Origin of the sequence: Pseudomonas serbiensis (genome assembly GCF_030580745.1) — a bacterium.
In the GTDB taxonomy this organism is placed as follows: Bacteria; Pseudomonadota; Gammaproteobacteria; order Pseudomonadales; family Pseudomonadaceae; genus Aquipseudomonas; species Aquipseudomonas serbiensis.
In genome coordinates this window covers 57672-114108 of sequence record NZ_JAUQOO010000018.1, presented here as the reverse complement: position 1 = coordinate 114108, position 56437 = coordinate 57672, and the positions used below count along the sequence as shown (strand labels likewise).

At 57.6% G+C, this 56437-nt stretch carries 53 protein-coding genes, 2 tRNA genes and 2 pseudogenes (2 of these 57 only partly in view); 29 read left to right on the top strand and 28 right to left on the bottom strand.

What is annotated here, in order from left to right; all coding sequences use genetic code 11:
• Positions 1–283: the 5' portion of an RNA polymerase sigma factor gene (locus Q6A51_RS21090; protein ID WP_201020260.1), read on the bottom strand. The gene continues 248 nt to the left of window position 1, outside the view; the window shows 283 of its 531 coding nt (coding positions 1–283); the start codon lies at positions 281–283; the stop codon falls past the left edge of the window.
• Positions 284–514: 231 nt separating this feature from the next.
• On the opposite strand from Q6A51_RS21090, the gene Q6A51_RS21085 reads away from it, so the two are divergent.
• The 3 genes from Q6A51_RS21085 (at position 515) to Q6A51_RS21075 (ending at position 2783) form a co-directional block, all read left to right on the top strand.
• Positions 515–1729: an aldose 1-epimerase family protein gene (locus tag Q6A51_RS21085; RefSeq protein ID WP_304575656.1), complete on the top strand. Its 1215-nt coding sequence runs from the start codon at positions 515–517 to the stop codon at positions 1727–1729.
• A 200-nt stretch (positions 1730–1929) separates the two neighbouring features.
• Positions 1930–2003, top strand: a tRNA-Cys gene (locus Q6A51_RS21080).
• Between the two features lie 135 nt (positions 2004–2138).
• On the top strand, positions 2139–2783 hold the full coding sequence (locus Q6A51_RS21075) for a hypothetical protein (RefSeq protein WP_304575655.1): 645 nt from the start codon (positions 2139–2141) through the stop codon (positions 2781–2783).
• An 83-nt stretch (positions 2784–2866) separates the two neighbouring features.
• Here Q6A51_RS21075 and Q6A51_RS21070 read toward each other — a convergent pair whose 3' ends face one another.
• Entirely contained in the window at positions 2867–3649 is a 783-nt protein-coding gene (locus Q6A51_RS21070) for a hypothetical protein (RefSeq protein WP_304575654.1), read from the bottom strand.
• A gap of 291 nt (positions 3650–3940) precedes the next feature.
• Between Q6A51_RS21070 and Q6A51_RS21065 the strand changes: the two genes are divergently transcribed.
• Complete coding sequence (locus tag Q6A51_RS21065; RefSeq protein ID WP_304575653.1) at positions 3941–4126, top strand: hypothetical protein; 186 nt, start codon at positions 3941–3943, stop codon at positions 4124–4126.
• Between the two features lie 45 nt (positions 4127–4171).
• On the opposite strand, the pseudogene Q6A51_RS21060 reads toward Q6A51_RS21065, so the two are convergent.
• Both Q6A51_RS21060 and Q6A51_RS21055 read right to left on the bottom strand, forming a co-directional pair.
• Positions 4172–4372, bottom strand: a pseudogene (locus Q6A51_RS21060) (SOS response-associated peptidase family protein); the annotation flags it as partial.
• A gap of 51 nt (positions 4373–4423) precedes the next feature.
• Complete coding sequence (locus tag Q6A51_RS21055) at positions 4424–4582, bottom strand: hypothetical protein (RefSeq protein WP_304575652.1); 159 nt, start codon at positions 4580–4582, stop codon at positions 4424–4426.
• A 225-nt stretch (positions 4583–4807) separates the two neighbouring features.
• Between Q6A51_RS21055 and Q6A51_RS21050 the strand changes: the two genes are divergently transcribed.
• From Q6A51_RS21050 to Q6A51_RS21025, 6 genes and pseudogenes are all read left to right on the top strand, one after another.
• Positions 4808–4945, top strand: a complete 138-nt coding sequence (locus tag Q6A51_RS21050) for a PA0050 family protein (RefSeq protein ID WP_201006755.1) — start codon at positions 4808–4810, stop codon at positions 4943–4945.
• Positions 4946–5063: 118 nt separating this feature from the next.
• Positions 5064–5528 carry a DUF6998 domain-containing protein gene (locus tag Q6A51_RS21045; RefSeq protein ID WP_304575651.1) on the top strand — a complete coding sequence of 155 codons (465 nt, stop codon included), beginning with the start codon at positions 5064–5066 and terminating at the stop codon, positions 5526–5528.
• A 49-nt stretch (positions 5529–5577) separates the two neighbouring features.
• The gene (locus Q6A51_RS21040) at positions 5578–6138 is read left to right on the top strand and encodes an HNH endonuclease (protein WP_201020255.1); all 561 of its coding nucleotides are present in this window, start codon (positions 5578–5580) and stop codon (positions 6136–6138) included.
• 83 nt (positions 6139–6221) lie between these two features.
• On the top strand, positions 6222–6476 hold the full coding sequence (locus tag Q6A51_RS21035) for a DUF1652 domain-containing protein (RefSeq protein ID WP_201020254.1): 255 nt from the start codon (positions 6222–6224) through the stop codon (positions 6474–6476).
• 26 nt (positions 6477–6502) lie between these two features.
• Positions 6503–6791, top strand: a pseudogene (locus tag Q6A51_RS21030) (tail assembly protein); the annotation flags it as partial.
• Positions 6792–7216: 425 nt separating this feature from the next.
• The gene (locus Q6A51_RS21025) at positions 7217–7393 is read left to right on the top strand and encodes a hypothetical protein (RefSeq protein WP_304575650.1); all 177 of its coding nucleotides are present in this window, start codon (positions 7217–7219) and stop codon (positions 7391–7393) included.
• A gap of 278 nt (positions 7394–7671) precedes the next feature.
• Here the strand turns inward: Q6A51_RS21025 and Q6A51_RS21015 are convergent.
• The 6 genes from Q6A51_RS21015 to Q6A51_RS20990 all read right to left on the bottom strand — a co-directional run bounded on the left by Q6A51_RS21015 (position 7672) and on the right by Q6A51_RS20990 (position 12783).
• Positions 7672–7757 (bottom strand) — tRNA-Leu (locus Q6A51_RS21015).
• A gap of 181 nt (positions 7758–7938) precedes the next feature.
• The gene (locus Q6A51_RS21010) at positions 7939–8994 is read right to left on the bottom strand and encodes a DNA topoisomerase IB (protein WP_201017188.1); all 1056 of its coding nucleotides are present in this window, start codon (positions 8992–8994) and stop codon (positions 7939–7941) included.
• 62 nt (positions 8995–9056) lie between these two features.
• Positions 9057–10145 (bottom strand): molybdenum ABC transporter ATP-binding protein, encoded by a 1089-nt coding sequence (gene modC, locus Q6A51_RS21005; protein ID WP_304575649.1) that lies wholly within the window; start codon positions 10143–10145, stop codon positions 9057–9059.
• Between the two features lie 3 nt (positions 10146–10148).
• Entirely contained in the window at positions 10149–10829 is a 681-nt protein-coding gene (gene modB / locus Q6A51_RS21000) for a molybdate ABC transporter permease subunit (protein ID WP_201017186.1), read from the bottom strand.
• Positions 10830–11597: a molybdate ABC transporter substrate-binding protein gene (modA, locus tag Q6A51_RS20995; protein WP_201017185.1), complete on the bottom strand. Its 768-nt coding sequence runs from the start codon at positions 11595–11597 to the stop codon at positions 10830–10832.
• Between the two features lie 109 nt (positions 11598–11706).
• A complete protein-coding gene (locus Q6A51_RS20990) occupies positions 11707–12783 on the bottom strand; it encodes an NAD(P)H-dependent flavin oxidoreductase (protein WP_304575648.1) in 1077 nt (358 codons plus the stop codon).
• Positions 12784–12912: 129 nt separating this feature from the next.
• On the opposite strand from Q6A51_RS20990, the gene acuR reads away from it, so the two are divergent.
• On the top strand, positions 12913–13548 hold the full coding sequence (gene acuR, locus Q6A51_RS20985) for an acrylate utilization transcriptional regulator AcuR (RefSeq protein WP_201017183.1): 636 nt from the start codon (positions 12913–12915) through the stop codon (positions 13546–13548).
• A 46-nt stretch (positions 13549–13594) separates the two neighbouring features.
• A complete protein-coding gene (gene acuI, locus Q6A51_RS20980) occupies positions 13595–14578 on the top strand; it encodes an acrylyl-CoA reductase (NADPH) (protein WP_304575647.1) in 984 nt (327 codons plus the stop codon).
• Here acuI and Q6A51_RS20975 read toward each other — a convergent pair.
• Both Q6A51_RS20975 and parS read right to left on the bottom strand, forming a co-directional pair.
• Positions 14539–15018 (bottom strand): RES family NAD+ phosphorylase, encoded by a 480-nt coding sequence (locus Q6A51_RS20975; protein WP_201017181.1) that lies wholly within the window; start codon positions 15016–15018, stop codon positions 14539–14541. The two genes, acuI and Q6A51_RS20975, sit on opposite strands and share 40 nt — an antisense overlap.
• Positions 15018–15470 (bottom strand): type II RES/Xre toxin-antitoxin system antitoxin, encoded by a 453-nt coding sequence (parS, locus tag Q6A51_RS20970; RefSeq protein WP_201017180.1) that lies wholly within the window; start codon positions 15468–15470, stop codon positions 15018–15020. Before parS ends, Q6A51_RS20975 begins: the two co-directional genes overlap by 1 nt.
• A gap of 559 nt (positions 15471–16029) precedes the next feature.
• On the opposite strand from parS, the gene Q6A51_RS20965 reads away from it, so the two are divergent.
• Genes Q6A51_RS20965 through Q6A51_RS20920 form a run of 10 tightly spaced genes read left to right on the top strand, consistent with a single transcriptional unit; the run spans position 16030 to position 28261 of the window.
• Positions 16030–16422, top strand: coding sequence for a cupin domain-containing protein (locus Q6A51_RS20965; RefSeq protein ID WP_201000750.1), 393 nt, complete (start codon positions 16030–16032; stop codon positions 16420–16422).
• Entirely contained in the window at positions 16415–17914 is a 1500-nt protein-coding gene (locus tag Q6A51_RS20960) for a methionine--tRNA ligase (RefSeq protein WP_201017179.1), read from the top strand. Before Q6A51_RS20965 ends, Q6A51_RS20960 begins: the two co-directional genes overlap by 8 nt.
• Positions 17915–17928: 14 nt before the next feature.
• Positions 17929–19071: an NAD(P)/FAD-dependent oxidoreductase gene (locus Q6A51_RS20955; protein WP_304575646.1), complete on the top strand. Its 1143-nt coding sequence runs from the start codon at positions 17929–17931 to the stop codon at positions 19069–19071.
• On the top strand, positions 19068–20054 hold the full coding sequence (locus tag Q6A51_RS20950; protein ID WP_236250134.1) for an ABC transporter substrate-binding protein: 987 nt from the start codon (positions 19068–19070) through the stop codon (positions 20052–20054). Before Q6A51_RS20955 ends, Q6A51_RS20950 begins: the two co-directional genes overlap by 4 nt.
• Positions 20055–20110: 56 nt before the next feature.
• Positions 20111–21427, top strand: a complete 1317-nt coding sequence (locus tag Q6A51_RS20945; RefSeq protein WP_304575645.1) for a SidA/IucD/PvdA family monooxygenase — start codon at positions 20111–20113, stop codon at positions 21425–21427.
• 10 nt (positions 21428–21437) lie between these two features.
• Positions 21438–23447 carry a 2,3-diaminopropionate biosynthesis protein SbnB gene (sbnB, locus tag Q6A51_RS20940; protein WP_304575644.1) on the top strand — a complete coding sequence of 670 codons (2010 nt, stop codon included), beginning with the start codon at positions 21438–21440 and terminating at the stop codon, positions 23445–23447.
• 5 nt (positions 23448–23452) lie between these two features.
• Positions 23453–25243 carry an FAD/NAD(P)-binding protein gene (locus Q6A51_RS20935; RefSeq protein ID WP_405046168.1) on the top strand — a complete coding sequence of 597 codons (1791 nt, stop codon included), beginning with the start codon at positions 23453–23455 and terminating at the stop codon, positions 25241–25243.
• Between the two features lie 40 nt (positions 25244–25283).
• Positions 25284–25928 carry a LysE family transporter gene (locus Q6A51_RS20930; RefSeq protein ID WP_304575643.1) on the top strand — a complete coding sequence of 215 codons (645 nt, stop codon included), beginning with the start codon at positions 25284–25286 and terminating at the stop codon, positions 25926–25928.
• Between the two features lie 32 nt (positions 25929–25960).
• A complete protein-coding gene (locus Q6A51_RS20925; RefSeq protein WP_304575642.1) occupies positions 25961–27115 on the top strand; it encodes an iron-containing alcohol dehydrogenase in 1155 nt (384 codons plus the stop codon).
• A gap of 3 nt (positions 27116–27118) precedes the next feature.
• Complete coding sequence (locus Q6A51_RS20920) at positions 27119–28261, top strand: serine hydrolase domain-containing protein (RefSeq protein WP_322791249.1); 1143 nt, start codon at positions 27119–27121, stop codon at positions 28259–28261.
• Positions 28262–28273: 12 nt separating this feature from the next.
• Here Q6A51_RS20920 and ftrA read toward each other — a convergent pair whose 3' ends face one another.
• Positions 28274–29227 (bottom strand): transcriptional regulator FtrA, encoded by a 954-nt coding sequence (gene ftrA / locus Q6A51_RS20915; protein ID WP_025260304.1) that lies wholly within the window; start codon positions 29225–29227, stop codon positions 28274–28276.
• A gap of 97 nt (positions 29228–29324) precedes the next feature.
• Between ftrA and Q6A51_RS20910 the strand changes: the two genes are divergently transcribed.
• From Q6A51_RS20910 to Q6A51_RS20890, 5 genes are all read left to right on the top strand, one after another.
• Positions 29325–29930, top strand: coding sequence for a DJ-1/PfpI family protein (locus Q6A51_RS20910; RefSeq protein WP_025260303.1), 606 nt, complete (start codon positions 29325–29327; stop codon positions 29928–29930).
• A gap of 437 nt (positions 29931–30367) precedes the next feature.
• On the top strand, positions 30368–30628 hold the full coding sequence (locus Q6A51_RS20905) for a LysR family transcriptional regulator (protein WP_201017170.1): 261 nt from the start codon (positions 30368–30370) through the stop codon (positions 30626–30628).
• 35 nt (positions 30629–30663) lie between these two features.
• A complete protein-coding gene (locus tag Q6A51_RS20900) occupies positions 30664–31239 on the top strand; it encodes a LysR substrate-binding domain-containing protein (RefSeq protein WP_236250141.1) in 576 nt (191 codons plus the stop codon).
• Between the two features lie 114 nt (positions 31240–31353).
• Positions 31354–33414 (top strand): maltose alpha-D-glucosyltransferase, encoded by a 2061-nt coding sequence (treS, locus tag Q6A51_RS20895; RefSeq protein WP_304575641.1) that lies wholly within the window; start codon positions 31354–31356, stop codon positions 33412–33414.
• A gap of 93 nt (positions 33415–33507) precedes the next feature.
• Positions 33508–34785: a sensor histidine kinase gene (locus Q6A51_RS20890; protein WP_304575640.1), complete on the top strand. Its 1278-nt coding sequence runs from the start codon at positions 33508–33510 to the stop codon at positions 34783–34785.
• Between the two features lie 79 nt (positions 34786–34864).
• Here the strand turns inward: Q6A51_RS20890 and Q6A51_RS20885 are convergent, their stop codons facing one another.
• On the bottom strand, positions 34865–35734 hold the full coding sequence (locus Q6A51_RS20885) for a LysR family transcriptional regulator (RefSeq protein ID WP_304575639.1): 870 nt from the start codon (positions 35732–35734) through the stop codon (positions 34865–34867).
• Between the two features lie 125 nt (positions 35735–35859).
• Here Q6A51_RS20885 and Q6A51_RS20880 point away from each other — a divergent pair, with 125 nt between their 5' ends.
• Positions 35860–36612 (top strand): gamma-glutamyl-gamma-aminobutyrate hydrolase family protein, encoded by a 753-nt coding sequence (locus tag Q6A51_RS20880; protein ID WP_304575638.1) that lies wholly within the window; start codon positions 35860–35862, stop codon positions 36610–36612.
• Positions 36613–36729: 117 nt separating this feature from the next.
• Positions 36730–37278, top strand: coding sequence for a cupin domain-containing protein (locus tag Q6A51_RS20875; RefSeq protein ID WP_201000722.1), 549 nt, complete (start codon positions 36730–36732; stop codon positions 37276–37278).
• 48 nt (positions 37279–37326) lie between these two features.
• Here the strand turns inward: Q6A51_RS20875 and Q6A51_RS20870 are convergent, their stop codons facing one another.
• From Q6A51_RS20870 to Q6A51_RS20805, 14 genes are all read right to left on the bottom strand, one after another.
• Positions 37327–39498 (bottom strand): TonB-dependent receptor family protein, encoded by a 2172-nt coding sequence (locus Q6A51_RS20870; RefSeq protein ID WP_304575637.1) that lies wholly within the window; start codon positions 39496–39498, stop codon positions 37327–37329.
• Between the two features lie 204 nt (positions 39499–39702).
• Positions 39703–40767: a hypothetical protein gene (locus Q6A51_RS20865; RefSeq protein WP_304575636.1), complete on the bottom strand. Its 1065-nt coding sequence runs from the start codon at positions 40765–40767 to the stop codon at positions 39703–39705.
• A gap of 29 nt (positions 40768–40796) precedes the next feature.
• Positions 40797–42608, bottom strand: coding sequence for a hypothetical protein (locus Q6A51_RS20860; protein ID WP_304575635.1), 1812 nt, complete (start codon positions 42606–42608; stop codon positions 40797–40799).
• Between the two features lie 3 nt (positions 42609–42611).
• Positions 42612–43904, bottom strand: a complete 1293-nt coding sequence (locus Q6A51_RS20855; protein ID WP_304575634.1) for a hypothetical protein — start codon at positions 43902–43904, stop codon at positions 42612–42614.
• A gap of 18 nt (positions 43905–43922) precedes the next feature.
• Positions 43923–44861 carry a hypothetical protein gene (locus tag Q6A51_RS20850; RefSeq protein ID WP_304575633.1) on the bottom strand — a complete coding sequence of 313 codons (939 nt, stop codon included), beginning with the start codon at positions 44859–44861 and terminating at the stop codon, positions 43923–43925.
• A gap of 56 nt (positions 44862–44917) precedes the next feature.
• On the bottom strand, positions 44918–47305 hold the full coding sequence (locus Q6A51_RS20845; RefSeq protein ID WP_304575632.1) for a hypothetical protein: 2388 nt from the start codon (positions 47303–47305) through the stop codon (positions 44918–44920).
• A 13-nt stretch (positions 47306–47318) separates the two neighbouring features.
• Positions 47319–48476, bottom strand: coding sequence for a hypothetical protein (locus tag Q6A51_RS20840; protein ID WP_304575631.1), 1158 nt, complete (start codon positions 48474–48476; stop codon positions 47319–47321).
• A complete protein-coding gene (locus Q6A51_RS20835; RefSeq protein WP_304575630.1) occupies positions 48455–49894 on the bottom strand; it encodes an alkaline phosphatase family protein in 1440 nt (479 codons plus the stop codon). The genes Q6A51_RS20840 and Q6A51_RS20835 overlap by 22 nt, the downstream gene beginning before the upstream one ends.
• On the bottom strand, positions 49884–51110 hold the full coding sequence (eboE, locus tag Q6A51_RS20830) for a metabolite traffic protein EboE (RefSeq protein ID WP_304575629.1): 1227 nt from the start codon (positions 51108–51110) through the stop codon (positions 49884–49886). The genes Q6A51_RS20835 and eboE overlap by 11 nt, the downstream gene beginning before the upstream one ends.
• Positions 51107–51991 carry a TatD family hydrolase gene (locus tag Q6A51_RS20825; RefSeq protein WP_201017156.1) on the bottom strand — a complete coding sequence of 295 codons (885 nt, stop codon included), beginning with the start codon at positions 51989–51991 and terminating at the stop codon, positions 51107–51109. Before Q6A51_RS20825 ends, eboE begins: the two co-directional genes overlap by 4 nt.
• A 29-nt stretch (positions 51992–52020) precedes the next feature.
• Entirely contained in the window at positions 52021–52800 is a 780-nt protein-coding gene (locus tag Q6A51_RS20820) for an EboA domain-containing protein (RefSeq protein ID WP_201017155.1), read from the bottom strand.
• Entirely contained in the window at positions 52797–53681 is an 885-nt protein-coding gene (locus tag Q6A51_RS20815; RefSeq protein ID WP_201000703.1) for a UbiA family prenyltransferase, read from the bottom strand. The genes Q6A51_RS20820 and Q6A51_RS20815 overlap by 4 nt, the downstream gene beginning before the upstream one ends.
• Positions 53678–55561 (bottom strand): 3-dehydroquinate synthase, encoded by a 1884-nt coding sequence (locus tag Q6A51_RS20810; RefSeq protein ID WP_304575628.1) that lies wholly within the window; start codon positions 55559–55561, stop codon positions 53678–53680. The genes Q6A51_RS20815 and Q6A51_RS20810 overlap by 4 nt, the downstream gene beginning before the upstream one ends.
• Positions 55562–55891: 330 nt before the next feature.
• A protein-coding gene (locus Q6A51_RS20805; RefSeq protein WP_236250133.1) for a nitroreductase family protein crosses the window boundary here: on the bottom strand, positions 55892–56437 show its 3' portion. It continues 234 nt past the right edge of the window; only the last 546 of its 780 coding nucleotides appear in the window; the start codon falls outside the window, past its right edge — the gene reads right to left on this strand; it ends in the stop codon at positions 55892–55894.

The following is a 56437-nucleotide window of genomic DNA, read 5'->3' as shown; positions in this document are numbered from 1 at the left end:
TATGCGCTGGTAACAGCCAGGCGGGAGGGGAGACTTGATGCGCCTGCTCCCGGCTACGACTGCGTATGAGGTCTAGCGCCAGATTGCGCACGATCCGATACAGATACGCTGCCGGTTGCTCGATAGCCGTCTTGGCGCTGGCTTGCTGTGGAATGAAACGAATCCAGGCTTCCTGGACAATGTCTTCAGCCTGCATGCGATCACCGGTGATCTTTGCCGCGTAGCTGACGAGTTCCTGGCGAATCCCCAGAAACGTGTACAGATGCCCGGATGAATCGGTCATTGCAGTGATCCCGAACATGAAGAGCAGGGCGCATGGGCCTGCTAAAAAGTCGGAGTTTAATCGTGAACGATAAACATTTTCAATTGTGGTCGCCGGTTGTGGTCAGTCAGTCGAATCTACAGGGGCGTGTAATTCTCTTTCACGGGTTCAGAGATTTTGACTAGACTTATTGGGTAGCTGAATCGTTTAATCATGTTCAGTTGTCCCCATAATTCCAATAAGGACCACCCCATGAAATCGCTCGCCTGGCTCCTCGGTGCCACTGCCATCGCCTCTGCCTCCAATGCCTTTGCCTGGGACTATGTGCTGCTCGACACCGACAAGGCCGCCCAGAACCAGCAGATCACCAGCGCCCAACTCGGGATCAAGACCGACAAACCTTTCTCCGTGACGATGCGCACCTTGCATGGCGGTCGCCAGGAAGGCGTGAGCATCATCGAGATCGACAACGGCACCATGAAGCTCTCGGTCGTGCCCACCCGTGGCATGAACGTATTACAAGCCTCGGTCGGTGATGTGCGCATGGGCTGGGACTCGCCGGTGAAAGAGGTGGTCAACCCGGCCTTTATCGAACTGAACGGGCGCGGCGGATTGGGCTGGCTGGAAGGCTTCAACGAACTGGTGACCCGTTGCGGTTATGAATGGGTTGGCCATCCGGGCATCGACAATGGCGAACTGCTGACCCTGCACGGCCGTGCGGCGAATATCCCGGCGAACAAGGTAACCCTGCACATCGACGAAAAGCCGCCTTATGCCATTCGCCTCAAAGGCGAACTGAAGGAGCAGGCGTTCAAGAAAGTCGACTTCTCGGTCCAGACCGAACTGGTCACCGATCCGGGCAGCGCAAGCTTTACGCTTAACGACACCCTGACCAACAGCGGCGACTATCCGAAGGAATACCAGGCGCTGTACCACAGCAACTTCAGCACGCCGTTCCTGGAAGAGGGCGCACGCTTCGAGGCCCCGGTGCAGCAAGTCTCGCCCTTCAACGAAAAAGCCAAGGGCGACTTGCCTGACTGGCAAACCTACCGTGGGCCTACACCGGACTACGACGAAACCGTCTATAACGTAGTGCCTTATGGCGACGCCAAGGGCGACACCCTGACGGTATTGCACAACAAAGCCGGTAGCCTCGGTGTAGCCGTGGGCTTCAACACCCGCCAACTGCCAGTGTTCTCCCTATGGAAAAACACCGACACCCGTGGCCAGGGCTACGTCACCGGCCTTGAGCCAGGCACCAGCTTCTCCTACAACCGCCGCTACCAGCGTCCTCTGAAACTCGTGCCGACCATCGCGCCTAAAGAACAGCGCCAGTTCCAGATCAGCTACAGCCTGCTGGCAGACAAAAACGCAGTTGGCACCGCTCTGGAACAGATCAAGAGCATCCAGAATGGCCGTGCAACCGAAGTACGCAAGGAACCGCTGGTGGACCTGAGCAAAGAGTAGGGCCGTCAATGGATGGGCATGTATGGAATTATTTCGTTCTCGTTCTTGACATGCCCAGCCAACCAGTCCAGAATTGCGTCCATTCCTGATTCAGGAACGAGAAAAAACCCTTAAGATTCAATGGGTTGAGGATAAAGCCAAGGCTTGATCCCAAAGAGTTCAAAACGGTTGATGTGGTTGTTGAAGCATCAGGCGTCTGAGGCCGAGTAGCAAAATGGTTATGCTGCGGATTGCAAATCCGTCTATGCCGGTTCGATTCCGACCTCGGCCTCCACTATTGAAAACCCCGTAGATTAACGTCTACGGGGTTTTTTATTGGGCATGGGAAGGCAAGTGTTCTGCAATTCAGCCTGTCGAGCGGCTGATAAACTTGTCTTTTGGCGTTTTAAAGTACATAAGGACATATGTCGTGCGGGTTGTAGCTTTCGTATCGCTTATTGCTGTGATGCTTGCTGGTTGTTCTGGGATGCCTTTGCTTCCATACGAAGAGCCTGCTCAATCAGAGAACTCCGCACGTATTCGGGTTATCACAAACTCCAATGTATATGGTGATAGCACGACTGACAGTTGCGTTCCTGTTACTCGTCACAGGATGGCCCAAGCGGGTCGTTACTTGCAGAGTGGAATGCCGAACCCCAATCATCCCCAGTACCCTCTAAATTCGGCGAGCCTTGGTATGCCGGAAAGAGTTGCTCCTGCCCTTGCTCAGTACATTCCAGCAATTCGGATGGGGCAGGGGGTATATAAAGAGGTTGTGGCGGAGTATCGCGTCAGAACTGATGTGCCATTTCAGATGGCAACGTGGGGGGCTAGTATTGGTGGTCATGGCAGTTCTTCCTTTGCTTGTGCCAGTCAGGCGCTTGCTTTCAAGTTGGAGCCAGGAAAAAACTATGAAGCCTTGGTTGGGGTGGGCAGTAGATCTGAGGGGGAGGGGAGTGAAGTGTTAATGTGCGTGTTCGGAGTAGTCGAACTCGTCTCTATGCTTGGCACTCCCCTTGTGATTCCTGAAAGGATCGTGCCTGTTGTGACCTCGAAAATCAGTTGCAAGAACTGACAGGCAAGGCACGAATGGTGATTGCCTATGTGCAGGCAATGTGCGTGTCACTTGCTGTGCATGGAGGGATTTTTTGCTCTGCATCAGGTTTCTTCATGCGCTAGATGAGGCTTTTTTGAAAAGGGCAGTAGATTGCCTGGGTCCAGTTTGAAAAAAGATTCGGCGTCCTTGTGTGCCGCTTTGCCTTGGGGCTGCTGATACGATTGGCTGGTATCACTGCTTCTATCAGCTTTCGTATTGCTAGCTATTAGGGATGCGCTTCCAAGCAGGAATGCACACACCAGTAGGGCGGCTATCCCGTATTTGATGATTTTTTGAGCGGTGGCTCTTGTTTTCTTGTATTCGTCTTCACCACCTTTTACCAGATTCCATGTGTTTTTCAGGAGGGGTGCTGCTGCGTTACGTATATCAATGCAGCAATCTGATGCGCCTGTATAGTTTTCATTGTTAAAGCAGTTTCTTGCATTGTTGATGTGCGTCATCAAATTTGCTTCGTGACTTTGGCTATCGTTTATATGCTCAGGGTTCAGTCTTAATTGTATTTTTGAGAGGTTTTCAATCGCTTCTATGTATGAGTCTCGCGTGTCGGTTATATAATCTTGGTCGATCTTTATCATCTCTTGGTAGCTATATAGGCTTCGATTCAGTTCTGAATAGTTTTCCGCAGATCTCACCAGATCTTGGACCGCTGCCGTATAGCTTGCAATTTCCTCTCTGAGCCCGTCGATCCAGGATAGACGGAATTCGGATACTTTGTTTTCTTTTGTGCTTACCAGATTGAGAAAAGAAAAGAATCCGGCAAGCAGAGCGGCAGAAATAACGCCAAATGCGATAAATATAGTTGGCGGTATTGAGAAACTGTCCATGTTTTTTCTCTAGATATGTGTCTGAATCGGGTTGGCAAGACGGGTGATTATGCTGAACGCAATTTTAAATAATTCTTATGCATAAGCAATTGTGTTTTAGAATTTTTGTTGAGTTTTCAAGGGTGAGTGTGACTCATCTGGTTCACATCCGAGCTTCTGGCAATGGAACCACCCCCGCCAAACATCCACTCATCCTTCAAGCCGGTCTGCACACCTACCTCGCAATTGAAAACTCATACGCATGGCAATGCCGAAGGTGCGACCAATTTATTTATGACAAAGGAGGGTTGTATGAATCTGATTGCACTATCTGCCTTGCTCGTGGGGGCGTTGGGGTTGGGTATGCTGATCGGTGGGATTGTTCTGATGCGCAGCCCGGCAGTGTTCATTGTGGCGGGGATGGGATTTCTGAGTTGGACCTATGTGGTTTCCAGAGCAACTGATCGCAGGCAGCGCAGGCAGGCTATCAGGGGCTGACGGCCGGTCGAGCCTACGAGTTGCTGATAGGCTCGATCAGGCCAGGGCCCAGAAGGGCGACCACCCCCAGCGCACCCTGTCGACGCGCAATCCATCTTTTGTCGGCCTGATGATTTCTATACGGCTCGAAGGAGCCACGTTGTAGCGCCTGATAGGCTCATGGTCGTATCCACTTACCCGTCGCTTGTCTCCAAGCTCATCAAGGTAGCGGTCCATGCTGTCGTGAATCGAGTAGCGCCCGCACATGATGGTCTCTCATCAAAGTGTTATGCATCTGGTGCGCTCGCCACTTCAGCTCTAATGCTTGCCTTCTTTGCGGGCGGTTTTCTGCGCCGTTGAATCATGCGATGTTCCAGAAGACCCATCTGGACGATGCGCATCGTTATCGCGTTCGACTTCGCCTGATTGGTCTGGCGACGGTACGGCTTTCTTTTTTGTATCGGTGTTCTTTTTCATTACTGCCTCCCAGCCTTGGCTGTCCATTCAAATGAGATTCAGGGCTGCTTGAAAGTGGATGGCGATCCAAGGCGTTGGTTCAACCAGATTTCCTGTGAGAGGCTCGGCGGTCACTGCTGGCAGATCTTGCGACACATCCTGTGATGGGCGAATATTCGGCACCTCTGCGCTTGGCTGCAGAGGGAAGCACGGAATGTTATTGATGTTTCGACCAGGAGGTTGCAAATGAAGAAAGTGATGTTTGCTGTAGTTCTGCTGTGTGGTTTCTCCCTGAATGCCCAAGCCGCGTGCCCGGTATTCGGCCCGTCCAAAGACCCATGCAGCGGTCCGGTGTTTGGTCCGACCACCTGCGTTTGTCCGTAAGATAGGTTGTCTTGCAGGTTCGACTGATGTCGGGCCTGCTCTCTGACGTGGATGCCAGCGTGGGCTTCCGTTCGGGCGTGCATTTGAGGTCTGCTTTTTTCAGGCATGGAACAGGTTGATGAAAGAAGAAATCCAGAAGCAAATTGCCGATGCTCTTGAAGAATTATTTGGTGCGGTATCAAAACTTCAGACGGCTTATCCAGGCAAGCCTTTCACTCTCGACGGAAGACTCGTAGGAGATATTGGAGAGGTGGTTGCAAGCTTGCATTATCGGATCAAGTTGAATGAAGGCCTGACCAAACATCATGATGCCGTCTGCGATGACGGTCGGAATGTCCAGATCAAGACTACTTTTTCTACGAACCTGACCTTTCCCGTGGGGCATGTTCCAGATTATTACCTCGGTATCAAACTCAATCGTGATGGAACCTTTGAAGAGATCTATAACGGTCCGGGGCAACTGATCAAGGACGCATTGAAAAGACGGGCACCAACAAGCACAGGGCTGCATGGGAATATCACGAGTCAGTTGAAGCGTATCAACCTGGACATCCCTGATAGCCAACGTATACCCAGGCGCTAGTCCGCTTATGCGAACCTGATCATGGCTGATGATCAGGCAGGAGTCTTCAATGGGGCTGTCACCAAAGAGAAAAGTGATCAGGCGCGAAGTTGTTCGCAAGGCCTGGCAAGACAATTCGCACTGGATCAAACAGTACGGCTTTTCTGAATACGCACTCGAAGCAGTGTGTGATGACAATGAAGAGTTGCGTATCTGTTGGTGCTGTGGCGATCAGGGATATCAGGAAGTCGCCCACATCATTCCGCATTCTCTGGGTGGAGCTGACACGGTAGAGAACCGATTCCTGCTCTGTGCCGAATGTCATGTGGCGTCACCGGACTGCTACAAGAGCGAGTATTTTGTTGGCTACGTAAACAGAAATGCTGGCAGATTCAGCCGTCTCATGGAAGAAACCCTGCACAGGGCCAGCGAAAGGCTTCTAGCGTTTTTAAACGAGCACCCTGAACTGTCTGACGTAGTTTCAGGCAGGCCACCTCTATCTTTTTCAGAAAACTGTCTGTATCGACGAACCACTACTCATGGTTCAAGTATTTCTCTGAGCACCAGGCTTGCCCGTGCAGAAATGTATGTGGATGAGCTGATTGAGTACGCTCGCGGCCATTTGGGCTGAAAGAATATGCCGACGATCGGCAACAGATTGAGATAATACTTGTCTAGTATTGTCGGAAAGATCTGGCCAGTAGAGGATAAACCATGTATTCAAAACCAGAGCTTCAGCGAGTCCTTGAAACGGCCTTTCTGCCTAGCAGATGCGAATGCGTCATCGCAGGAGAAACCTTCTCGGTGAAGCTTTTCAACCCCGAGTCTGGCGATATCGAGCTGTACGTAACGGGCATGCCTTTATCCGATCTTGCATCCAGCAGGTCCATCGCGCATCTGGTGCTCTCTTTGAGAGAACAGAGAGACCTGATGGCGAAGATGGAGCTGTCGATGAGGCGGTTGGCTTAGACTGGAAGCGAAACACAGGCCGACGCAAGCGTGCTGGGCTGTTGCAAACAATCAATGGTGCTTAATGAGCCCGTTTACGGGGGGAACAACCCGTGGGGCGGCACCGCATTGGCGGCAGGTGGAGTTATCCAGATGCTAAGCCCGCAAGCCTCGTGGCTTTCTCAAAGCGCTGCTTCTGAGAATCTACCGTCCTATGCCTTCGGCAGTGCCAAAAACACAACTGCTGCCGGGAACCCGGTGCCGATCTGCATCGGTGATCGGCGCTGGGGCGGGGCTATTATCAGTGCAGGCATATACGCTGAGGATAAAACGTAATTTACAGCTGAGATTGGCTTGGCGACGTGACCTTAAGCCGCCTCTTGAAATTTGATGTTCTTATGTATCGACCAAGCAACCAAAAGCCCCCGGCAGCTACTATGCCAATTATTGAAAAGACCAAGTCAGCAATTTTCTCACCAGATTCTTGATCCGTTAGGGGAGCGTTTAACATGATCAACGAAGTAGCTATAAAACTCATTACGGCTATAAGCCATAGATAAACTGACACCACATAGAAGGGTATCGACAAAACCGTGCGCATCCAGACGCGGGCCTTTCCCATAAGAAGAGACTTCCGTGATTCGTTAAGTGGGTGGGGTCCATGATAACCGTAAATTTTGCGTCCCCAAAGCACGAACAATATCCAAACGCCATCATCGCATTCCGCCCAAGAGCCGGTTTTTTATTGCCTGGAGAAAAACATGGGCGCAGCAGAGCGTATCGAGATCGTCGGTGCCAAGTGGGGAAGCAACCCCAAGGCCCCTGTTGAGGCCCCGGATAGCCTGTCGTCGACGAACATTGTCAAGATCCTGCTTGCCGTGGGAGAAGGTGAATTTGACGGCACGCCGACGGCGCGCGATATCTACCAAGGCCGGTGATCGATTGATCGTGAACCTGCCAAACGACACAGCCCAGGGCTGTACCGTTGAGTCCGTGAGCGGGCGCGCAGTTACAGTCACAGCCGACTAAGGGGTGCAGCCTGAGCCTCAGTTGCAATGGGCGATTGATTACGAAGACCTGGCCATCCAGTTGTTCCGCGTCCTGAAGACGGTGCGAACGGATGACGGCCAGCAATTGCGGACCACTGCAATTTTCGCAACCCCCAAAAACACCAAAGGCCTGCCGAGTCTCCCCGTGCAAGCCCTTGATTCATATATGGTGCCCCGAGCCGGGGTCGAACCGGCACGTCCAGAGGACGAGGGATTTTAAGTCCCTTGCGTCTACCAATTTCGCCATCGGGGCGGTAGCGCCAAGGCAGGGAATATATACATCCCGTCCCCATGAAGCAAGCGTGCAAGTCCTCTAGATGGCACAAGATGTTACTTTTTCCGCGAAATAAAAAATCTCTGTAAATCATGAGGCTACGAAACCTGCTTGTGATGAAGGTCGAGGTTGCGACCCGCGGCGCTGTCTGCCGCTGGCCTCATGATTTCCTGATGGTCGCGACGTCCTCGATGCTTTGCGCCAGGCTGCGCAGGTAGTGGGCCAGCGCTACTTCTTCAAGGTGCAGGCCTTTGCGCTGCCTGCTACGTGGGAGTTTTGCCAGGTCGCCCAGCAGGAAGCCTTCCAGCACGGCGGGGTGGATGTAGCATTTTCGGCAGATGGCGGGGGTGTTGCCCAGTTGTCGTGAGACGGCCTTGACCATCTCGACGATGTGTTTCTTGGCATCGGCTTCAGGCTCCCAATGCAGTTTGCGCAGGGTTGCAAGGGCCAGCGCGCTGGCGGCCCAGGTTCGATAGTCCTTGGCGGTGAAGTCCGCTCCGGTGAGGTCTTGCAAGTAGGCATTGATATCAGAAGAACTGACGGTATGCCGCTCTCCGTTATCGTCCAGGTACTGGAAGAGGTTTTGTCCCGGTAATTCCATGCAGCGCTTGATCACATTGGCCAGGCGGCGGTCCTTGACGCTGACGCGGTGTTCTATGCCACTTTTACCCCGAAACTCGAAGACGATTTGTGTGCCATGCACTTCCACATGCTTGTTGCGCAAGGTGGTCAGGCCGTACGAGCGGTTTTCCTTGGCGTAGCGGCTGTTGCCGATGCGGATCAAGGTGGCATCGAGCAGGGAAATGACCGTTGCCATGACTTTCTCTCGACCGATGCCGGGTTGTGCCAGTTGGGCTTCGATCTGTTTGCGGACTTTGGGCAGTGCATGGCCGAATTCGATCAGGCGTGAGTATTTGTTCAGGTCGCGGATTTCACGCCATTGCGGATGGTAGCGATATTGTTTGCGGCCTCGGGCGTCGCGGCCGGTGGCTTGCAGGTGTCCGGCCGGGTCGGCGCAGATCCAGACATCGGTATAGGCGGGCGGAATGACCAGCGCGTTGATGCGCTGGATCTCGGCTTCGTCGCGGATGCGCTGGCCGTCGGTATCGAAGTAAGCGAACTTGCCCCGCAGGACCTTGCGGGTGAAGCCTGGCTGGGAGTCGTCGACGTAATGAAGTTCAGGTGCTGCTGTTGAACTGGCGGACGAAGAGGGCATGGTCATGTTTCCAGATCGGTTATCAACACTGACCACGCCTGTTCAAACGGGTGCCAATTATTTCATGCCAGTACCGCAACGGCCTTGATCTGCGCCCAGAGTTGCTGCCCGGGGTACAGTCTCAGGTTGTCGTAGGAATAGCGGGTGATACGCGCCAGCAAGGGTGTGCCGCCTGCATCCAGCCGTACCAGCATGTGTGCCGTATTGTCTGCGGCAACTTCACTGATTACTGTCACGGGCAGTCGGTTTAGGATGCTGCTTTGATCATCCGCTTGCAGGTTGAGACTGACGTCGCGTGCCTGCACCTTGACGCGCAAGCTCTTGCCCTTTTCCAGTTCGGCATGGGCAACGATCAGTGGTAGCCTGCTGTTGGGCAGGGTGATGGTCAGGAGCTGGTAATGACTGTCGTAAGCGCTCACCGTGCCCTCGATCACGACACCGGCATCGTCGCCCATGGCCAGTGGCAGATCGAGTCTGGCCAGGGTTTCTTCGATGGGGCCGCAGGCCAGGACGCTGCCTTCTTCAAGCAGCACCAGATGATCCGCCAGGCGTGCCACTTCATCCTGCGAGTGGCTGACGTAGAGCATGGGGATTTCCAGTTCGTTATGCAGGCGCTCCAGATACGGCAGGATCTCGTTCTTGCGCCGGGTATCCAGCGCGGCCAACGGCTCGTCGAGCAGCATCAGGCGCGGGCTGGTCAGCAAGGCGCGGGCGATGCCGACTCGCTGACGTTCGCCGCCTGAGAGTTTGTCCGGCAGCCGGTCAAGCAGGTGGTCGATGCCCAGCAAGACGGTTGCATGCTGCATCTGGATACTGCGCTGGTTTTTGGGGATGCGGTTCAGGCCGAATTCCAGATTGCCGCGTACCGACAGGTGCTCAAACAGGCTGGCTTCCTGAAAGACATAACCGATGGAGCGCTTGTGTGGTGCGAGGAATATGCCGTTGGCCGAGTCTTGCCAGACTTCGCCATTGACCTGAATAAAACCCTGTTGCGCTTTCTCCAGGCCGGCAATGCAGCGCAGGCAGGTGGTCTTGCCTGAGCCGGATGGGCCAAACAGCGCGGTCACGCCGGTGCCCGGCAAGTTCAGGTCCACATCCACCTTGAAGGTGGGAAAAGCCATCTGCAGGCGAACGACGATGGGCGATGCCATGAATCAGCTCCAGCCTGTTTTGGACTTGCCGCTTGAATAGAGCGCCAAAAGAACCAGAAATGAAAAAACCAGCATGGCGCCAGCCAGCCAGTGAGCTTGCAGGTACTCCATCGACTCGACGTGATCGAATATCTGCACCGACACCACACGGGTTTTCTCGGGAATATTGCCGCCAATCATCAGTACCACGCCGAACTCGCCCACTGTATGGGCAAAGCCCAGAATGGCACCGGTGATGAATCCCGGCCTGGCCAGCGGCAGGACCACATTGAAAAAGGTGTCCCACGGGCCGGCTCTCAAGGTGGCAGCCACTTCCAGCGGGCGCGTGCCTATGGCTGCGAAAGCATTTTGCAAAGGCTGCACGACAAAGGGCATCGAATACAGGACCGAGCCGATCACCAGCCCGGTGAAGCTGAATGTAAGGGTGCCCAGGCCAAGGCTTTGCGTGAGCTGGCCGATAAAACCGTTAGGCCCCAGCAACAGCAGCAGGTAAAAGCCGATGACGGTCGGTGGCAGCACCAGCGGCAATGCCACCACGGCGCCGACCGGGCCTTTGAGCCAGGAGTTGGTCCTGGCCAGCCACAGGGCAATGGGCGTGCCGATCACCAGCAGGATGACGGTTGTCAGCGACGCCAGTTTCAGCGTCAGCCAGATCGCCGCGATGTCGGCACTCCCCAGCGGCATTTACAGCTGATACCCGAAAGACTTGATGACGCTGGCCGCTTGCGGGCCTTTGAGGTATTCGACCAGTGCCTTGGCGGCCGGGTTGTCCTTGCCTTTGTTGAGGATTACCGCGTCCTGTTTGATCGGGTCATGCAGCTCGGCCGGAACAATCCAGGCGGAGCCGCTGGCGAGTTTGCCATCCTTGTAGATCTGCGACAGGGCGACAAAACCCAGCTCGGCATTGCCGGTGGACACGAACTGGTAGGCCTGGGTGATGCTCTGACCTTCGACGATCCTGGCCTTCGTTGCATCGATCAGCCCCAGTTTGCCCAGCACTTGAGTGGCAGCCAGGCCGTAAGGTGCGGTCTTGGGGTTGGCGATGGACAAGTGCTGATACTGGTTGGCCTTGAGCACCTCGCCCTTGCTGTCGACATAACCCTCTTTGGCCGACCACAGCGCCAGCGTGCCGATGGCATAGGTGAAGCGCGAACCTTTGACGGTATCGCCTTCCTGCTCAAGCTTGGCCGGGGCAGTGTCGTCGGCGGACAGGAACACTTCAAAAGGCGCGCCGTTCTTGATCTGTGTGTAGAACTGGCCCGTTGCACCAAAGGCTGCGACCAGCTTGTGCCCGGTGTCTCTCTCGAAATCCTTGGCGATGGCCTGAATCGGTGCCGTGAAGTTGGCGGCGACGGCGACCTGTACCTCGTCGGCAAAGGCGCCGGTCATGCCTAGGGCTGCGATGGCAACGACCAGTGATTTGAGGGTAATGCTTGGCAGGGACACTCGCATGAAACGGCTCCGGGGGTGCTTTGGGGGAGAGTGGGCGCGCAGGAGATTGGCGGCCACTCGCTATATATTTAAATATATAGCGATGACGCGCTCGCAGGGAAGCGCTGTTTCAAATCCCGGAGAGTATTTTCAGCGCATTATCAGCCAGTTGCCGGGTCAGTTCGGCAGCAGACAGCTCATGTTTGATGCCCACGGCCTGGCCTGCCCACAGGTTCATGAAGCCGCCGTTACCTTGTGGTTCTGCCTTGGCACGAAGCGGCATCAACGCACCGCCAGCCAACGGAAAGGCGGGTGCAAGAGCGCTCATCGGGCCGAGTTCGCTCATGATCCGGTTGACTATGCCCCGTGCCGGGCGGCCCGTGAAAATATTGGTCAAGGCCGTCTGGCTGTCCGTGGCGCTGCGCAAGGCCTGATGATGCGGCTTGCTGACCTTGGCTTCGGGGCAGAACAGATACGCTGTTCCCACTTGCACCGCCGATGCGCCCAGGATGAAAGCCGCTGCGACGCTTCGACCTTCTGCAATACCTCCCGCCGCAATGACCGGAACGCTGACGGCATTGGCGATTTGCGGGATCAAGGCAAAAGTACCGACCTGGGTATGGAGTTGTTCGCTCAGGAACATGCCGCGATGGCCGCCCGCTTCGTAACCCATGGCAATAATTGCGTCGCAGCCGTTGCGCTCAAGCCAGACAGCTTCTTCCACTGTGGTGGCCGAGGAAATGATTCTGGCGCCGGTCGCCCTGACTCTTTCCAGCAAGGCTTGCTCAGGAAGGCCGAAATGGAAACTCACTACTTCAGGCCTTAGGGTTTCGACCAGTGCGCAGCTATCTGCATCGAAGGGGGCCCGGTTTGAAACCGGGGTCGGGGCATCGAAGTCGGCCCCCAGTTCCTGATAGTAAGGTCGCAGCGCTTCTTTCCAGCGTTCGGCCCGTTCAGGGTCGGGAGCCGGTGGTGTATGGCAGAAGAAGTTCAGGTTCAGCGGTGCCTGGCTGTGTTGGCGAATCAACGCGACTTCTTCGCGTATTTGCTCAGGGCTCAGCATGGCGCAGGGGAGTGAAGCCAGCCCGCCTGCATTTCCGACGGCAATCGCCATGGCCGATCCAGTGGCCCCGGCCATGGGGGCTTGCAGGATGGGCAGGTTGATCGAGAACAGGTCGAGAATACGTTTGTCAGGCCATGCGCTCATTCCATGGGCTCCATATCGAAGGCAGTAAAGCCGCTATTGAGCGCGCTGCCATCGTCTTTGGCAACCCTTCAGGCAGATGTGGCCTGACGTGGATTTGACTTTAGAGACGGTCGGTCTAATATTGCCGCCATGACTATATTATCCGAGAAACCCAGACGCCCCGGTCGCCCGCCCAAGGTGGACCGAGAGAACCTGGAAACCCGCGAAGCCCTGATCCGCCGTGGCCTTGAAGTCCTGACCGAGCAGGGCTACATGGCCACGGGCATCGATTACATCCTCAAGGAAGTAGGTGTACCCAAAGGGTCTTTCTACCACTATTTTGCGAGCAAGGAAGTCTTTGGCCGTGCAGTACTGGATAGCTACGCCAGTTACTTCGCCCGTCGCCTGGATCGTTGGCTGCTGGATGAAGCGCTGTCGCCATTGGAGCGGCTGGTGGGGTTCGTCCAGAGCGCCAAGAGTGGCATGGCGCGCCATGGCTATCGGCGTGGATGCATGGTGGGGAATTTAGGTCAGGAAATCAGTGTTTTACCTGATGTATTTCGTGTGGAACTTGAAGATATCTTGCAGGATTGGCAGGCAAAACTTGCTCACTGCCTCAAGGCTGCTCAGCAGGCTGGCGAGCTTGCCAGGGATGCCGATTGCAATGAGCTGGCGGCTTTTTTCTGGATCGGCTGGGAAGGCGCGGTGCTGCGTGCGCGACTGGTTAAAAGCGAAAAACCCTTGAATACCTTTATTGCCGGCTTTCTCCGTGGCTTGCCGCAGTGATTGCTCGGGTCTATTTAAAGACGATCGGTCTAAATTGGAGGTGCATATGTTCAAAGGCATTTTGATCAACAAGGACGAGCAGGGATACCGCGCCAGCCTGACGGATATCGATGAAGCTTCGTTGCCGTCGGGTGATGTCACGGTGCGCGTGTCCAGCAGCACTCTGAACTACAAGGACGCCTTGGCAATAACCGGTGCCAGCCCGGTGGTGCGAAGTTTCCCCATGGTGCCGGGGATCGATCTGGCGGGGACGGTCGAAAGCAGCGATACGTCCGAGTTCAAGGCGGGTGATCAGGTCCTGCTCAATGGCTGGGGCGTAGGTGAGGCACATTGGGGTGGGCTGGCTGAAAAGGCACGGCTCAAGAGCCAGTGGCTGATTCCTTTGCCGCAAGCGTTCACGCCAGCACAGGCCATGGCCATTGGCACGGCGGGATATACCGCGATGCTTGCGGTTATTGCCTTGCAGAAACACGGCCTGACTCCCGACAGCGGCGACGTGCTGGTCACTGGAGCAAACGGTGGCGTGGGCAGCTTTGCGGTCGCCATTCTGGCAAGGCTCGGTTATCGAGTGGTGGCCTCAACCGGACGTCCTGCGGAAAGTGCGTATCTGCAGCAGTTGGGGGCGGCGCAGATCATTGACCGGGCTACCTTGTCCGAGCCCGGTCGCCCGTTGGCGAAAGAGCAATGGGCGGCTGCGATTGACTCGGTCGGCAGCCATACGCTGGCCAATGTCTGCGCCGGGATTCGCTATCGCGGCATAGTCGCTGCCTGCGGTCTGGCGCAGGGTATGGAGTTTCCGGGCTCTGTCGCACCCTTCATTCTGCGCGGAGTAACGCTGGCGGGGATCGACAGTGTCACACGTCCTCGTGCTGATCGGCTGGAAGCCTGGGAGCGGCTGGCCAGTGACCTGGATGTTTCGCTGCTGCCGCTGATCAGCCGTGAAATCGGTCTGAGCGAGGTCATCGACATTGCGCCACAACTGATTGCAGGTCAGGTGAGGGGCAGGTTGGTGGTCGATCTCGGCCGTTGACCCAGAAAGAAGTCAGCGACGTCCAGAATCTCAATCCGTCTTGCTGCCGGATGCAGCGGATTGAGCACGATGTTGCGGGCCTGTGGCAGTGCCGAAGAGGGTACGATCAGGCCCAGATGCTGACCACGCTTGAGCCAGGCTGTGCCGATATTCATGCTCTGGATATCGGCCGGGTTGCTGGCCCAGGCCTCGCCAAGCTGTTGCAGGTCGGGTTCGCAGTAAAGCTGCGGATCGTCCGGCAGCTTGACGCGCACGAGTTTCAACGCGATGCGGGGGACTTCTGTGCAATGTATAACGGTTTCCAGAGCACAGACTTCCGCCGTCATGCCGAAATACAGGGCCTTGTGCTCCGTGTGATTCCAGCGCCCGCCATATAACGCTGCGCCCTGGCCGCTCAGGTCAGTGGCGAACCGTGCCGTGGTGATTCTCCAGACCTCCATCAGACAACCCCGCCATAGGCGATAGCAGCGAGTGTCCGGCGTACTTGCTGGGCGCCAATCTCTGTTTCACACAAGCGCAGTGGACGCTGATCACCCAATGCCGCATTGGTCGTCAGCATCCATTGGCTGGCGCGTTCGGGTGTCTCGAAAATCTCCAGGGCTTGCGTGGCAATCATTGCGATCCGGTCAAGACGCTCCGATGCGACCTGGTCCAGAGGCTGTTGCTGACGCTGACGCCGTTCCAGAGTGGAAATCGAGGCGTTGAGCAATGCTTCGAGGTGTTCATTGCTCAGCCGGAATGCCTCGCGGACCGAGCGTATCCAGCCGGGCGCAAAGCCTGACTGGATGTTGGTCAAACGTTCACTTTCGGTACGTTTACTGACCTGATTGGCAATGAGCCAGAATTCGGCACCGTACTCGGTGTTGTGAGGAGATACTGCGGGGGTGGACATCGGAATGCCTGTCTTTGGCCGTGAGAAAACGCTCAAAAAACTAGCGCAAACAGGTTATTCATCAAGTCGAAAGTTGTTACTGCCGATTGCCCGATCAGCACGGGCGATAATTCAAATCAAAAAAAAGCCATCGCACTCACGTGGGATGGCTTAAAAAGATCTAACCAAAGGACTGATGAAGTGGAGCAGGTATTCAGGCCTGCGATGCGGTTTCGCAGGCTTTCCACATGTTCGTTCATCGCCTGCAACGGTAACACCGCTTTGATACATTCAATTATCAGCAACAATGATAGTGATTATCATTGTTCGCCCCTTGCGCGCCAATGCCTTGTAACGCCTGTCATAACGGTGTTTTTCATTTGAAATGAAATACTTTGAATCAAATGCCTGCACTGCTGTAAGAAATCTTACTAAGGCAAATGTGCTTCAGCGCAGGGTGAAGCCTTATATATAGCCATCCAAAAAATCGATTCTACCCGCCTGACTTATCCAGTAATCCGATAGCCAACATTTTTCACCAAATTCATGCTTTACCCATCTACAACGCACGGGTTTGAGCATGGAAAAGTTCGATATTCACCGTAAAACCAACTTCGACGCCCTGGTTCATGAGTACGGGCTCGATGGCAGCCGTCTGCTGCCATGGGATGGTTATCCGATGCCGTTTGCCGGTGGCTGGTGCGTTGTGCGCCCCGGCACCAGCAGTGAGGCTCATACCCAGATCGATCAGGAAATCTTCATCGCTATCAAGGGGCGTTCCAGGCTGGTCGTGGGTGAGCGGGAAATGGAGTTTGCCGTGGGCGATATTGCGGCGATCCCCAAACACACCAATCACTACGTCATCAATGATTCCGATGAGGACTTTCATTTCTACGTGGTCTGGTGGGACATGAACTACGTGAATGCCTTTGTCGAGCAGCACAATGAAACGACGGGGTGTCTCAATGACTAAGTTCATCGTGACCATTACTCCGCCCACGCCCAACGGTGATCTGCACATCGGTCATATCGCCGGACCGTTCCTGGCGGCTGATGTTTTCACCCGTGTCCAGCGCCAGCGCGGGCATGACTGCGTACTGGTTTCCTACTCTGACGATTATCAGTCCTACATGCTGCGCAAGGGCATGGAGCTGGGAGTCGACCCGGTCGAACTGGCCAATCGCAATTCGGACCGCATTGAAGCGTCGCTGGCCGCTATCAACATCAAGCCTGACAACTGGATGCGTCCTTACCAGAACCCTTGGTTCGAGCAGGCGGTTTGCGAAGTCTTCGGCAAGGTCCGCAAGTCCGGCTTTATCGAGTTTCGCGATGCCGAGGAACCGTATTGCCCGGACTGTCGGGTATGGGGCTATGAGGCCTTTGCCAGAGGCAATTGCAACTATTGCGGGGCCGAGTCCGATGCCAGTCAGTGCGAGAACTGCGCACAGGCGCCTGATGCCGAGCTGATGACGGATCTGCACTGCAAGCTGTGCAAGCAGCCGTCGCAGTGGAAATCCACCCACCGTGCCTTCATGAAGCTGGCGGCGTTCAAGCCGGTCTTGCGCGACAGGCTGTTTGCCCGCAAATGGCGAAAACCGCTGGATAACTGGCTGCGCGACACCGTTGAAAACCTGCATGACTGGGGCGTTACGCGCCCTGAGGATGGCGGGCTGGATCTTGAAGCCGATGGGGCCTGTCGGGTGCATACCTGGTTCATGGGGCTGGCCGGTTACATGGCGGCTTTTCGCGAGCATGCCGATCAGGCCGGGCGTCCCGAACTGTTCCGTCAGTACTGGCAGTCGGGGCAGGGAACGCTGGTGCATTTCCTGGGGTTTGACTGTGTATTCAGCCACGCCATCGTTTACCCGGCGCAGTTGTCGGCCCTCGATGACATCAAGGTCAACCAGCGCTTCATGCCTAACCAGTTTCTCAAGCTTGATGGCCTGAACCTGTCCACCAGCCGCAACCATGCCATCTGGGTCGGTGATCTTGCCCGTGAGGCCTGTGCGGACAGCGCACGCCTGTATCTGGCCAGCATCGCCCCTGAAGAAAGCGAAGGCGATTTCCGCCTGGAGCACTTTCTGCAATGGCGGCAGAGGGTATTCAACGAATTTTTCCCGGCCTTGCTGGAGGCCGGGCAACGCTGCGATGACTGCTGGTGGAGTGGAGTCTGCGGCCAGGATGCCGGTTTGCTGGAAGCGCTGCGTCTGCAATGGATCAAGGCTTCGGACCCCGAACACTTCTCGATGAAGGGTATGGCTCAGGTACTGCTGGATGTGATCGCCATTACTGCTACGCGCCTTGCCGAAGGGCGCACGGTGATTCACCTGGCGGCGTTCCTGGCAGTGATCGGCAAATCGCTGATCCCGGAGATGTCAGCGCGCATCGTCACGGCATTCGGGCTGCCCGAGACACGGGTAAACGCCACAGTCATGTCCGGTTCGGCCGCTGAATACTCTATCTGAGCAGGAACATCTCGATGTTCATCGATTATGAAATTGCGGTGATTGGCGCTGGCATCGTGGGCGCCAGCATTGCCGCGAAACTGAGCAGTACGGGTATTTCCGTGGCGCTGATCGACAAGGGCGCAGCAGGCGCCCTTGGGGCCAGCGGTTATTCCGGCGGGCTGGTGCGTTTATACGACACCGACCCGTTGTTGATGGAACTGGCAGCGTATTCCATTGGCTTGATGGATGAGGGCGTTTTCGCCACCACTTACTCCAGTGCATTGCGCCGCACCGGCATGATTTATCGTGCCGCACCGGATCAACTGGAGGACATCTGGAGCGCAATCAGGCAACACGCCAAAGTGCGTTACCCGATGCATCTGGTCGGCACCCACGAACTCGATGGCGTGCATTATCCGCACTGCCACAAGGACGCACGGGTCAATCTGTTCGAGCCTAGGGCCAGCGTGGGCAATGTGCGTCAGGCCGTGGCCCTGTTGAGCAATGTGGTCCGCCAGTACGGGCTGTTGCTTGAGCACAGTGAGGTCAAGTCCATCGATTGTCGCTCCAGTCATGATGTTCGCATCGAACTGGGCAGTGCCACCTTGCGTTGCCGGGCAGTGGTCGTTGCCGCCGGTGCCTGGAGCCAGCATCTGCTGCCAGGAACGGATTTCGGGCTTGAAACCCGTTCTATCCCCCTGGCAAGGGTGATGACTGAAAGCACCTGGTTCATGCCGGTTATCGATGCCGTCACCCAGACTTACGGGATTCCCCTGACCCGCAATATCGTTCAGACCGGCTGCGGCTTGCGAGACAGCGGTGCCTGGCCGGAGACTCTGGCCCGCCCTGACGAGCGGCATGCCCTGGATGCCAGCCAGCGTGTGCAGCAGCTGTCTGCATCCAGCGGCCTGATCAGCGTGCTGGACGTGCTGCCGGGTTTTGACAGCTACAGTGCCGATGGCAGGCCGCTGGTTGGATTTTGCGATGAGCACAGCCCCGTTTTCATGGCCACCGGCATGTCCGGGCTTGGTTTCAAGCTTGCGCCCGGAATTGCACAGATTGCGTTCGACCAGTTGCGCAGCCATCTGGCGGGGCAGGAACTGAGCGGCGAATGGTCGGCTCTGTCACCGGCACGCATTCAGGCTGGCTCTGGCGACCCGGGTGTGCAGCCATGATGCATTTGCAGAAGTCCCGCGTTCTGCGGGTTGGCGTCAGTGCCTTGTTCGACCCCAGTGACACGCCTCATGCCCGAACCTTTCTGCGGGCCCTGGCTGTGGCGCGAAACTTCATTGCCGGGCTGGGCCAGGTGGAATGGCGCTTTCTCGATGATGGCGCCAATGCAGCGCGTGGTGCGGAAGTAGCGCGGCAGATGATCGATCGGGAGGTCGATCTGGTCGTCGGGCATTTCTCTTCCGATGCGGCAGTGAGCGCTGCGGCACTCTATCGGCAGGCGGGCATCGCCTTGCTGACACCTGCCGCGACCATTGACTGCCTGACGCTTGAGCACGACAACGTCTTTCGCTTTTGCCCGTCGGATCGACAGTTGGCCAACGATCTGCTGGCCTGGCTGAAAACTCGCCAATGGAATGTGCTGCATATTGGCGCTGACGGCAGCGCCCACGGCCAGGCATTGGCCAGGGCCATCGCCGAGGCGGCGAAACAGGCGGGCTTGCATCAGGTCAGCGAGCCGGGGCAGGCGCAGGTGGAAGTGTTCGCCGGGCGCTTGCAGGCCAGCCGCGAGCACTGGCTTGCACGACGTCGGTCCGGCAGCACGCGACCTCTGGTACTGACCGACGATGCCGCATCGCCTTATCTGGGCAATGCCCTTGCCAATGATCGTGACACCTATGTCATCGGTTTCGGTGTAGCCGGCATGGACGAAGAGTCGGGAGCCTCTTCATGTCATGCAACGGCTCTTCATCAACGGTTATACGGCGCAATGCCTGAAACCTATTACCGCGAAAGCCTGTTGATGTTTTACGTGCTGGCGGTATTGGCCAACAGCAACTGGCGCAAGGCCGAGCTGCTGTCGGCATTGAGCAACACAACTTTCAACACCCCGCTGGGCATCGTCAGCTTTGATCAGGGCGAGTGCAGGGGGGCGTTCAACAGTGTCTGGAAACTGGGCGAGAGAGGGCTCGCTCCCGTTACCGAATAACGCAACACGTCTATCTGCTTACTGCCATTTACTCCAGTTCTAAGGATGGTTATTTAATGGGTAACTTAGCACCACACACGTTTAATACCGATGCGGTCTGTATTGGTTTCGGGCCTGCGGGTATTGCACTTTCCTGTGTGTTCGAAGATGCACGGGAAGTTGATGATCCGCTGTCTCACCTGACAGTTCGTTATCTTGAGGCCGCGCAGGATACTCAATGGCATCGCGAACTTCTGCTGGCCGGGACCGATATCAATCACCATGTCTTCCGTGACCTGGTAACGCCGCGCAATCCCCGCAGCCGCTTTTCGTTCGCCATGTACCTGAAAAGCCAGGGGCGCATGTTTGACTTCGGGCTGCTGGGGCGTCCTGCCAGTCGTCATGAGTGGTCGGACTATGTCGCCTGGGTTTCCCGGCAAGTCGACAGTCACACCCGTTTCAATGCGCCAGTCACTGAAATCCTGCCGGTGATCCGTGACGGTCGCTTGTGCGAAGTTCAGGTCAAGACCCCGGATGCCAGTTTCAACACGCGCAATATCGTGCTCTCCAGCGGCAGCGAGCCAAGGATTCCGGTCGAGTTCCAGACGCTGCTCGGCCCAACCCTGTTCCACACCTCGCAATTCCTGACGCGCCTAAAGGCTTTTGGCGACAAGCTGCCCAAGCGCTGGCTGGTACTGGGCTCCGGGCAGAGCGCCAGTGAGTCGGTGCTGGAACTGGTCGGGCGTGACAGCGGCATTGAGGTGCATTCGGTCCATCGCTCCGCAGGTTTCAAGCTGACCCAACTGGGCCAGTTCCCCAACCGGGTTTTCGCGCCGGATCATGTCGATTACTTCCATAGCCTGAACCATGCCGCGCGCCATCGATTCCTCGACTGGAGCCGTTCGACCAACTACGCCGGCATCGATCCGGACGAGAGCCAGAAGCTGTTCTCGATGATCTACGAAGACTCCATCGCAGGTCGCAAACGGCTGAAGACCTATGGCTACCGGGTCGTTTCCCACATCGAGCAGATCGACCAGGGTTATCGCGTGGCGTTGACCGATACCTTCAGCCATCGCACCGAAATTCTGGAAGTGGATGTGGTCGTGCTTGGCACGGGCTACCAGCAGTATCTGGTTCCACCCTTGTTGAGCAACCTGCAACCGTGGCTCAAGGCTGACCTGGATGGCGGCCTGATCATCGACAGGGATTACAACGTCGCCACTCAGGGCGAGTGCGACGTGAGCGTCTGGGTCAACGGCCTTTCCGAGCGGACCCACGGCATCAGCGACAGCCAGTCGTTTTCCTTGATGGCATTGCGGGCCGAGCGCATCGCCAATGCCCTTGGGCAAACCCTCAATACCCCGGCCGATGCTCCGCTCCTGACACAGTGAAGTGACCCTCATGTACGACAATATCTGCGATATCGTTCACGACCAGACCTTTCTCAAGGTAGCGGGGCTGGGGCATGAATTTTTCCTGAAAATGGAATCGCTCAACCCGGCCGGCTCCATCAAGCTCAAGACTGCCGTCGGCCTGGTGGATGACCTGCAAGCCCGTGGCCTGATTGGTCCGGACACCATTCTGATCGAGTCTTCATCCGGCAACCTCGGGGTTGCCCTGGCGATGATCTGCGCCGAGCGCTCCATCAGGTTTACCTGTGTGGTCGACCCCAACAGCTCCAATCACAACATCCGCATGATGCGTACTTATGGCGCCGAGGTGATCCAGGTCGATACGCCGGACGCCAATGGCGGTTTTCTGGGGACGCGCATCGCCCTGATCCGCGACAAGGTCAGCAGCGACTCGCGCTATGTCTGGCTCAACCAGTATGAAAACTCGGCCAACCCCCGCGCCCATGCGCGTACGACGGCACGCTCGATCGGCCGACATTTCGGGCATGTGGATTACCTGTTCGTGGGCGCTGGCACCACGGGCACCCTGATGGGCTGCGTGCAGTATTTCCAGCGTCATCACCCGACGACAAAGATCATTGCCGTAGACAGCGTTGGCTCAGTGACTTTCAACACACCGGCCAGTCGGCGTTTCATTCCCGGGCTGGGTACCAGCCAGCGCCCGCCGATCTTCAATGCCGAAGGTATCCATGCTCTGGAAATGGTGCCGGAATCACGCACCGTAGCCATGTGCCGAGTGTTGGCGCGCAGCAAAGGCTTGCTGGTTGGTGGTTCAACCGCCACGGTGGTGGCTGCCGTGCATGCCTGGCGCGAGCGCATCGAACCCGGCTCAGTGGTGGTGGCGTTATCGCCGGACTGGGGCGAGCGCTATCTGGACACGATCTACGACGATCAATGGGTCGAACAGCGTTTTGGCAGCGAAGTGCTGAACATGACTCTGGCGGACATGCCGGTCGTGCCCGAGTGGACCACTTATCTGGCGGCTGAGCGCCTGCGCCAGACGCCGTTTCATGTGGTGGATGGCGAAGCAGTGGCTCGGATTCTGTCTGCCGACCCGCAAGCCTGCATCGATGATGTGCAGCGTGCGTATCTGGAGCATGAAGCGGGGCGCTCCATCAATCCTGACAGTTACTTCCTGCGCTTTCCCCAGGCCCCGGCCAATCGCATCATCGCGTTGCCGGCCAGCCTTTCAGGTGAACAGCCTGTGAGTGGCATCAAGTGGATTTCCAGCTTTCCCGGCAATATCGACTCGGGTTTGCAGCGTGCCTCGGCGGTCCTGATCCTCAACGACCCGCTGACCGGCTATGCCTTCGCGTGCCTGGAGGCTTCGCGCATCAGCGCCATGCGGACTGCGGCCTCGGCAGTGCTGGGGGCGCGCTGGTTGAACCGCCAGCAACGCAATGTCCGTCGAATCGCCTTTATCGGCGCGGGGTTCATTGCCCGCACGATTCTGGACATGTTCGTCAGCGATGGCTGGGTGATGGATGAAGTCAGTGTGTTCGACAAGCACGTCGAATCGGCCCTGGCCCTGATCGAGCATGCTTCGACCCGCCATCAACTGACCAGCCACCCTGCGGACCTGGAAAGCAGTCTGCAGGCCGATGTGGTGGTGTTTGCGACAACGGCACCGAGCCCGTACGTGGACGATTACCCGTTCCGTCCCGAGCAGGTCATCCTCAATATTTCGTTGCGTGATCTTGGGCCAAAGGTCATTGCCCGCTCCAACAATATCCTCGATGACGTGGAGCATTGTCTCAAGGCCCAGACTTCGCCAGACCTTGCGGTGCAGCAGTATCAGGATCGCTCGTTCATCACCGGCACCCTGGCGCAACTGATGCTGGGCCAGATCGAGCTGAAGCCGGACAGGGCGACAATCTTTTCGCCTTTCGGGCTCGGCGTACTGGATCTGGCCGTGGGGCAGCGGGTTTATCAGCAGGCAATCACAGACTGCACGGCGCTGTCCGTGCCCCGATTCTTTTTTGAATCGAATCGGTGGTGATGGCTATGCAGACTCTTTCCATCGAACGTTTCCTTGATGAATCCATACCTGTTGCCGAACCTGAAGCACGCAAGGTCGCCATTATCGGTATGGGCTCCAGAGGGTTGAGCATTCTGGAGCAGTTGATCGGCATGGCGCGTCAGGACCAGAGCCAATGCTGGGTGATCGAGGTGTCAGACCCGCAAGCGCCCGGCAGCGGCCTGCACCTGGCCGAGCAACCGGACTACCTGATGCTCAACACCATGGCCGGGCAGCTTTCGGCGTTTTCCAGTGCCTTTCCCGCTTGTGAGCCGGCGGGCATGACATTCCTGCAATGGTGTACAGCCCACGGTGTGCGTCTGGATGAGCGTGGTCATACCTGTGATAACGAGCAGGGTCGCTCCGTCGGGTTTGGCGATTTCGTGCCGCGCAAGTTGCTGGGCCGCTATCTACAGGACTGTTACCGGTTTCTGCTGGAGCAATGTCCTGCCAATGTTCAGGTGTGTCATTACCCGCAAGAGGTGATCGCTTGCCAGCCATTGCCGGATGCGCCTGGCTTTCGCTTGAGGGCCGCCAATGGTCGACAGTTCACCACCGAAGCGGTGTTTCTCACCAGCGGGCATGTGCCTGAGGCACGGGCAGAACAGGTAATTGGCGAGCGGGTCGCCATCGAAGGCCTTGGACTGACCGCCATGGACACCGTTGCTGCGCTGACTCAGGGGCGAGGCGGGCGCTATGAGCGCGACGATGGTGTTGCAGGATGGCGTTACCTGCCATCCGGGCGCGAGCCGCAGATCTATCTGTTTTCCCGTTCGGGACTGGCGTTCCATGCCCGGCCGCAATGGAGCCCGGCCAGCGGGGCTCCATTGCCCAGGTTGTTTTTCACTGCCCCTGCCATCGAGGCTTTGCGGCAGCAGAGCGCGACCGGGCAACTGGATTTCGAGCGGGACATCCTGCCGCTGATCGAAGACGAAATGCGTGCGGTGTTCTATCAGGCCAGGGTTCGGCTTGAAGCACCTGAACAACTGTTGTCTGTTCAACAAGGATTGCGGGCCGCGAAGGAAGCCGATGTTCGGGAAATGCTGTTTGCTCGCCTGGCCGGAGAGTGGGGTGAGTTCGAGCCGGCTCAATGGTTGCCAACCCGCCGCTGGACGGGGCAGAGCAGTGATTACAACCAGTGGTATCGCGAGTGGGTCGAGCATGATCTTGCGCTCAGTCGCCGAGGTACTGCGCAGAGCCCGGTGAAGCAGGCGCTGGAGGTCTGGCGCGACTACCGCGACCTGTTGCGAATGCTGGTGGATCGCAACGGGCTGACGGAGCGTTCGACTCATGAGTTCTATGGCACCTGGGCCGGGCTTTCAAACCGTCTGGTCGGCGGGCCGCAAAAAGAGCGTTACGAAGACCTGCTGGCCTTGATGGACGCCGGTGTGGTCACGGTATTGCCGCCAATGGACGATGCGGGTTGCGCAGGTATCGAGTTCGACAGGGTGATCAATGCTCGTGTCCCCCATAGCGGTCTGTCGCGCAACGATCGGGGGCTTATGGGGGACTTGCAGCGTCAGGGGCTGGTCCGCGCCGCCCATGCATATCCCGCCGATGGCATCGAGACAGACAGTGTCGGTCGTGCGCTGAGCGCCGATGGTTCGGTACAGGAACGGCTCTGGGTCTTGGGGCCTGCCGTCGAGGGCTGCACCTTCTACAACCATTACGTTCCCACGCCGGACCCGACCTGCCGCGCACTCATTGAGGCGCGATTGGCCGTTGAGTCCTGTGTGGGTGTCCTGGGCATAAAGGCTTCAACCGTAACTCATCCGTAATCAGCAACATTACTTATTGAATTGAACAGGATAAATCTCCATGTACGAGATCACTTTGTTGACCGCGCTCGCCGGTGCTTTCATTGTTTTGATTATCAGCCCTGGCCCCAACTTTCTGGTTATTACCCAACTTTCCTTTAGTCAGTCGCGACAACAAGGTATTTGCGCCGGGTTGGGTGTGGCTTCGGGAAGTATTATCTGGGCATTGCTGGCGGCCACCAGTCTTGGGCTTATCTTTCAACAATTGCCCTGGTTGCAACCGGCCCTGCAATTGCTCGGCGGCACTTACCTGACCTGGCTGGGCAGCAAAAGCCTGCGCAGCGCGGGCAGCCAGCCCAGGCCGCGTGATATCCAGGCCTTGGGGATCGGCAGCCTGGGCCGCGCCTATCGCTTCGGGTTGCTGACCAATATGACCAACCCCAAGGCGCTGGCTTTCTACACCAGTGTATTCACTACGGTCACCACGCCAGGTATGCCGATGTGGGTGCGTACCGCCGGAGTTTCGATCATCGCGATTCTGGCTATTTCCTGGTTTGTCCTGTTGGCGACGCTGTTTTCCATTCCGGCTGTTCAAGCGCGTTATCAGCGTATGAAGAAGGCCATCGACATCATTACCGGGCTGTTCATGATCATTTTCGGTCTGCGACTGCTGATGGGTTTATTGCCTGCCGGTTTTATTGGCTGAAACAACGTTCGCCTCAATAAAGGAATAGACACATGCACACTAACGACTGGAACTATCCCACTTCGATTCGAGTGGGGGCAGGGCGTGTCAGCGAGTTGGCCGAGGCTTGTCGCGTCACAGGGATCAAACGTCCGTTGTTGATTACCGACACGTTTCTGGGCAGTACCGACATGATTCACAGCGCCTTGGCCGATTGCCGCAAAGCGCTGGGTCACTGCGGCCTGTTCGATCAGGTCAAGGGTAATCCCACTGGCGATAATGTCGCCAATGGGCTGGAGGCTTATAAAACCGGTGGTCATGACGGTGTCATTGCCTTTGGCGGCGGCTCGGCGCTGGATGCGGCCAAGGCCGTGGCGCTGATGTCGGGCCAGAGCCGCCCGCTCTGGGATTTCGAGGATATCGGCCAGAACCATTTGCGGGCCGATCCACTGGGGATTGCCCCTGTCATTGCCTTGCCCACCACGGCGGGCACGGGCTCTGAAGTCGGGCGAGCCTCGGTGATTACCGATGAAGAAGCGCGGGTCAAGCGCACCATCCTGCATATCCGCATGATGCCGCGCATTGCCATTCTGGATGCCAACCTGACGCTGGATTTGCCCACGCACCTGACCGCAGCCACCGGTGCCGATGCCCTGACTCACTGCATGGAAGCCTATTGTTCGCCGGTTTATCACCCGATGGCCGAGGCGGTGGCAGTCAAGGGTATGCAACTGATCAAGGTCCACTTGCCCAGAGTCGTGGCGGACGGTCACGATCTTGAGGCTCGCCAGCAAATGCTGGTGGCTTCAAGCCTGGGCGCCGCCGCCTTTCAGCGCGGGCTGGGTGGCGTGCATGCCATCGCCCAGAGTCTGGGTGCCTTGTATGACCTTCACCATGGTTTGTTGAATGCCATTTTGTTGCCCTATGTGCTGCAAGCCAACGAGTCAGCCCTGACCACGCAGATGGATGACCTGGCGGTTTACCTGCGTTTGCCTGTGCCGGGTTTCACGGGGGTCATGGAGTGGGTGCTGCAACTGCGCGAGCAGATCGGTATTCCTCACACGCTGGGTGCAATTGGCATCGATGAACGTGATGCAGAGCTGGTGGGGCGCATGGCATTTGCCGATGGCTGCTCGCACACCAATCCGATCCGCCACTCGGCGCAGGTCTATGCGCAGATATTCAGCCATGCAGTCAGAGGGCAGTAGCTCATGGCGTCTATCGATGCGCGGGTTATCGAGCGTCTGGCCGAGGTCTGGCATGGGTTTGTGGATCAGGGCTCGATTGTCGGCGGTGTGCTGCTGGTGGCTCAGGAAGGCGAGATTCGCTACACATCCGCTCGTGGCTGGGCGGATCGTGAGAGCCGCATAGCGGCCCGGCGCGATACCCGGTTCCGCCTGGCTTCGCTGACCAAGTTGCTGACTTCGGTCACGGCCTTGCGTCTCTGTGAGCTGGGGGTATTGTCACTGGAGGCTCCGGTGACAGCCTGGCTCAAGGACTTTCGCCCGCAACTGGCGGATGGTCGCGAGCCGTTTATCACCTTACGGCACTTGCTGTCCCACACCTCGGGCTTGAGCTATGGCTTTGAGCAACCCCCGGGGAATGCCTATGCCTTGGCCGGAGTGTCGGACGGGCTGGATCTTGTCGCCATGGGCCTGCAGCAAAACCTGCAACGTCTGGCCAGTGTGCCTCTGTTGTTCGAGCCGGGGACTGGCTGGGGTTATTCGTTGGCTACGGATGTGGTGGGTGCGGTTATCGAGCAGGCTACCGGCCTTGCGTTGCCCCAAGCGGTTGCTCGCTGGGTGACGGAGCCCTTGGGCATGAGTGCGACAGGTTTCAGTCCCGATGGCGATCAACCGCTGTCCAGCGCCTACAAGGACGGAGTTTGTGGCCCGGAGCGGGTGGGCCGCCATGATGTGCTGGTGCTCGACAGCGGGCATGCCTGGCTGTCGTCGAGTCGGGCTTATGAGCTTGAGGCTTATGCTTCAGGGGGCGCGGGCATGCTGGGCTCGGCTGATGACTATCTGCGTCTGCTGGAGTGCCTGAGGCTGGGCGGTTCACCGGTATTGAGCGCTGCCAGTACCGCCAGCCTGTTGGGCAATGCCATTGGTGATATCGGGCTGGCGGGCAGGGGAGCAGGCTGGAAGTTCGGGCTTGGTCCGGTGGTTCTTGCTGATCCTGAACTGGCTCGGCATCCCCAGGGCGCGGGTACCTGGTCGTGGTGTGGTTTATATGGTTGCCATTACTGGGTCGACCCTCAGGCCGGGATCAGCATGGTTGCCTTGACCAATACCGCCGTGGCCGGGGCATGGGGTGTATTTGCCGATGGGCTGGTCGAGGCCATCTACGGCTAGAACCGGCCAGTATCAAGCCCTGGCAAACTGCTTGCGGTAACTGCTGGGGCTGATGCCCACCAGATTGCGGAAGTGCCGACGGAAAGACTCTTCCGAACCAAAGCCTGCCCGGTCCACTACTTCGTTGAGGCGGATGCGCGAAGACTCCAGTAATTCCTTGGCGTAGGCGATTCTCTCACCGAGCAGCCAGTCATAAGGCGTCAGGCCGGTGCTTTCCATGAAACTGCGGTGCAGAGTGCGGGTACTGACTGCGGCGCGGGAAGCCATTTCCTTGATGGTGTGCGGGCGCTGCAAGTCGCTGCGGATCCAGTCCATCAGGTTGGAGATCGGCCCATCGGCGGCCGCGACCAGTTGCCGGGAAGCGTATTGCGACTGTCCGCCTTCGCGATGGGGCGGAATTACCATGCGCTGCGCCACCATATTGGCAACACGCGAGCCGTGATCGTTACGCACCAGATGCAGCATCATGTCCAGGCCTGCTGCAGAACCGGCAGCAGTCACGATATTGCCTTGATCGACATACAACTCATTGGGCTGGATGGTCAGGCCCGGATACATGGTTGCCAGCAGATCGGTGTAACGCCAGTGAGTGGTTACCTTGTGCCCATCGAGCAGGCCGGCCGCTGCCAGCACAAAGGCGCCTGTGCAGATAGAGCAGATGCGTGCCCCGCGTGCATGGGCTGCCTGAAGTTGTTCGATAAGCCGTTGAGGAATGGCTGATTCCACCCCGCGCCAGCCGGGGACGATGATGGTATCGGCGTTTTCCAGCAGCACGTCACCGGGCGTTGGAACGATGGTAATGCCGCCCGCCGCTGTGATCGGGCCGTCATCTACCGGAAAAGTGGCGAACTCATACCAGTTCACGCCCAGCTCGGGCCTTTTCAGTGCAAAGACTTCCACCGTACAACCGAATTCAAAGGTGCAGAGCTGGTTGTAGATGAGGGCAACGACGAGATGATTTTTCATGGCGCGATGTTACCGGATATTGGCATTACCGACAGTAGTTCGGTGTGATGCTACTGGGTAATCTGACGGCTGTCACCAAGTACTCTGGAGCCCCTTCATGTCACTCAATATCGGTATCTACGTCTATGACGATGTCGAAGTCCTGGACTTCGCAGGGCCCTATGAAGTGTTCACCACTGCAACGCGCATGCATGCACGCAAAAGCCGCGACGAACGGCCATTGTTCAATGTATTCACCATTGGCCGAAGCACCGCTTCGGTACGCGCCAGGGCCGGCCTGAAGGTCGACCCGGACTATTCGATCCACGATCATCCGGCCATGGATTGCCTGATTGTACCGGGTGGCGTTGTAAACGCCGAACTGGAAAAACCGGATGTCATCCACTGGATCAGTGATCAGTCCGTGCCCGGCCGTGTGGTTGCTGCCGTCTGCACCGGCGCTTTCTTGCTGGCCAAGACCGGCAAGCTGGCGGGTAAGCAAGTCACCACTCACTGGGAAGACATCGCCGACCTCAAGGAAATGTTCCCCTCCATCGATGTACTGAGCACTCTGCGCTGGGTCGATGAAGGTTCCTTCGTGACCTCGGCGGGCATTTCCGCCGGTATCGACATGAGCCTGCACCTTGTCGAACGTTTGCACAGCCGCGAACTGGCGGAACGCACCGCTCTGCAACTAGACTTCGACTGGACCGAAAACGACTAGGCTTCGCACGTAAACTGGCTGCGCGTCGCTCATGCTGCGTTGAAAACAGGCTCGGAATGCTCATTTACAACACGTAAACTCCGCTTCCTCGCCTGTTTTCGCCTTGCCTGAGCGTCGCTCGCCGAGTTTTCGTACAAACCCTGGGCCATCCTGTCATTGCGTTTTTTCCTGTTTTTTCAGAAGCATCGGTGCCGATATTCCCTCTGCCTCACAGCCGTTGAGCCGCGCAGGGAATATCACTGATTTCGTTACGCGCTTGTGCGTAACGCACCTTTCTCGAAAAATGCAGCGGTCGCTTTACCCCGTCTGACACATCCCTCTGTGTTGCCCTGCGGCAGGCTGCGGGATTGCGTTTGCGGGGCTTCTTGTATTCCCTTCACCAACCTGCTCAATTGCAGGCCCGCGCCCACTATCGCCACGTCCAGAGTGCAGGAAATATGAAAACCCACTTCTTCAAAGTCGTTCAAGCCGTTGCAATGCATGGTTCTTTCTCGGAGGCTGCGGCCATCCTGGGCTGTAGTCAGTCCAATATCAGCTACGCCATCAAGGAGGTTGAGGATTTTTTCGAAAAGCGCCTGTTCATCCGCAGCCGCACAGGCTGCACCCTGACCCCGGAAGGAAAAGTCATCACCCAGACCCTCGGCAGTATCATGGCGACGCTTGAACAACTAAAAAAAATAGGGCCAGCGGTACTGTAACAATCCACTATTTCACACACATTCTCGAAACAAGCCTGGATACGTCGCTGGATTTTCTGGCCCGGATTTACCCGGATATCCATTTGAGCGTTGTGCACAGCAACGAACAAAACCCCTCTCTGGACCCCTTGAGAAAAGAACTGGCCGATATCCTGATCCTGCCCAGCACCGTGCAGAGCGAGCACTATATCGAGCATCATCACTGGTCCGACTATTACGTGCTGGTGTGCGCCAGGAACGGGCATCCTTCCGTACACAGCTTCACTGAACTATCGCAAACCGTGCGCTATGTTGCCTGGCGTCATCCAGGCCTTGAGCGTCTGCACAATCATCTTGCCTCGGCCCAGTTGCGCCTCAGCCATCGCGGGGAGCTCAGTTGCCTGGAAACATTGCTGGACCTGATTGCCAAGGGGCATTGCATTTCGATACTGCCCAGCGCCTTGCTGGCCGGCCGTTTCAGCAATCTTGTGCCCGTTCCGCTACCCTTGACGATCATGCGTCATATCAGCGTCGTCGCACGGCCCACATCGCTATTGTCCAATGCGGCCAATGCCGTGCTGCAGACATTGAAGAAGCCATCGATCATCCCGACCAAGCGATTGCTCACATAAAACCGGATGCAACGTTTTCCATCGCTGGCGCTCATACCCATAGGTAATGAATTCGGGGCGGGGCGCTTGCGGTCTGTCTTGAGCCACCCTAATGGACGTGGATGACTGAACCTTATGACGACACCGGACAAGCAGTATCTGGACTGGCTGGTTGAACAATCAATGCTCAATGCCGCAAGGCAGCGTGCCAAATCCTATGGCGGGCAGGGCAGGTTATGGCAGCGACCTTTCGCCCACGCTCGTCCCAGGGATGCTTCGGCGATAGCCTCTGTCTGGTTCACGGCCTATCCGGCTTCCATCATTACCCGCGAAGGCGGCTCGGTTCTGGAGGCATTGGGGGATGAAGCGCTTTGGCATTCCTTGTCCGAAATCGGCATTCAGGGCATTCATAACGGCCCGCTCAAACTTTCCGGTGGCCTGCAAGGCCGCAATCTTACGCCCAGCATCGACGGCAATTTTGACCGGATCAGTTTCGGCATCGACTCGCAACTGGGCACCGAAGCCCAGTTGCTGAACCTCAGCCGCATCGCTGCCGCGCACAACGCCGTCATCATTGATGACGTGATTCCGTCACACACCGGCAAGGGCGCGGATTTTCGGCTGGCGGAAATGGCTTATGAGGATTATCCCGGCCTCTACCATATGGTCGAGATCCGTGAGGAAGACTGGCAACTGTTGCCTGACGTGCCCGCTGGGCGTGATGCGGTCAACCTGATGCCCGAGGTGGTCGATCAGCTTCGGGACAAGCATTACATCGTCGGGCAATTGCAGCGGGTCATTTTCTTCGAGCCGGGTGTCAAGGAAACCGACTGGAGTGCCACGGCCGTGGTTCACGGCGTGGATGGCAAGGCCCGGCGCTGGGTTTACCTGCATTACTTCAAGGAGGGCCAGCCATCGCTCAACTGGCTGGACCCAAGCTTTGCCGCGCAACAGATGATCATTGGCGATGCGTTGCATGCCATTGACGTCATGGGCGCAAGAATCCTGCGTCTGGATGCCAACGGTTTTCTGGGCGTGGAGCGCAAGGCTGAAGGCACGGCCTGGTCGGAAAGCCATCCGCTGTCGATTACCGGCAACCAGTTGCTGGGCGGCGCAATCCGCAAGGCGGGCGGTTTCAGTTTTCAGGAGCTGAACCTGACTCTGGACGATATAGCGGCCATGTCCCATGGCGGTGCCGACCTGTCCTATGACTTCATTACCCGGCCTGCCTACCAGCATGCGCTGTTGACTGGCAGCACCGAGTTCCTGCGCCTGATGTTGCGTCAGGTGCATGTGTTCGGGATCGACCCCGCTTCATTGATCCATGCCCTGCAGAATCATGATGAACTGACCCTGGAACTGGTGCATTTCTGGACCTTGCATGCCCATGACACCTATCACTACCAAGGCCAGACCTTTCCCGGAAACATCCTGCGCGAGCATATCCGCGAAGAGATGTATGAGCATCTGGCGGGCGAGCATGCGCCCTACAACCTCAAGTTCGTCACCAACGGCGTGTCCTGCACCACGGCCAGTATCATCACTGCAGCCTTGGGGATTCGTGACCTCGACACGATCAAGGAGGCAGACATCAAGCAGATCCAGCACATTCACTTGTTGCTGGTGATGTACAACGCGATGCAGCCCGGGGTTTTTGCCTTGTCCGGGTGGGACCTGGTCGGTGCATTACCGCTGCCCGCCGAGCAGGTTCAGCACCTGATGCAGGATGGCGACACCCGCTGGATTCACCGTGGGGCCTACGATCTGGCGGACCTCGACCCCGAAGCTGAGTTTTCCGCGGGCAACATGCCCCGTCCCAAAACCTTGTACGGCAGCCTGATCAGCCAGTTGCAGCAGCCGGACTCGTTTGCTTCGCAACTCAAGAAGATACTCGCGGTACGCCGTGCCTATGATATTGCCGCCAGTCGCCAGATATTGATTCCCGATGTGGAGCACCCCGGCCTGCTGGTCATGGTCCATGAGTTGCCCGCCGGCAAAGGCACGCAGATCACGGCCCTCAACTTCAGCGCACAGACCATTGTCGAAACCCTGCACCTGCCGGATATCGCGCCGGGACCGGTGGTGGATATCATCAATGAGCGCGTGGAAGGGGATCTGACACAACAGGGCGAATTCACCATTACCCTCGATGCCTATGAAGGGCTCGCATTGCGCGTGGTCAGCACTATTTCTTGACGAAATCATGACATTTGCTCCCCGATAATCACTCACGCCTGAAGGCTTGAGTGATTTCGGGTCATCGAGCATTGTCCTGTTGTCGGGAAGTCCATGGAAAACAAACACAGCCTGAAGCAACGCATCGTTACGGTTTTTGCAGTGATGAGCGCCTTGATTGCTGGCGTATTTGCAGTCGGTGTTGTTGCTACAGTCCACGTTGTCGAGAAGCGCCTGTCCATCATCACCCTTGGCAGTGACCTTCATCGGCTATTGATGATGGAGGACGCAGATGACTGGCGACATCGGCCTTATAAGCGTTCGCTGTTCTACGTTCAGGGCGGAGCGGGTGATCTGGCGATGACGCCGTCTCTTGAGGCGCTTGACGAAGGCTTTCATGAGCTGACCCGGGAGAACCGTCCTTATTACGCCATGGTCGAGTCGGTGAGTGGTCGCAAATACGTTTTATTGCGCGACCTGCATAGCTCCATCAAGCGTGAGCGAATTCTGCTGGTCGTGGTTTTCATCAGCTTTGTGTTGAGTGTGCTGCTGGCCATTCTATTGGGACGTTTGTTGGCACATCGTGTAATCGCGCCGGTTATACGGCTATCCCGCCAGGTTCGTCAGCGAGAGCAGTTCATGGGGCAGGCGCCTGCATTGGCCCCGGAATATGCCAAGGACGAAGTGGGCACCCTGGCCGTGGCATTCGACAAGACCATGGGCCAGTTACGTGCGGCGTTGGGGCGCGAGAAGCTGTTTACCAGTGACGTCAGCCATGAACTGCGCACTCCCTTGATGATCCTCATCAGTTCCAGTGAGCTGCTGCTGGAAAACCCGAGCCTCGACAAGCGCTCCCATTCACAGGTTGTGCGCATTGCCAGGGCCAGTGCAGCCATGCAACAACTGGTGGAAACCTTTCTGCTGCTGGCCCGTGCCGAAAGCAATCAACCCAGCCAGGGACCGCGTTCGACACTGTCGATGGTGGCCAATGAACTGGTCGAGCTCTGGGGAGAACCTATCAGGCAAAAAGGTCTGGAGCTGATCCATGAACCCCAGGAACCCTCGGACACGCTGTATAACGCGACACTCCTGCACTCGGTCATGGGCAACCTGCTGCGCAATGCCTGGCACTACACCGATCAGGGCTTCATTCGCCTGACTCTGCGGGCGGACAGCTTTGTGGTGGAAGACAGCGGCATCGGAATTCCCGCCGAGAAGCAGCAAGAGATGTTTCAACCCTTTATCAGAGGGGATGAGCAGCGCGGTGATGGACTGGGGCTGGGGCTTTCACTGGTACATCGCATCTGCGCCAACCAGCAGTGGCAAGTACTGCTGACCAGCCGGGAGCCTAATGGCTGCCGGTTTGAAGTACGGTTGGAGGGAGAGGGGTAAGCTGAAAGCTACAAGCTACAAGCTATAAGTCAAAAGCTTGAGGCTTGAGGCTTGAGGCTTGAGGCTTACAGCTTGAAGCTTAAATCGCGCTGCGCAGCAGCGGCGTCAACTCGTCAAGCAACACCTGAACCGAGCGTAATGCCCTGCAGTCGGGGCGTGTCAGTAACCACAGGTCGGTGCTGCAGCCTTCCAGGGGAGGGCTCAGCACTTCGGTGTCTGGCAGGCTGCGGGCGGTGAAGTCGGGCATGGCTGCCACGCCAAGCCCGGCGGCCACCAGTTGTGAGACGGCTGACATGCTGCTGCATCGATAGCGAGGTACGACGGCAGGGAATGCCTGCCTGCGCCAGATCACTGAGGTGTGGTCCGGCATTGAGTCGTCGGGGCTGATCCACGGCACGCAAGCCGGTGAGTCTTGCAGTGGCTCGCGATAATCCGCATGGCCGCAAATGACATAGTGGGCGGTGCCCAGTTGTCGGCCTATCAGATGCTCGGGCGGGGTATTGGTCAGGCGCAGGGCGATGTCCGCATCGCGACGGCTGAGGTTGGCGAATGTGTTGGAGGTCGCCAGTTCCAGGGTCAACGCCGGGTAGGATGGCATGAAGCGGGCGAGGGCGGGTAGCAACAGGCTATGCAATACGGCGTCGGTGCAGGTCAGGCGTACTGTGCCGCTGACCACGTTTTCCCCTTGTTGCAGGGCCACGCGGGCAGCATTGAGGGCCAGCTCTGCGCGTTCAGCCTGTTCGGACATGGCCTGTGCCGTGTCGGTGGGGATATAGCCACGACGGTTTTTCTCGAACAGTGCCGTACCCAATGCCGCTTCGAGCCTTCTGATGGAGCGGAATACCGTGGAGATATCGACATGCAGCAGCTCTGCGGCACGTGCCAGTGTGCGTCCGCGCACCAATGCCAGCACCAGTGACAGGTCGGCGTGACTGATCTCATATTGCATCGCTGCATACTTCCATTGCCAGAATGCCCATGCCAATTGCGGTAATGACTATCTTAGACTCGTAGCCATTCTGCGCGATAGTGGCTTTACAGGCCCTGCGCGTGCATCGTCAAAGAGGTTGAATCATGTCGAACTCTCCAATGATTGGCGTTACTGCCTGCCGTCAGCAGTTGGGCAAATATTCCTCCCATACGGCGGGTGACAAATACGTCGAGGCCGCTGCATTTGCCGGTATTCCTGTGGTCTTGCCGGCGCTGGCAACGCCCAGCGATCCTGCGCAATTACTGGCCCATCTGGATGGCCTGCTGTTTACCGGCTCGCCCTCCAATGTCGAGCCACGCCACTATCAGGGGCCTCCCAGCGCCGAAGGCACCCAGCATGATGTATTTCGGGATCGCAACACCTTGCCATTGCTCAGGCAGGCCATTGCGCAAGGCGTCCCGGTTTTCTGTATCTGCCGGGGTTTTCAGGAACTGAACGTGGCCTTGGGCGGCAGCCTGCATCAGCGTGTCCATGAACTGCCGGGTTACATGGACCATCGCGAGCCGAAAAGTGAGCTGCTGGAAGAGCAATATGCCCCGCAGCATGGGGTTCAGGTGCAGCCCGGTGGTGTACTCGACGCTCTTGGGCTGGCTCCAGGCTTTGAAGTCAACAGCCTGCACAGCCAGGGCATCGACCGACTGGCGGCTGATCTGCGCGCCGAGGCTCTGGCGCCGGACGGTCTGGTCGAAGCGGTTTCCCTGCCGACAGCGCCCGGGTTCGTGCTGGGTGTGCAGTGGCACCCTGAATGGCAGTTCCTGGATAATCCGGTGTCGTTGCGTCTGTTCGAGGCATTTCGCGAAGCCTGTCAGGTTTATGCGCAACGCCGCAGCCAGTAAGAGTCAGGACATGTTCTGTACGCTGACAAACGTGATTTAATACGCGGCTTTTGTGGGGTTGTGGTGTCTGCCATCAACCGCGCCTAATTCACCGAATATTTCTCATGTAAGGCGGCTATGGACACAGGAGCACGACTCAAGCTGGTACGCGAAAGCTACAAGTTGTCTCAGCGCGAGCTGGCCAGGCGCAGCGGTGTGACCAATGCCACGATCTCTCTGATCGAGCAGAACCGGGTAAGCCCTTCAGTCAGTTCCCTCAAGAAACTGCTTGAGGGTATTCCCATGACTCTGGCGGATTTCTTCACCTTCGATCAGCCGCCGGGGCAGGACCAGTATGTGTTCCGGGCCAATGACCAGCCTGATCTGGGGCGCAACGGGTTACGCCTGCTTCTGGTCGGAGCGACCTTGCCGAGCCGGCAGATGCGCTTTCTGCGCGAGCAATACGCGCCGGGCGCCAGTTCCGGTGACGAGCCTATCGTGCACGCCGAAGGCGAGGAGTGCGGGTTGGTCACGCGCGGGACGGTCGAGCTGACCATCAACGGCCAGACCAATATCCTCAACGCTGGCGATGGCTACTATTTCCCCTCTACCTTGCCCCATCGCTTTCGCAACATCGGCCAGGACGAGGCCGAGATCATCAGCGCCAACACGCCTGCAAACTTCTGACCCGTCCCCATCGCTTGCACAGGGCAAGTCGATGGGGGTGCAGTCATCTCAGCGCAGGCTCCACGAAACCCCGGCATAGACGCCCATGCCATCGCCCGGTGTCGAACGGGCCACATCCTGCCCTCGGTCGTCATAACCCGGCGTCACGGTGCTGGCGTAACGTTTGTTGGTCAGGTTGCGCAAGTCCAGCCAGGTCTGCCAGTCATCCTTGGGCGAGGCATAACCCAGCGTTGCACCCAGCAGCGTGTATTGGTCTGCGTAATATGAATTGGCGTAATCCACGGCAATCTTTGATGCATGCTCGGTGTTCAGCCCGATATAGAAACCGGTGGGATGGCTGTAGCGCAATTCGGCCTGATAATAGTGCTTGGGAATGCCAGCCAACTGGTTGTCACCGAAACGATCATCATCGCGGTAGTGGAAATCGCTATAGGTATAGGCTTGACGCAATGCCAGCTTGCCTGCCGCGCCGCCTTGCCACAGCGGGCTGTCCAGGCTGGCCTCGACCCCTTGATGAATCGTCGGGCTGGCATTGGATTCCGCAATGATCTGCGAAGTGGTCTGGGTCGCTGCCTGGGTTTCGATGCTCAGCAGTTCGTGGCGTACCTGTGAGTAGTACCAGGCCAGATCCCAGCGACCCAAGCCGTTTTCACCACGTCCGCCCAGCTCCAGAGTGGTGGCAGTCTGGTTCTCAAGCTCGACACCTGCACGTTGCAGGCCGGTCGCGGCTCCGCTTCCGGCCGGGAAGAACTTGTTCGAGCCCCAGATCATCGACCAGGCATGAGGCGGCTCGACCGAACGGCTGAGGTTGCCGTACACCTGCAATTGCGGGGTGAAGTCGTAGCGCAGGCCGAGGCGGGCGGCGTAATCCCAGTCATGGGTGCTGACCGGGTCGTTGACCTCGGGATAGGTGACTTCTGTCTCGCGGCGGGTATAGATGGCGGCGATGCCGGTGGTCAGCCACAGGTCGGGGACCAGTTCCAGGTCGTTGCTCAGGTGCAGGGCCGTGTCGGAGCCCAGGTAACTGTAATCCCGGGTCTTGTTGCCGACGGCAAAACCGGCGGTGTTGCCGGTGGGAATACGGACGTATTCGGAAGCGCCATTATTCGGCAAACCCTTGGTAGTACGCAGGCCGATGGTGGTGATGCTCTGATGACCGGCCAGTTGGTCCTGACGGATATAGTTCAGTGTGCCGCTGATATCGGTGTAGGCAACCTTGAGCCGGTTGGTGCCTTCGCGCAGGTCCATGGGGTAGTCGTGATAGACCAGACCGGCTTCCACTCTGGAATTGTCATCCAGATAGAACGTGGTCTTGTTGGCCAGCCAGGTGCTGCCCGGCTGCAGACGTTTGGAGTCGCGGGCCACATTGAGAGTGTTGGCCGCCCGCGGATCGTGACGGATCTGGTCTTTAGTGAGCCTGCCCGGCGTATCGTTGTCGGTTTCCCGATAGCGGAAGTAGAAACGGGTCTCGATATTCGGGTTGAAGCGGTAGCCGACGTTGGCGGCAATGCCTTTGCTGCCACCGGCGCTTTGATCCTGAAAACCGTCATAGTTCGAGTCGGTCAGGCTGACGTAGTAATCCAGATCCCCCAGCACCTGCCCGGAGCTGATCTGCCGCTTGGTATAGCCATGGCTGCCAGCTTCATAGCGCAGTTGCAGTTTGGGGGCGTCATAGCCGGTACGGGTGAGGTAATTGATCGAGCCGCCCAGGGCCAGTGAGCCCTGATCGAAGCCGTTGGCGCCACGACGCACGTCCACATGGCTCAGCCACAGAGGTTCCTTCAGTTCATAAGGCGTCCCGCCTGGACCGGTAAGCGGCAGGCCATCGAGCATTTCAAACAGCCCTGAAGCATGTGCGCCCGGCGCCCGGTTGATGCCCGAGCCGCGAATGGAAATTTTCGCGCCTTCGCTGTTGGCCGCCTTGGCGTAGATACCGGCCTGATATTTGAAGACATCTTCATTGTTGGCTACCCGGCCTTGCTCGACGTCATTCAGGTCCACGACATTGGTGGCACCCGGCACCTTCTTCACTTCCTCCCGCGATACCTCGGCGGCACTGACCGTACCGGCAGAAACCTCGATATTCGACAGATTGACGGTGTTTTCATCACTGCTCTGGGCGTGAGCGATATTGACGCAGGCGAGGGCGGCGTTGAGGCCCAGCAGTTTCGCAGTGCTCAGACGAGATAGGGGGAAAGGTGGAGTGTGTTGCAAGTGCATATGCCTTGTTCCTTGAGAACGACCGCTGTGCCGCAGAATAGGTATTCGATGCCGGACAGGGGGATGGCGTCACTTGCTGCAAATATAGGCGGGTTTTGCCCGTTGGAGGGGGCTTGCCCGCGACGGCTTCACAACAGGCACCACATTTTCAGCGCCTGAAAAAGCTGTCGCGGCCAAGGCCCCTCCCACACGGTATTGAGTACATCAAGAAAACAATGCCACTCGCCGTAACCTCCCGGTCAGCGGCACCACTGTATTTTCCCGGCCGGGAAGTAGACGTCCGGTGAGTCCCATGCCTTCGCTGACGATCACGGCATTTTCCACAAGGCACAGGTTGGAGGGGGTATCCAGCTCTGTTGCAAGAACGACAACCTCTCGGCTTTGCAGGTCGCAGCTCAATAACCGGCCGCTGAAGCGCTCGAAACCGCCATGCAAGGGTTCGCCGGCCCAGTCGGGGCGCAAGGGTTGTAGCAGCCGATCGCACAGTTCCAGCACCAGAACGCTGCCATCCGGGCGTATTGCCAGGCCGGTGGGCAGTTGCAGCCCGCTGATCAGCAACTCGATCTTGCTGGTGTCCGGCCAGACTCGTATCACCTGGCCGGCCCGGTCGACAAAGTCGATACCCTGTCTGGCAGGATCGTTGCGCAGTTCCCCGGAAAACAGGCTGATCAGGACCGCACCGGTCGCAGGCTCATAGACCAGTGTAACGGGCACCGCTTCCTGTCCTTGAGCCAGATCAGGCAACTGAGCCAGGATGCGCTCACCTTCATTGCCCTGACTGAATTCCACCAGTTGGTTGGTATCAGGCTTGACCGCCAGCCAGCTATGACGAGCCGGGTGATAGCACAGGGAATTCAGGTTGCCCTGGCTGTGAAATACCGGCTCGGGCGGCGAGTACTGGATATCCAGGATCTTCGAGCCCTGCACATAGTCGGTCTGGCTGACCAGGCAGCGCCCGTCACCCAAGGCGATGTCCGAGACGCCCATGATCTCGTCCCGCAGCATGCGAGGCTGCATGTTCATGGCGCGAAAACCTTGCGCCAGTGTTTCGGCAGGCAGGTAAGCCTCTGGATTTTTCGGGTCCGGGCGCAGCACGCTGATACGGCCACTGAAAGTCGCATCGGGCAAGCCCGATCCGGCTTCGATCAGCAGCAGGCTGCCGTCGGGTCGTACACACAACCCACGCGGGTTCAGCAAACCTTCTGCAATGAAGGTGCTGGCACACAGACGCTCAACGGGGTGAGCGGGAATTTCAATGGGAACAGTCATGAAGCTCTCCATAGCCATGGGTGGGGCACTCATTGCTGCGGCTGCCATGGCGTACCTGTCAGGTAGGCGCTGAGCAGTGCGCGCTGGCTGGGCGACATCGAACGCACGACCGGCATATAAAGAGTGGTGCCTTTGTACTTGTCCGAGGTGCGCGCAAGGATGGCATTCTTGGCGCCCATGACCGCATCTGGCTGATTGAGCGGTACGTAGCGCGACATGGCAGGGAACGCCAGATAGTGATAGCGCAGCACGTTGGGGTACACCTGATCCCAGGTGATGATGCTGCCTTCAGGGATTCCGAAGTCTGTCTGGGAGTATTTGCGGAAGGCGCTGAAGTATGGACTGTTATCCGCAAGGGTGTACGTCAGCTTGGGAAAGCCCGCCAACGCTTCGGTCCCGTTTTTCAGGCTGATATCGATATTGACCGAATGTTGATTGGCGGGTACGGAAACCGATGACGGATAGTTCAGGCAATCGAGGCTTGTGCCAATGGCTATTTTAATAGAGGTGTCGGAAGGAACAGGCCCACCCAGATACCTGACCTGCAATGGAATCGTCAGGCCGTCAGGATGGTCTTCCAGATAGATATTTCGCTGGTCGGTGTAGAGTCTGTAGGGCGACTCGGCGATTTGTAGAGACGTCTTTGCAGGTGGATCAACTCTATAGTTCATGACCTCGTCTGGAGCCGTGATGGTCAATGGCTGGGTCTTGACCTGCTGTACTGTGCCTGCATCAAGCGGCAAATCCACGATACCGCCGTACAGGTAATAATTCTGCAGGTACTCATTGTCCGGAGTCAGAGTCGTGAGGGTTGTAGTACCCGCGCAGAAGTTGACAGGACCGTAATCGGCATTGGGTCCGATGGGACTGGTAATGGCAGTACGGTCGGACCTGAACGTCTCCTCAGGAATGAGGTTCACCATATCGATGCTCAATAACCCGTTGTCGCTCAGGTCTGCAAAACCGGTACCTCCTGTGTTCTGGTTGACGAGCAGCCGGCCCGCTGGGCAGATGACAGGCTCGTCGGCAAAGGCCGGTGCCAATGTGCCGATAACCCTGCCAATGCTTGGATTGGGTGTGTATTTCCTGGCTGCATAATCGGCATTCAGTTGTTTTGTGGTCAGGGTCGGACACATCTCGAACATGACGAAGCGCAGGACGATACCGGTTGCTCCGGGAGCCTTGATGATCGATTGCAGGATTTCGCTCTGCTGGTTGTAACTGACGATGCTGTCCAGCGGGAAGGTCAACTGGAATGTGCCGCTGAGGGCAAAGGATCCTGGAGCATCCATGGTCTCAGGCCCCAGTATTCGTTGTTTCACATCCAGGCTGCTGCACACGGTATCGCAGTTGATCAGCAACTGGACATCGCCTATGTTGCCGATCTGAAGACCGCCGACAAATATCTGGGTAGTCACCACTGAGGTCGGGTCCAGATCTACCATCATCGGACCGGAGGAGCTTCGTTGGCCGGTTGCCGGGTCCAGTGAGCCGAGCAGATAGACGGGTTGCCCCACCAGCTCGCCTTGCTTGCTGATCGCTCCCGGATTGCCCTGTGAACTGATCTGCGTATCCAGTTCGACGAGATGCTGGCCATAGTGATTCCAGCCACCCTGGGTGTAACCGCTGGCTGGCGCAGTACTGGAGGGCGCATTGATCTTTTCGTTCAATTGCTCATCGGTGTAGGACTGTGCCTCCGGGGCAATAGTCGAGGTCGCCGGATCAAATAGCTTGAATCCTTTTGTATCGTTCTGAGGCACAGTTGCTGAATTGTTCGGCACGCTCACATCCGTGCTGATGCCACCCCAGAAGTTCACTCGTGGTCCATTAAGAATGCTCATGGTCTATTTCTCGTCCTTGGGGCCTTGGGGGGCGGGCTGTGCAAATTTGAACATGTAGGAAAAATCGGCCTTGTAAGGGCTGCCGACCGGTGTCGCCATGGAATGGCAAGCCATGCAACTGCTGTTGGCCTGGATGTAGCTTTCCATCGTGACGTTGGCCGAAAGTGCCGGGGTCGGCTGGCCCAACGGATTACCGGGGTTGTTCGGGTTGAACGGACGCTGGGTCGTGACGAGCTGGTAGTACTTCAGAGCGCTTTGCTGCAGGCCGGGATTGAGCTGGAACCCCTTGTTGATCAGTTCGGTGGAGAGAGCAATCGGCGTCACCCGGTTCAGCGGGTTCGGGGTCTGGAAGGTGGTGCCTGCCTTGGGCACGCACACCATCTTGTTGTCTTGCGTCTGCCAGTCGCACGGGGACTGATTGAGGCTGGCAGGATCGGCGTGGGGGTTGAAGTAGGAGTAGTTGATGCCGGGTGCCGGGTTGTCGATCCATTGGCCTCCCGACTCCTTCTTGGGTGGCACGTTGTCGATCTGCTCGAAGGTGGACCAGATCCACTGTGGATAGCCTTGCACCTTGGTGATGATGTGCAGGCCCACCAGACCCAGATAGGCATCTGCAACAGCACCGGTGGGTTTGCCCTGATCATCGAACAGATCGACCTGCGAATGAATCGTCAGGTAACGACTGGCGTTGTCGGCGGGTGTGAGGATACGCCAGCTCGACTTGACCTCGATGACTTCGTTGGGGAATGAAATGTTGCTGGCTTTGGACACGACATTAGCGTTGTAGAAGTTGTTGTCCACGATGTAGTTGTACGAAACCTCGTTGGCCGAGATGTCGTAGTAGGTCGGGTTACCGCGTTGATCGATCAGCCAGCCGCCCACGGCCTGATCGACCGCCTGGAGTACGCCGGTGTTTTTCAGGGCCGAAATATTGATCATGCCCAGATTCCTGCCGGTCAACGGAGTATTCCAGGGGCCTGGATTACTGCCGTCCGCCGGGAATATTTCACTGACGTTCTTGTAGCTCTGCCAGACGGTGTAACCCGCATCTCCGGGTTTCTTGTTGCAATCGGGCGTTCCGCGCTGACCATCCGTTACGGGCCAGTTCAGGGCGATGAACATCTGCCAGCTGTACAGATCGAACAGGTCCTGGCCGCTTTTGGCGGCTGGAGCGCTGCCGGGAAGCTGGCAGTTGAGACTCGTCACAGACACATCCGGCATTGGCTGTTCGAGAGCTAGGGCAGGCAGGCTGACACTGCCCAGCAGCGCCAGGGCAAGACGATATCGGTTCTTCATGGCATGCGTCCTTGTCTGTCAGGGCTTGTTGGGCATCAGGTTGTTCCACTGCGCCTTTTTGCCATTGCTCAGTGTGGTCGGCGGATTGAACAACTGGCAGGGCTCGGGGTTTGCCGGGCACATCTTCGCCACCTGTGCCCAGGTAGTGGCCGGGTCCGGTTTGGCTATGCGGAAGTTGGTGTAGTTCTGGCTGACGATAGGGGCATTGGCGGTGGAGACATCGCCCGAAAAGAAGAAGGATTGAGGAAGCCGGTAAGGTGGTTGCCCTTTCTGGCTGCTGGTGGCGGCCTTGAAGAATGAATAACCGAACAGGATCGGACCGTCCGGCCCCGGCACATCAAGGGCATACGCTTGCACGCTGGCGTTGAGGTTCTTGCTGCGCTCGGCGCTATAGGGCAAATGCTGGATGAAGTCCTGGCGCGGCGGGTGGTTCATGGGCGAGAACATGCAGCAGGCGGGCATGCCTTTGGGGCGGTCCTGCTCGTAAGTCAGGAAGTACGCCTTGTTGCCCAGCGACACGAAGCTGCACGTGTAGTTGTTGTCCTTGATCGGGAAGATCGGCAGGCAGTATTTCTCGTAGTGCTCCATCATTGCGCCGTAGCCATCGCCATCGGCCGGAATATAGGTCGTGTCGTAATAGCTGGTGCCCTTGGAAACGCTGTAGTCACTGGTTTTCAAGGTGGCGGGTGGGTTGCTGTAAGGCGGCGGGTTGGTCTTGTAGCTGTCGGTGGTCACCCGGTACATCGTCCAGTTGCTGACCCAGTACGCGGGGAAAAACGGATCGCTTGGGTCGCCCGGATTCCTCTTGGCAATGCAATTGCCATTCTTTTCGGTGCAGCCCGAAGTGTTATGGACACCCATGCTGAAGTAGACATCGCCGTCGTCCTGCGCAAACAGGGTGTTGCAAAACAGCAGGCTCGACAACATGAACAGCCGAATCAAAATGCTGGACTTCATACGACACTCCTTTGCAAGCGCGGATGGCCTTTCAGCCACCCGCTTTCCTGCCGGGTTTAACAGCTTTGAGGGTAATTACTCATGCTCAGCGGCATGGGCGGGTAGTTCGCCTTCACCAGCGATTGCGCCCAAAGCTCCAGCACGGCGCGTCGGCTTTGCGGCATGTCACGGGTGATGGGCATCGCCAGTGTGCTTTCTTCCTGGTATGGCTTGCCGATCAGTTTGATCAACTGATCGACCGCGCCCTCGATGCGTTTCAGGGAGTTGAGAGGCATGTACTTGGTCATGATCGGGTACAGGTAATAGAAGGGTTCGAGGATTCGTGGATAGATGAACTGTTCCCAGATCAATACACGGGCATCCTGTTGCGTACAGATGCTGTTCCAGTAGTCGACGAAGTCCTTTTGCAACTTGGGCTCCATAGGCAGCACCCGCAACGGTGCCAGGAAGTCGGTGTAGGCTTCCATGTAGTTGAAGCTGAAAGGGATCGCGGGAGGCTGATCGCCTTCCTGGACAAAGAACCTCAGGGTGGGAAAGCCGGCTGCCGTGGCGTTGATCATCACCTGGGCAATGCCTTTGGCGTCGGTCTTGATCTGTACCACGCTGTAATCCACCGTGGTGTTGCCCTGCAGGGTGCCTTGCAGGTCGGTGGCATTGGCAAACGTCAGGCAATGTTTGAGGGACAGCGCTGTGGGTTCGTGCAGATAGGCCTGATAGCTGACTTTATCGCCATTGGTTCCCGTGTTGATTGCCGCAGAATGTACGGCACTCAGGCTGCGGCCGCTGCCTTTGGTTGCCTGACTCACTACCAGGGGCGTATCGATAAATTGCGGCAGTCGGGATTGGTTCTGCGAGTAGTCCAATGGATTGTTGGTGAACAGCGTGAAGTCCGGATCATTGCGGAAGGCCAGATAATAGTCGCTGGTGGTTACCGAGAAGGCGTTGTTGTATTCCGCCACCCAGATCACTGTGTCCACTGCCGGCTTGCCGTCGTACTGGACCATGATATTCAGGGTCTTGATATCACCCACATCGATGAAGCTGGCGCTTTCCACTACCTCGGCAGTCCACATCTGTTGCGTGGCGGCGGTCTTGGGTGACGAGCCCAGCAAACGCAGTTCCAGCGGCCCGCTTTGCAGCGTGGCGATGTCATCGGCGCTCAGGGCAAAGTCGAGAATACCGGCGCGCTTGTCGAACGCAAACTGCCGGTACTGCTCGAAGCCGAAGTTCGCTACCGGAGTGAATTTTCCGTTATTGCGCACGCCCACCTGGTAGTCACCGGCCTGGAATTTTTCCGCAACGGGAATGGCCGCCTTGCTGTCGACCGGATAGAACGGGAATCCGGTTCCAAGGTCCAGCGACAGGGTGTTGTTCTCAGGCTGCACCTGAGCCGAAATCACCCCAAGCTGGATAGCCACGCCAGGCGGCAGCGGGGTATCGCCGGGTTTGGTCTTGTAAACGCTGATAGGCGAGGCCGGGACCAGACGCTGCCCTGCGGGTGCGGTCGGGAATTCATCCTCGAACCATAACCCCAGTGTGCCGGCCGTGCGGCTGTAGGCCGGGTTGAAAAAGATATCGGCGACGTTATCCAGACCTTTCTGATACATGGCCTGCATTTCTGCCAGTATTTTTGCCGGGCTTTCGTTGCCTGTCGGGTGGGTGATAAAGGGCGGGTAGTCGTTGAAGATGCCGTTCTTGTCGTAGTAGGTCAGATAGGTCGAGAAGCGGAACATCAGGCCTTTGGCGTTTTGCTGTTCCATCTGCTGCTGCAGGTTCTGCAATAGAACCGAGTCGCCGATCACCCATTGCAGGTTTTCCTTGGGAAAACAGGTCTGCCAGGTGGTGGTGACATAACTCAGGCCGCCGAAGGCTCCCCAGTTGAAGTTCAGAAAACGGTCGAGCATGCGGTGCTGGCGATTGAGGGTCAGGCCGCACTGGTTGTCGCCTATGACCAGATTGTCGAAGTACAGCGCCGTGAACGTGTTCTGCCAGGGGCTGACATCAACGAAACGTGCCGCGGAGGGGGCCGTGCCGCCAAAGGGGTTGCCTGTCAACTGGTAGCTCTTGTTGACCAGGTTGTCCTGGCTGATATAGCTGTTGGTCTGCAACTCGCCACCGATGACCAGCGACTGGGTAAGGTTGTGGCTGACCGTGCCGCAGCTGTTATCGCCAAACAGGTTCCATTCGCCAGGGATACCGCTCGCCGCAGCGTTGCCGGGTACTTGCAGCACATAGTCTGGAACGGTGGGGATCGGTGCGATGGTCCAGGGCAGCAGAGTGCTGGCGGCGTTTTCGGGGGTGATGCCGTACTCGGCCAGAAACGGCCAGTTCATCTGCATCTTGACCGCGTCGTACAGCGGAAACATGTCGTTGTTGTTGGCCGTCGGCGGGTTCCAGAACATGTGGCCATTGAAATAGATACGGGGGAAATTCAACACGCTCATAGGGTCATGCTCCTTAAGGTCGTTGCCACTGGGCGCGTTTCAGCGACCAGACGAAGTCCAGTTTTTCGTAACCGGCATAGGCCGACTCGGGCAGCTCCTTGACCGGGTAGGCGAGGCCGCCATTCTGGTCGAGCGCGAAGTTGAAATAAGTCTTGGTCTTCGTTGAATAGGCCGCTGTGCTGTGACAGGCCAGGCAGTCGGAATTGCTCTGGAAAGCTGACTCCAGTTGCGAGTTGGCCAGCAACTGTCCATCGTTCTGATACTGGACGCCGATCAATTCGTATTGCGCCAGCGCAGGGTATTGAGCCTGGAAAGTGGCGTTGACCGGTTTTGCCGCCGCTGTTGGCCCGGTGATATTGGTCATGGGCTTTGCCGGAGTGTCATTGGTCACGCTGTACTTGCTGTTGTTCTTGTTTTCAAAGGTGGTCCAGACCCAGCTTGGCGACAGCTTGTTGATGACGTGCATGCCACTGAGGGCGGCATAACCCACGTTATAGGTTTTCTCGTCGTCCTCCAGGTAATAGGCCTGAATGATGTAGTAACCATCATTGGTCAGTTGCTGCATGAAAGTCTGATCGGCACCGATCCACAGCCATGAAGTTTTCAGCTCCCAGGCTGTGGAGGGAAAGTTCAGGCTGCTGGTCAGGGCCGCCTGGCCGTTCGCGTTGTAGACCTTTTGCTGCATGATGTAATTGAAGGTGTCTTCACTCATCTGCAGGTGAAAACGCACCGGCTGGCCCCGTTGCGCTGCAGGCACCTGGTTGCCCATTTGCAGAATCAGCCCGTCCACCTGCTGCACGCTGTCCAGGTTCTGGAAAGCGCGCTGCATGTTCAGGCCCAGTGTCTGGGCCTGTTTGCTCACATCGGCTGGCAACGGTTCGCGCTGGGCATAGGGCAGGGGCTGTGCGCCATTGCTCAGATAGACCTGATCGCTGGGCTTGAGGGTTTCCCAGACACGATTGGGGTTGCCTTGGGCTGCGGGCTGGTTCAGGCAGGCAAACCAGTTCCAGGCCATGGTTTCAGGGCTCTGCTGGAATGCAGTCCAGGTCGTGGCGGAGTTGGTGCCAAACTTGAAAAGGTTGGTGCAATCGAAATTGGCTGGGGTCGGCGTCTGCGCTTGAGCCAGACCGGCTACAGCACTCAGAACGGTTACACAAAGGGCTCGCCGCATGAAATCTCCTTGGCATTGGCCTGATCACGGTGTTGGTGCCCCCGGAAGTACTCCAGAAGCAGTTGCTTGACGGCTGTTGCAGGAAGACGCTCCGGCAGCTGCAGTTCGCAATTTGTAATAAGTAACGGGCCTGACTGTTCGTCGCTGGGCAAGCGTCCATGGCTGCCGCGAATCAGTCGGGTATCGAGAGGGATCAAGTCCATGTAGTAGCGAAAGCCGAGCTTTTTCTGCAGCAGGCGGCGCGCCACTTTCAGTTTCGGGAAACGAATGGCCGGGTCGATGAACAGCTCCAGCGGGTCGTAACCGGGTTTGCGATGAATATCCACGGTGCGGGCAAAGTCGGGTGCCTTGCGATCATCGAACCAGTAGTAGTAATCGAACCAGTAACCGGCCTCTGCGATGACCACCAGCTCGCCGCTGCGGGGGTGATCGAGTTGCCAGGCCTGCTGCTCGGTTTTATCCAGCACCTGCTCGATGCCCGGCTGACGTTGCAACAGGGCTTTGACTTTGGGAATGTCCTGCGCCCGTTTCACGTAGATATGGGCGATCTGATGATCGGTGACGGCAAAGGCCGCACTGGCACCCGGATCCAGCAGTTCCCAGGACAGGGACTGCCGCACGTGCAGCAAGCCTTCCGAGCGCAGCACCCGGTTGATCGATATCGACTGTTGAACCGCTTCGATCCCGTACTCCGAGAGCAGCATGACCTTGGCACCTTGCTGCTCGGCAAAGCTCAGCAAACGTCCGACTTCATGGTCGATGGCCCTGACTTCATCGGCAATCGACGGATGATCCGGCCCGTGGCGTTGCAGGCTGTAATCCAGATGCGGCAGATAGACCAGTTGCAGATTGGGCCGGTTGATGCGGAATTCGGCCATGGCGCAATCCACGATCCAGCGGCTGGACGAGATGCCGGCAGCGGGTCCCCAGAAACCGGGGAATGGAAACTCGCCAATCTGTTGTTCTATGACTTCGTGCAGTGACGCCGGCGACGAATACAGACCGAACATCTTGCGACCGTCAGCGGGGTAGTGTGGGCGTGGCGTGATGGCGGCATCCACGTCGGCGTACATGTTGAACCACCAGAACAACTGGCTGCTGCGAAAGTCAGGATGCTCACGTTGGAGGGCATGCCAGACTTTCTCGCCCTGTATCAGGTCATTGGGCTGTAGCCAGAAGCGCACTTCGGCCTGATCGCGGAAATACCAGCCATTGCCGACGATGCCATGCTTCGATGGCGGCTGGCCGGTGAGAATGGATGCCTGCACAGTCGAGGTCACTGCCGGAAAGACCGGTTGCAGACTGGCCATCTGTGCATTCTTGAGTAAAGCGTTGATCTGCGGTGTGGCATCGCCCAGCAAGCCAGGTGTCAGCCCCACCACGTTGATCAGCAACAGCGGCGGCAGGTCAGATCGCATCCGCATACGCCTTTTGTCTGTTGGCGTGGGGCAGCAACAATCCCCGCTGGCGCAGTTGTGCCTCGACCCATTGCAGTTCGGCAGCGATCCCCAGCAGCAAGGCCCGTTCGGTCTGTGGCCTGATGGCCGAAGGCAGGACGTTCCAGCTATAGGTTTCCGCCTCCAGTACCGGACGGAAGTCGGCGTGGTCTGCCAGGAAGTCGAAGGTCTGGGCCAGGGCAATCTGGCTGCCGCTCAGCTCCGGCAACAGCAATTGCTCGCTGAACAGCGGCACGTGGAAATGAATCCTCAGCTCGGTGCTTTGCTCGGGGTTCTCAAGTGCCGCAGGCAAGTCGGCCCAGGCTTTCAATCGGCCTTGCGGGTCCAGGGTCTTGACCTGATGCAGATACGTGGCTTCGGCAAAGTCGCCCAGAGCGTCGAGAACCTGCTCACGGCGACTGTCATCCTCGGCGGGCAGTCGACAGATCATGGCATTGGATAACTGGATCTTGCCGACTGGAACCCCGGCCTTGCGCAGACTTTCAAGGGATTCGTAGCAGTGCTCGAAGACGACCGACTGATGGCAGACATCGAAGCACAAGGCCAGATGCTCGTGATGGGGATCGCGGGCTTGCAGGCGGTGAAAGAACTCGATGGCCTGCGTGGTGTTTTCAAGCACGCAGTCCGGTTCCATTTCCAGGCAGATCACGATCTTCTTGCCGGTCTTCTGCTGCAGGCTGGCCAGAGAAGAGGTCAGTTGCCCCAGAAACTGTTCGGCACGCTGTTGCCGTTCAGGGTTCCAGTGGGCGGCGTAACCCAATGGCACTGTCGAGATCACGCCCTGATCGCAATCTGCAGGCAATGCCTGGGCGAGAATTTCCGCCAGTTGCAGGCTGTAAGCCAGTCGCTCGGCGTCAGCCCAACTGGGCAGGTAAACCTCGGCTTTCACTGCGCCCTTGTGAAACTGGCCGTAGGGAAAGCCGTTGAGTGACGTCAGCCGCACGCCGCAGTTTTTCAGCACGTCCAGAAAGGCCATACGCGCTGAATCATCTTGCAGTTCCTGAGCTGCCTGGGCGCTGATCCATAGCCCGCTTTCCTGCTCGACCAGCTTGCGTTGCTGGCGTACGCCCTGGAAATGCTGCTCGATGGAGGCGCACAGTTCAGCCAGCCCGGGCGCGGGATGCACATTGCTGCAATAGCCTATCTGGGCGGCGGTCCAGCCTGAGGCGGCGCTCATTTGACCACCGGTTCCTGGCCACGCAGGGCCGAGTTTTCCTGCCATTGCTTGCGCTGGTCAATGGGCAGCGGGGTGCTGACCAGGGTCTTGTCCAGTTGTCCGCTCTGGGCGAAGAAGTCCACCGGGTTATGGAACAGCACTTGTTCAACCTGGGCTTGGGTAAAGCCGGCATCGAGCATTGCCTGACCGGTTTTCGGTACCTTGAGCGGGTCGCTGATGCCCCAGTCGGCAGCGCTGTTGACCACCATTTTTTCGGTGCCGTACTCCTTGAGTAGCGCCACCATGCGTTGTTCCGACATCTTGGTGTTGGGGTAGATCGAGTGGCCGCGCCAGCAGTCGGTTTCCAGCACCAGAGGCAAGGTCAGTTCGTTCAGGTGGTCGATGATGACCAGATGCTCGGGAATGTTGACTTCCCGGATCACCGCCAGAGTGCGTTTGGTGCCACCAATCTTGTCGCGATGCGGGGTGTGGACCAGAACCGGCAGGTGGAACTGCTTGGCCAGTTCCAGTTGGGCGGCCAGAAAACGGTCCTCGTCGGGTGTAATGTCGTCGTAGCCGATTTCGCCCACCGCCACCACGCCGTCCTTGACCAGATAGCGGGGCAGGATCTCCAGCACTTCTTCGGCTATCGAGAGGTTATTGGCTTCCTTGGGGTTGAGGCCGATGGTGCAGAAGTGATGGATGCCGAACATGCTGGCACGAAAGCGCTCCCAGCCGAGCAGCGTATCGAAGTAGTCGACAAAGCTGCCGACACTTGTGCGCGCCTGGCCCTGCCAGAAAGCCGGCTCGATGACTCCGGTGATTCCAGCGGCGGCCATGTTCTGATAGTCGTCCGTGGTACGGCTTACCATGTGGATGTGCGGATCGAAGTACTTGAGCATGGAACATCCTCGCAGTCAGAAAGGGGCAATCATTGGGGGAGTCGGGTTTCGTACTGGTAAAAGTGATCTGCCCATTCGGCCGGCAGGCGTTGCGCCTGATTCAGCTGGGCGAGTCGTTGGTGTTGCGACGCCGTGAGCAGCGCAAAGGCGATGACGTGAACCAGGCCGACTGAGACCGGGCGCTCGGCTGCAAGCTGTTCTTCCATCAGGTCCAGGGCAAGCTGGTTCAGCGAGCTGCTGCGACGTTCCGGCAGGCCCAGCAGGCGCTGGATTTCGAGGCTCATGCTCAGCGCTTTGAGTACCAGTTGATGGAAGGCGCGTTCGTTGTAATGGCTCGACGGGAAGGGGTTGTCCAGCGCAATGGCGGCAAATACCTGGCTGTTATGGGTGCGGCCGGCCTGAAGCGCGAGGTCCAGGCATTGCCCGCTGGCATCGAACCAGTCCAGAGCCTTCAGGATCGCAATCTTTTCCTGATCGTCGCCCCAGGCATAGAACTGACGCAGCAGAGGAGAGCGATTACCCGGTTCCTGATGCTTCAAGGCCTCGGCCAACAACTGCACACGTGCCTTCTGGGTCTTTGTCCAGATGGCGTTATCGGTTGTCGCCTGTTCGGCCAGATAGCGTTTGCACTGGCTGCTCAGGAATACCAGGGTATTGGCCGTCGGGTTCTTCGCGATCTGTTGCAGTGCTCCTTCCCACCACTGCAACTCGGAGATCTGCAGATGACGGGTGAAGCGTTGCAGTTGTTCGGTCAGTATCTCTTCTCTGAGTTCAAGTGCCGCAAGTCCATTCGGGGCGATTTCAATCATGTCGGCTTGATCCAGCGTTGGAAGCGAGGGAGCAGAAAGAACACCAGGACACACAGCAGACTGCCCCAGGGTTGATCTGCCAATGCCAGAACCATGGCGTCGAACAGAGGCAGCGCCGCCAGACCGGCACCGATGAAGGCGCGAACCTGACGATGCTGCGGGTTGGCCAGATGACGCCAGTAATTGCGCCCCAGCCAGGCGAGCCAGATCAGCAACACCAGCCAGAACATGCCGTTGCTGGCGTAGCTGACCAGGATCAGCGGGCTCAGCATCAGAATCAGCGGGAAGCGGCTGAGTAACTGATTGCGATGTTCCTGGCGGGCCAGATAGGTCAGGCCGCTGATATAGGCTCCCAGCAGCGCCGCGCAAAGCCAGATGGGCTCGGGTGGCACACTCAGGCTGGCAGCCGCTGTCAGGTAAAGCGCCGAGCGGCAGGCGCCCATCAACCAGACGCTGTGGGGGTATTTCTTGTGCAGCAGGTTGTAGGCCAGGATAAAGCCCAGCAACAGCGCAGCGCTGCCCAGTAGCCAGTTCGGTTCTTCGATCAACTGGCTCAGGCCCAGTATCGAAACCGCGGCGACCAGAATCAGGGCGCAGACGGCCAGTGCGACCTGCTGGCGACTGACCAGCCCGAGGGTGATGGGGCGCGGGTTATCGTGTTTCTGATCCCAGTCGGCATCCAGCAGATCGTTCAAGAGCATGCCGAACAGGTAAAGCAGCGACAGCACGACCAGCAGCAGACCCCAGACCAGCAGCGAGGGTGGGGCGAGGGCGCCAGCGCTGCTGGCCAACAATGCGGCTGCCAGGGTATTGGTCCATACCGTCGGCAGGTTGGAGACTCGACCCAGAGTCATCCAGGTCTTCAAGGAGGTCTGATTCATTCAGGGCAACTCTTGGTCCATCCGAGGGGCGATGTGCTGTAGGACGACAGGCGCTGCAGGGCTTGCTCCATCAGAGCGAAATCGATCTCGTGCAGATCGGTGGACTCACCCAGGCTGGTGAGCATCGGGATGGAGAGCTGGCCGCCAAGGTGCTGCCTGAACTCTTCCAGCCCTTGCACGATCAGCGAGCGGCCTTGCGAGTCCTTGAGCAGCAGCTCTGGCGGGTTGAGGCTGAAACCGAGCTGCACGAGCAAGTGCAACAGGCGCTCGGTATCGGTGTCCGACAGCAGCCCCACCGCATTGGCGTACAGCGCGTCCAGCGCCATGCCCACGGCAACCGCTTCACCATGGCGCAAACGGTGCTGACTCAGGTTTTCCAGCTTGTGAGCGGACCAGTGGCCATAATCCAGCGGCCGACCGTTGCCCCGCTCGAACGGGTCGCCTGCGCCGGTGATATGCCCCAGATGCAGCTCCGCACAACGGCGGATGGCGTAACGGCTGGCGTTGTGTTCGAAGTCCGCCAGCGCCTGGGCTTGCTGCTCCATCCACTGGAAAAAGGCCGAGTCCTTGATGGAGGCCACTTTCACGGCTTCGGCCAGCCCGGCGATCCGGTCACGCTGCGACAGGCTGAGCAGCATCTGAAAGTCGTTGATAACCGCATTGGCCGGGCAGAACGCACCAAGCAGGTTCTTCTGGCCAAAGGCATTGATGCCGTTCTTGACGCCGATACCCGCATCGTTCTGCGCAAGCACCGTGGTCGGGATACGAATCAGGCGCATGCCACGATGGAAGGTGGAGCAGGCATAACCCACGGCATCTAGCACGGCACCGCCGCCCATGGCCAGCACATAACAATGCCGGTCCAGCCCGTGCTGCAACATGTGCTCATAGAGCTGATGCAATACTTGCGGGGTCTTGCTCAACTCACCCGCAGGCACGGCGATGGGTGAGGTCTGCAAGCGCAGGTCGTGGCTGTGCGCGGCAAAGTAGGCATCAATTTGCGGCAGCAGATGGGGCGACGATTTGAGCAGTTGCTCGTCGGCAAAGATCAGCACCGTTACCCGGCCAGCCTGCTGGGTGGTGAGTTGTTCACGCAGGCAGTCATTTTTCGGGTCGAACAGGTGATCGGTAAAGACCACGGGGTAGTTGTAACTGACCTCGAAGCGGCCCTGCAAAGGGCGGCCGGTGTCTTTTACAAGGCGGGCTTTTGCCGTCTTTAACAGGCTTCGTCCGACGAGGAACAGACCAGGCAGCACCATACTGGCCAGTACCGTGGCCAACAGTGCGTTCTTCTCCATGAGGTAAGTGCCGATAGCGCTGTAGGCCAGGGCAAGTCCGGCATTGGCCAGGGTGGTGACCAACAGGAACTGACGCAGCGGATAGCGCTGCATGCCGGCAGCGACCACTGAGGTTTCGGCCAGAACCGGCACGCCACGAAGGCAAATCAACGACAAGGTATTGAGCTGATAGGCCAGTTGCCCGGTACTGCGCTTATTGACCGACAGACGCCCGGACAGCAAGCGAAAGTAGCCCGCGCCAAGGGCATAGCCAATGCCGGCACCGAGACAAAGGCCGATGAAGATGACGAAATAACCGCCCACACTTCCAAGCAGAGCCACCGCCAGCAGCGCCACAATGCTGGAGGGCACGGGCAGTACGACGTCGAAAGCAAGCAGTGCAATCAACAGAAGTGCGAGGTTTAACTTCTGAATAGGGTCTGACGGAATCGTCAGGCTTAAACCTGTCAGGAATTGTTCGATCTGTTCACCAAACAGCATGAAACTGGCGATGACCAGAATCGAAAAACACAGCAACGACAGCCACCAACTTCCGGCGACTCCTGTTTTAGAGAACGCACGGTACAACTGACTATGCTTCATCAAGCATCCCTCTTGATTGTTATGACGGAATGTCCTTGTCAGATATTTCAAACTGCATCCGGGGCAGGCATTACTCCTGTCTATACAACCAAACGGGTAGGGCGCCTGACTATGCAGGCTGGGAATGAATAGCAATGTAGTTCAGTGCTAGCGTTTTGCAAGTATGTGAAATGACAGAATTTGAAGGCGAAGTTCTATGGGGTCGGAAGAGTGTTTTCAGGGGGATGATCAGGCAGTTTATAAAAGTATTTATCGTTTGTTAGTGAGACTTATTATCAATTTAAAGTGGTTGCAGCAGCCCATATTGATCGGGGCCGCTGCTACCCGGATTCAGTGCGAAACCACAAGCTCCGTTATTGTCTGGCGCCACTGTTCTTCGATTCTTGCATCATCGGCGCGATACCCGAGTGCTATAACGAGCGGAATCACTGAACCCCGTGGAAGTTTTAAAAGACTGGCAACCCGAGAGGCGGAAAAGCCTTCCATCGGGCAGGAGTCGATTCCTTTTGCGGCAGCTCCGAGCATCAGTGTCTGGGCTGCGAAGATGGCGTTGCGCGCAGCCCATTGACGGCCGCCGATGTGACCTATGGGGATCAGGGACAAGGTGGGGCGAATAAGTGCCGCAAGAAAAACCAGCGGTGACCACAGGGCAGAAGATCCGAGCCCGAGGATCTTCTGAAACATCCCCACTTGCTTGCGGTAATAGGCTTTGGAATTCTGTCCCAGCAGCGATGAGCCTTCGACATGTTCAAGCTGCGCTTTGGCGGTGCGCAGCCCGAGTGCGGGGCTTGCCACTACGACAATGAATTCTGCTGCCGATGCAGCCGCTTTCTGCCCATTGCAGGCCGCCGTCATACTGGTTTTCAAGGCCGGGTC

Excerpts from the sequence above, each read along its gene's own strand:
- Q6A51_RS21085 (WP_304575656.1), top strand. The coding sequence starts at position 515 with ATGAAATCGCTCGCCTGGCTCCTCGGTGCCACTGCCATCGCCTCTGCC.
- Q6A51_RS21070 (WP_304575654.1), bottom strand. The coding sequence starts at position 3,649 with ATGGACAGTTTCTCAATACCGCCAACTATATTTATCGCATTTGGCGTT.
- Q6A51_RS21065 (WP_304575653.1), top strand. The coding sequence starts at position 3,941 with ATGAATCTGATTGCACTATCTGCCTTGCTCGTGGGGGCGTTGGGGTTG.
- Q6A51_RS21055 (WP_304575652.1), bottom strand. The coding sequence starts at position 4,582 with ATGAAAAAGAACACCGATACAAAAAAGAAAGCCGTACCGTCGCCAGAC.
- Q6A51_RS21050 (WP_201006755.1), top strand. The coding sequence starts at position 4,808 with ATGAAGAAAGTGATGTTTGCTGTAGTTCTGCTGTGTGGTTTCTCCCTG.
- Q6A51_RS21045 (WP_304575651.1), top strand. The coding sequence starts at position 5,064 with ATGAAAGAAGAAATCCAGAAGCAAATTGCCGATGCTCTTGAAGAATTA.
- Q6A51_RS21040 (WP_201020255.1), top strand. The coding sequence starts at position 5,578 with ATGGGGCTGTCACCAAAGAGAAAAGTGATCAGGCGCGAAGTTGTTCGC.
- Q6A51_RS21035 (WP_201020254.1), top strand. The coding sequence starts at position 6,222 with ATGTATTCAAAACCAGAGCTTCAGCGAGTCCTTGAAACGGCCTTTCTG.
- Q6A51_RS21025 (WP_304575650.1), top strand. The coding sequence starts at position 7,217 with ATGGGCGCAGCAGAGCGTATCGAGATCGTCGGTGCCAAGTGGGGAAGC.
- Q6A51_RS21010 (WP_201017188.1), bottom strand. The coding sequence starts at position 8,994 with ATGCCCTCTTCGTCCGCCAGTTCAACAGCAGCACCTGAACTTCATTAC.
- modC (WP_304575649.1), bottom strand. The coding sequence starts at position 10,145 with ATGGCATCGCCCATCGTCGTTCGCCTGCAGATGGCTTTTCCCACCTTC.
- modB (WP_201017186.1), bottom strand. The coding sequence starts at position 10,829 with ATGCCGCTGGGGAGTGCCGACATCGCGGCGATCTGGCTGACGCTGAAA.
- modA (WP_201017185.1), bottom strand. The coding sequence starts at position 11,597 with ATGCGAGTGTCCCTGCCAAGCATTACCCTCAAATCACTGGTCGTTGCC.
- Q6A51_RS20990 (WP_304575648.1), bottom strand. The coding sequence starts at position 12,783 with ATGAGCGCATGGCCTGACAAACGTATTCTCGACCTGTTCTCGATCAAC.
- acuR (WP_201017183.1), top strand. The coding sequence starts at position 12,913 with ATGACTATATTATCCGAGAAACCCAGACGCCCCGGTCGCCCGCCCAAG.
- acuI (WP_304575647.1), top strand. The coding sequence starts at position 13,595 with ATGTTCAAAGGCATTTTGATCAACAAGGACGAGCAGGGATACCGCGCC.
- Q6A51_RS20975 (WP_201017181.1), bottom strand. The coding sequence starts at position 15,018 with ATGGAGGTCTGGAGAATCACCACGGCACGGTTCGCCACTGACCTGAGC.
- parS (WP_201017180.1), bottom strand. The coding sequence starts at position 15,470 with ATGTCCACCCCCGCAGTATCTCCTCACAACACCGAGTACGGTGCCGAA.
- Q6A51_RS20965 (WP_201000750.1), top strand. The coding sequence starts at position 16,030 with ATGGAAAAGTTCGATATTCACCGTAAAACCAACTTCGACGCCCTGGTT.
- Q6A51_RS20960 (WP_201017179.1), top strand. The coding sequence starts at position 16,415 with ATGACTAAGTTCATCGTGACCATTACTCCGCCCACGCCCAACGGTGAT.
- Q6A51_RS20955 (WP_304575646.1), top strand. The coding sequence starts at position 17,929 with ATGTTCATCGATTATGAAATTGCGGTGATTGGCGCTGGCATCGTGGGC.
- Q6A51_RS20950 (WP_236250134.1), top strand. The coding sequence starts at position 19,068 with ATGATGCATTTGCAGAAGTCCCGCGTTCTGCGGGTTGGCGTCAGTGCC.
- Q6A51_RS20945 (WP_304575645.1), top strand. The coding sequence starts at position 20,111 with ATGGGTAACTTAGCACCACACACGTTTAATACCGATGCGGTCTGTATT.
- sbnB (WP_304575644.1), top strand. The coding sequence starts at position 21,438 with ATGTACGACAATATCTGCGATATCGTTCACGACCAGACCTTTCTCAAG.
- Q6A51_RS20935 (WP_405046168.1), top strand. The coding sequence starts at position 23,453 with ATGCAGACTCTTTCCATCGAACGTTTCCTTGATGAATCCATACCTGTT.
- Q6A51_RS20930 (WP_304575643.1), top strand. The coding sequence starts at position 25,284 with ATGTACGAGATCACTTTGTTGACCGCGCTCGCCGGTGCTTTCATTGTT.
- Q6A51_RS20925 (WP_304575642.1), top strand. The coding sequence starts at position 25,961 with ATGCACACTAACGACTGGAACTATCCCACTTCGATTCGAGTGGGGGCA.
- Q6A51_RS20920 (WP_322791249.1), top strand. The coding sequence starts at position 27,119 with ATGGCGTCTATCGATGCGCGGGTTATCGAGCGTCTGGCCGAGGTCTGG.
- ftrA (WP_025260304.1), bottom strand. The coding sequence starts at position 29,227 with ATGAAAAATCATCTCGTCGTTGCCCTCATCTACAACCAGCTCTGCACC.
- Q6A51_RS20910 (WP_025260303.1), top strand. The coding sequence starts at position 29,325 with ATGTCACTCAATATCGGTATCTACGTCTATGACGATGTCGAAGTCCTG.
- Q6A51_RS20905 (WP_201017170.1), top strand. The coding sequence starts at position 30,368 with ATGAAAACCCACTTCTTCAAAGTCGTTCAAGCCGTTGCAATGCATGGT.
- treS (WP_304575641.1), top strand. The coding sequence starts at position 31,354 with ATGACGACACCGGACAAGCAGTATCTGGACTGGCTGGTTGAACAATCA.
- Q6A51_RS20890 (WP_304575640.1), top strand. The coding sequence starts at position 33,508 with ATGGAAAACAAACACAGCCTGAAGCAACGCATCGTTACGGTTTTTGCA.
- Q6A51_RS20885 (WP_304575639.1), bottom strand. The coding sequence starts at position 35,734 with ATGCAATATGAGATCAGTCACGCCGACCTGTCACTGGTGCTGGCATTG.
- Q6A51_RS20880 (WP_304575638.1), top strand. The coding sequence starts at position 35,860 with ATGTCGAACTCTCCAATGATTGGCGTTACTGCCTGCCGTCAGCAGTTG.
- Q6A51_RS20875 (WP_201000722.1), top strand. The coding sequence starts at position 36,730 with ATGGACACAGGAGCACGACTCAAGCTGGTACGCGAAAGCTACAAGTTG.
- Q6A51_RS20870 (WP_304575637.1), bottom strand. The coding sequence starts at position 39,498 with ATGCACTTGCAACACACTCCACCTTTCCCCCTATCTCGTCTGAGCACT.
- Q6A51_RS20865 (WP_304575636.1), bottom strand. The coding sequence starts at position 40,767 with ATGACTGTTCCCATTGAAATTCCCGCTCACCCCGTTGAGCGTCTGTGT.
- Q6A51_RS20860 (WP_304575635.1), bottom strand. The coding sequence starts at position 42,608 with ATGAGCATTCTTAATGGACCACGAGTGAACTTCTGGGGTGGCATCAGC.
- Q6A51_RS20855 (WP_304575634.1), bottom strand. The coding sequence starts at position 43,904 with ATGAAGAACCGATATCGTCTTGCCCTGGCGCTGCTGGGCAGTGTCAGC.
- Q6A51_RS20850 (WP_304575633.1), bottom strand. The coding sequence starts at position 44,861 with ATGAAGTCCAGCATTTTGATTCGGCTGTTCATGTTGTCGAGCCTGCTG.
- Q6A51_RS20845 (WP_304575632.1), bottom strand. The coding sequence starts at position 47,305 with ATGAGCGTGTTGAATTTCCCCCGTATCTATTTCAATGGCCACATGTTC.
- Q6A51_RS20840 (WP_304575631.1), bottom strand. The coding sequence starts at position 48,476 with ATGCGGCGAGCCCTTTGTGTAACCGTTCTGAGTGCTGTAGCCGGTCTG.
- Q6A51_RS20835 (WP_304575630.1), bottom strand. The coding sequence starts at position 49,894 with ATGCGATCTGACCTGCCGCCGCTGTTGCTGATCAACGTGGTGGGGCTG.
- eboE (WP_304575629.1), bottom strand. The coding sequence starts at position 51,110 with ATGAGCGCCGCCTCAGGCTGGACCGCCGCCCAGATAGGCTATTGCAGC.
- Q6A51_RS20825 (WP_201017156.1), bottom strand. The coding sequence starts at position 51,991 with ATGCTCAAGTACTTCGATCCGCACATCCACATGGTAAGCCGTACCACG.
- Q6A51_RS20820 (WP_201017155.1), bottom strand. The coding sequence starts at position 52,800 with ATGATTGAAATCGCCCCGAATGGACTTGCGGCACTTGAACTCAGAGAA.
- Q6A51_RS20815 (WP_201000703.1), bottom strand. The coding sequence starts at position 53,681 with ATGAATCAGACCTCCTTGAAGACCTGGATGACTCTGGGTCGAGTCTCC.
- Q6A51_RS20810 (WP_304575628.1), bottom strand. The coding sequence starts at position 55,561 with ATGAAGCATAGTCAGTTGTACCGTGCGTTCTCTAAAACAGGAGTCGCC.